This window comes from Pantoea sp. Tr-811, from assembly GCF_011752535.1.
Classification (GTDB): domain Bacteria; phylum Pseudomonadota; class Gammaproteobacteria; order Pseudomonadales; family Pseudomonadaceae; genus Aquipseudomonas.
Map to the genome: position 1 here is coordinate 230,519 of NZ_VWXJ01000008.1, position 56,942 is coordinate 287,460.

Sequence of the window (56,942 nt, forward strand, 5' to 3'; positions counted from 1 at the left end):
GACGTGGACAAGGCCGCCTCGCTGCTCCCGCAGGCCGATGGCAGCTTGCTGGTCAGCCGTGAGCTGGACGATGGCCATGGCAGCATCCTCAAGATCACCGCCCATGGTGACCGCGTGGTGTTGCTGAACAACCTGTCCAAACCCGATGGCATGGTTGCCGCCCAGGGCGGCTGGGTGTTCAGCCAGGAAGGCGGCCAGGCGCCTGTCACCTTGTACCGCGACGGCCAGTTCGTGCCGCTGTTCGAAGGCTTCAGCGTGCAGGGCCTGTGGAATGACGGCGATCACCTCTTTGCCATCGAAGACCGCAAGGGCGATGGCCGGCTCATGCGCTACGACTGGCAGACCGGCCAGCTGGATGTGCTGCGCTCGGGCCTCAGCGAAACCGAAGGCCTGACCCGCTGCCATGACGGTCGCCTGCTGTATACCGAAAAGGGCACTGGCATCGTGCGCGCCTTGGCCGATGACGGCAACGACCCGGTCGTGGCCCAGGGCCTGCGCCACCCCACTTTCCTGATGTGCGACCAGCGCGGCCTGTGGATCAGCGAAGACAACACCCACCGCGCGCGCCTGCTGCGTATCGATGCCGAGGGCACCCAGCACGTGGTGCTGACCTTCCTCAAGGCGCCGCAGTCGATCATGGCCGATGGCAAGGGCGGCTACCTGCTCGCCGAAGGCGGGCGCAACCGGGTGCTGCGCCTGACGCCACCGGCCGACGACGCCACTGCCCAGCGTTAACTGGGCAGGCGCTTGCCGCGCTTGGGCAGCAGGCCCAGCACCAGCATGCAACCCAGCAGGATCACCAGGCCGCCTGCGGCCTGCAGCGCGCTCAAGGCTTCGCCGAGGAACAGCGCGCCGACCACCACGGCCACCAATGTCACCACGAACTCGACGCTGATGGTGCGGGTGGCGCCGATGCGTGCCACCAGGCCGAAGTACAGCACATAGGTGGTGGCGCTCATCACGCCGCCACTGAGCAGCAGGTAGAGCCAGTCCCCGGCCCCCGGCACGGTGGGCACCGGCACCACCAGCAGCAAGGGCAAGGTCAGCAAGCCTCCGGCCAGGAATGCACCGCCGGTCACCGTCCAGGGGTCTTGCCCGCGCAGGTGCAGGCTGGCGTAATTGCTGCCAAAGGCTGCGCACACGCAGCCAAACAGCGAGGCCAGGCAGCCCTGGATGAAGGCCTCGGTCACCGGTTGCGCCGGGAACCCCACCAGCATGACGATGCCCAGCAGGCCCAGTAACAGCCCGGCCAGGCCCTGGCGGGAAATTTTCTCCAGCCCCCACACCCGGCCGATGATCATCGAGAACAGCGGAATGCTGGCGACGAAGATCGCCGCCATGGCCGTGCCGATGCGCGGGGTGGCGTAGGACAGGCCGATCAATTGCCCGGCCACGGTGGTGGCGCCCACCACGGTCAGCGGTTTGAGCAGCGGGCGCAGGCGCAGGGCGCGGCCGAGCAGGGCGGCAAGCACCGCCAGGGTGCCCCCGGCAATCAATGCGCGAAAACTCACCGCGCCAACCCAGCCAAAGGCGTGCACCACCTTGAGCACCACCAGAAAGGAAAAGCCCCAGGCGATGGCCAGAAACAGGTAGGCGGCGAGGTCACGCGGTCGCATGGTGCGGGGTCCATCCGGGAAGGGGGGAGCGCAGGCTAGCGGGTTGCAGCGGGGAAGTTCAAGGGGCTTGTCGCCCATGCCAGCGTATCGCGAGCTTTGCTCGCTCCTACCAGGCTGCGGTCATCCCGTAGGAGCGAGCAAAGCTCGCGATGAGGCCCGCACAGGCTACTGAGCAACCAACAGTAACGACTGCGGCACCGGGCTCTGCGGGTGCTGTGGCTCTTGCAGGCTCAACAAACGAAACCCCGCCATGTCCAGCGCATTCATCCAGCTGGCCAAGGTGCGGAAATACCACGGCATGGGCCGCCAGTTTCCACCGAACCCAGCAAACGACTCCTCACGCCACCCGTCCTGGTACTCGCCACCGGCCACCCCCCACGGGTGCAAGGTCTGGATCACCAAGGCGCCCTCAGCCAGCAACAGCCCTTTCATGGCCGCCAACAAGGGAATGATGTCCTGCTGCAAAAGGGCGAAGTTGGCGCAGATCAGGTCATAGCCACTGCCTATGTTCACCTCACTCGCCGCCAGCTGTTCATAGCTGGCCTGGTACACCTGCGCCGAGCCCGCCTGGCGCGCTGCCTGCACCAGCGTGGCATCGCCATCCACCCCCACCGCCTCGATGCCGCGGTCGGCCAGTGCGCGCAGCAACCACCCCTCGCCACACCCCAGGTCCAGTACCCGTTCGGGCTGGCGGCCGAGAATCGCCAGCAGCATCGCCCGGTCGGTGACTTGCTGGCGGCTTTCGATGGCGCCGCTGCGTACCGCTGCGATCCAGGCCTGGGCGTTTTGTTGCCAGCTGTTCAGCAGGGCGGTTTCCGGGTTGGGCATGTGCAGGCTCCTGGACAAGGGGGCTGCTCAAGCATAGGCACCTGCGCGCAGGTTGTCTGCAACCGCGTGCGGTCGCGCCTGCAAGGCCGGGCGGCCATAGAAGCACAAGGCGCTGGCGAAACTGGTGAACCACACGAATATCCCGGCCCAGAAGGTGTGCGACATGAAGTGCCAACCCTGCAGCACACGGGTGGTGCCGTAGACGAAACCGATCAACAACACCGCCACCAGTAAAGTGCGCGCATGTTGCCAGCGGTGGCGCAGGGCTACGAAATACAAGGCCATCAAGGTGAAACCACTGGACGCATGGCCGCCCGGCCAGCAACGGCCTTCGCCGGCCTCGCTGAACCAGCGGAAGTTCTGGTACCACTCCACCCGCGCCTGGCTACCGCCATACAACGTGGTTTCCACCGGGCAATACACGCTGGTGTGGCTTTTCAGGTAGTGAATCACCGTGGTGCACAGGGCGAACGCCACCACCACGTAGAACAGGTCGCGCCGGTAGCGGGTGGTGAACTGCAGCAACGGGCTGATGCGCGCCTTGTTCAGCCCACGGGTGATCGAGGCATTGGGGTACTTGGCCAGCAACGGCCAGATCAACGACAGCAGTGAACCGATCAGCGCCGCTTCGCCCGTCCAGTTCGGCAGGATGCGCGGCCACTTGTGGGTGACCTTTTCGAACCAGGCATCGTGCAGCAGCGGGAACTGCCCGCTGACCGGGTCGAGCAGCAGGTTGCTGAGCCAGCGGTCCAGCTCGGTGAGGTCGAAGGCCAGGAAGGTGACCACCGCCAGTAGCAGCGGTAGCCCCAGGTTGGTGAGGTAGAACGCGGAGCGTGATGGCGCAGGCATGTTTACTTCCCTGTCTGGCTGAGCAGTGCTTGCCACTGGTTGGGATTGAGTTGCCCCAGCAGTTCGGCCTTGCCGTTGCTGCCTTTGCGGATGAACAGCGCGCTGGCGTAGCCCGGCGAGCGGTCGCCCCCGGCAACGCCGAGCTGGCGTTCCAGGTGGTCGATACAGCCGCTGTGGGTGACCAGCACCAGGTTGTGGCCTTCGCGTTTATGCGCCAGGGCGGCACGGGCAAAGGTGTCGTCGCAACGGGCCAGCCAGTCCTGGGTTTCGATGGGCTTGCCGAAGACGAACGCGGCGGTCTGCTGGGTGCGCACCTCCGGGCTGGCCAGGGTGTCGGCGCCGGCCAGGCCCAGGCGGCGCAGGCCATCGCCCACGGCGGCGGCAGCCTGGCTGCCTTCGCGGGTGATGCCGGCGGGGTCGTTGAGGCAGGCATGGTTGGAGCGGTCGCAGCGCTCGGCATGGCGCACCAGGACAATCACCTCGTCGTTGTCCAGGGCGCTGTAGACGCCGTGGCCATGCATCTGCTGCACGCTGCCCAGGTCTGCCACCTGGGTGGCGTTGGCTTGCCACAGGCCAATGCCGGCCAAGGCCAGCAGCGCCGCCGCTGCCAGCCATGCGCGCGAGCGGCGTTTGGCGCGCGGCGCGCGCTGGGGGATCGTGATCGTGTGTTCCAGCATGCAGCCACTCCGAAGTCCAAAGACAGCGGGCGGGCCGCAACGGCGGGCCACCCGAGAATGGCCAGCACCTTAACTGCGCGGTTGTGGTACACCGGTGAAGCGGATGTGAAAAAACGGTTATCCCTGCCAGCCACCCCCCAGGGCCTTGTACAGGGTCACCCGGTTGACCTGCTCGGCCAGTTGCAGGCTGATCAGCGACTGCTGGGCCGAATACAGCGAGCGCTGTGCATCAAGCACGTCGAGGAAGCTGTCCGAGCCCTGCTTGTACAACGCCAGCGACAGGGTGTAGCTGGTGCGGGTGGCCTCGGTCAGGTTGCGCTGGGCATCGAGCCGTTCGTTGATGTGGGCGCGCACCGACAGGGCATCGGCCACTTCGCTGAAGGCGGTCTGCAGGGCTTTTTCGTAGCTGGCCACGTCGATGTCGCGGGTGACCTTGGCGGCATCCAGGCTTGCGCGGTTGCTGCCGGCGTTGAAAATCGGCAGGTTCACCGATGGGGCGAAGCTCCAGGCACCGCTGCCGCCCTTGAACAACCCCGACAGCGCGCTGCTGGCGCTGCCGCCACTGGCGGTAAGGGTGACGCTTGGGAAGAACGCCGCGCGCGCAGCGCCAATATCGGCATTGGCCGCCTTCAGCGTGTGCTCGGCCGCCAGCACGTCGGGGCGGCGTTGCAGCAAGGTCGAGGGCAAGCCGGCCGGCACGCTGACCAGCAGGGTGCTGTCGAGCGGGTTCTGGCCCGGCAGCAGGCTGTCGTCCAGGCGCTGGCCAACCAACAGCTCCAGGGCATTGCGGTCTTGCTCCACTTGGCCCTGGTAGTTGGCCGCATCGGCCCGGGCCGACTCGACCGTGCTGCGCGCCTGGGCCAGGCTGACCCCGGACTCGCCGCCAAGGCCATGGCTCTGCTGCACCAGGGCATAGGTTTTCTGCTGGCTGGCATAGGTGTCGTTGGCCAGCTTGAGCAGTTGCTGGTCGGCGGCCAAGGTCATCCACGCACTGGCCACTTCGGCCACCAGGCTCAACTGCGTGCTGCGGCGGGTTTGCTCCAGCGACAGGTACTGCTCCAGCGCCGCATCCTTGAGGTTGCCCAGGCGCCCGAACAGGTCCACTTCATAGCTGCTGATGCCCAGGCCCACGCTGTACTGGCTGCTGACCGTGGTGCTGCCGTTGGACAGCGCCCGCTGGCGAGTGCCGTCGGCGCTGGCCGACAGCGCCGGGAACAGCGCGGCCCGCTGGATGCGGTACTGGGCACGCTGGTATTCGACATTCAGCGCGGCCACCCGCAGGTCGCGGTTGTTGGCCAGGGCCTGGGCGACGGTGTCGCGCAGGCGGCTGTCGACGAACAGGGTTTGCCAGGCGATGTCGACCTGGGTGGTGCTGCTGGCGGCACTGGCGCTGCTGCCAGGCCACTGCTCGGCCACCGGCGCCGCCGGGCGCTGGTAGTCGGGGGCAAGGTTGACGCAGCCGCCCAGGGCCAGCGCCAGAATAAGTGGGGTCAAGCGCATCAGGCTTCTCCTGCAACGGTATCGGCGCGGGTAGCACGGCGGCCGGCCAGGCGCTGCACCAGCACGTAGAACAAGGGAATGAAGAACAGGCCCAGCAGCGTGGCAGCCAGCATGCCGCCCAGCACGCCGGTGCCGATGGCCTGGCGCCCGCCGGCACCGGCGCCGCTGCTCAGGGCCAGCGGCAGCACCCCGAGAATGAACGCCAGCGAGGTCATCAGCACCGGGCGCAGGCGGATGCGCACGGCTTCGAGGGTGGCGCTAAGCAGGTCCTGGCCGCGCTCGTAGCCTTCCTTGGCGAACTCGACGATCAGGATCGCGTTCTTCGCCGCCAGGCCCACCGTGGTCAGCAGGCCGACCTGGAAGTACACGTCGTTGGCCAGCCCGCGCAGCCCGGTCAGCAGCAGCGCGCCGAGGATGCCCACCGGCACCACCAGCATCACCGCGAACGGCACCGACCAGCTTTCGTACAAGGCCGCCAGGCACAGGAACACGAACAGAATCGAAATGGCGTACAACAGGGGGGCCTGGTTGCCGGCCAGGCGCTCCTGGTACGACTGCCCGGTCCAGGCATAGCCGACGCCCTCGGGTAACTGGCCCATGATCTGCTCCACTGCGGCCATGGCATCGCCGGAGCTCACCCCGGCGGCAGGCTCGCCGACCAGTTCATAGGCGCCGAAGCCGTTGTAGCGTTCCAGCAGCGGCGAGGCGGTGCTCCACGAGGTGCTGGTGAAGGCCGACAGCGGCACCATGGCGTCGCTGTCGTTGCGTACGTACCAGGCGCCGATGTCCTCGGCTTGCATGCGTTTGTCGGCTTCGCCCTGCAGGTAAACCTTCTTTACCCGCCCGGCATCGATGAAGTCGTTGACGTAGCTGCCGCCCATCACCGTGCTCAGGGTGCTGTTGATGTCGCTGGCCGAAACACCCATGGCCCCGGCCTTGCGGTCGTCGATGGCAACGTCCAGCTGCGGGGTGTCCTCCAGGCCCTGGGCGCGCACATTGGCCAGGCGCGGGTCCTTGGCGGCCAGGGCGATGAACTGGTCGCGTGCCTTCAGCAGTTCGGCATGGCCCAGGCCTGCCAGGTCCTGCAGTTGCACGTCGAAGCCGGAGCTCTGGCCCAGGCCCTGGATCGCCGGCGGGGCGATGACGAACACATTGGCGTCGAGGATGCTCGACAGTGCCCGGTTGGCGCGTTGCGCCACGGCGGCCGCACTGTGCGCCTCGCCCTGGCGCGCGCTCCAGTCCTTGAGCTTGATGAAGCCGCGCCCGGAGTTCTGCGCGTTGCCGCCGTTGCCCAGGCCGCGCACGGTCAGGATCGAGTCCACTTCCGGCTGCTGCAGCATGTAGTCCTGCACCTGGCGGCTGACCGCCTGCAGGCGCTCGTCGGTGCCGCCGACCGGCAGGGTCATCTGCATCATCAGCATGCCCTGGTCTTCCTCGGGCAAGAATGCGCTAGGCAGCTTGTGGAACATCAACGCCACGCCACCGAGTACCAAGGCGTACACCAGCAGCGCACGCAGGGGGCGCGCCAGCACCTGGCCGACGGCGCCCTGGTAGCGCTCGGCGGTGCGCTCGAAGTGGCGGTTGAACCAACCGAAGAAGCCTTTGCGCGGCGTACCATGCTGGGCCACCGGCTTGAGCAGGGTGGCGCACAGGGCCGGGGTCAGGGTCATGGCCACCAGTACCGACAAGGCCATGGCCGCCACCAGGGTGACCGAAAACTGCCGGTAGATCACCCCGGTGGAGCCGCCGAAGAAGGCCATGGGCACGAACACCGCTGAGAGCACCACGGCAATGCCGATCAGCGCGCCGCTGATTTCACCCATCGACTGGCGTGTGGCTTCCCGGGGCGCCAGGCCTTTTTCGGCCATGATCCGTTCCACGTTCTCCACCACCACGATGGCGTCATCCACCAGCAAGCCGATGGCCAGCACCATGCCGAACATGGTCAAGGTGTTGATCGAGTAACCGAGCATGGCCAGTACACCAAACGTACCAAGCAGTACGACCGGTACGGCAATCGCCGGAATCAGCGTCGCACGCAGGTTCTGCATGAACAGGTACATGATCAGCACCACCAGGACGATGGCCTCGAACAGGGTCTTGACCACTTCCTCAATGGATATCTTCACGAACGGCGCGGTGTTGTAGGCCACTTCGCTGCGCAACTGCAGCTTGCTGGGGAAGAACTGCTCAAGCTCGGCCAGCTTGGCTTGCACCGCCTCGGACACGTCCAGGGCGTTGGCGCCGGTGGCCAGGCTCACCGCCAGCCCGCCCGAGGGCCGGCCATTGTGCTCGGCGACCACGTCGTAGCTTTCGCTGCCCAGCTCCACCCGGGCCACATCGGCCAAGGTCACCACGGCGCCGGCGCTGTTGTGCTTGAGCACCAGGTCGCGGAACTGCGCGGCGCTCTGCAGCTTGCTGCGGGCGTTGATGGTGGCGTTGAGCTGCTGCCCGGCGCGGGCGGGCAGGGCGCCCAACTGGCCGGCCGAGGTGTCGACGTTCTGCGCTTCGAGCGCGCTGCTCACGTCCGAGGGCATCAGCGCGTACTGCTTGAGTTTGTCTGGGTCGAGCCAGATGCGCATGGCATAGCTCGAACCCAGGGTGGTGACCTGGCCCACGCCACTGACCCGGCTGATCTGGTCATACAGGGTGCTTGAGATGAAGTCGCTGATATCGGTGGCGCTGACATCGGGGTTGTCCGACACCAGGGAAACGATGATCAGGAAGTCGCTGGCCGAATTGTGAATCTCGATGCCTTGCTGCTGCACGCTGTCGGGCAGGCGCGCCTTGGCCTGCTCCAGTTTGGTTTGCACCAGCATCTGCGCGGTGTTGATGTCGGTGCCGGCGGCGAAGGTCAGGGTGACCTTGGCACTGCCCGACGAACTGCTGCTCGACGACATGTAGGTCAGGCCGTCGAGGCCGGTCATCTGCTGCTCGATCACCTGGGTTACCGAGTCTTCCATGGTTTTGGCCGAGGCGCCGGTGTAGGTGGCGCTGAGGCTGATCTGCGGCGGCGCGATGTTGGGGTACTGGGCCAGCGGCAGCTGGAAGATGGCCAGGCCGCCACCGAGCATCACCAGAATGGCGATGACCCAGGCGAAAATCGGCCGGTCGATGAAGAAACGTGCCATGTAATACGCCTCAGTGACTGTCGTTGATGGCGGTGAGGGCGCTGCCCTGTGCCTGAATCTGCACCTGCTGACCGACGCGCACCTTCTGCAGGCCCTGGACGATCACCTGGTCACCGGCGGCCAGGCCCTGGCTGACCCACCAGCGGTTGCCCAGCGCACGGGCCAGGGTCAGTTCGCGCTGCTGCACCTTGCCGTCAACCACCACCAGGGCGGTGGCGTCGCCGCGCTCGTCGCGGCTCACGGCCTGCTGCGGCACCAGGATGGCGTCGTTCTGCACGCCTTCCTGCACGGTGGCCTTGAGGTACATGCCCGGCATCAGCAGGCCGTCGGGGTTGGGCACCACGGCGCGGAAGGTGACGCTGCCGGTGCTTTCGTCAACGCTTACGCCGTTGAAGGTCAGGGTGCCGGCGTGGGCATAGGTGCTGCCGTCCTCCAGCTCCAGGCTGATGCGCGCAGCGTCTTGCTGCCCGCTCCTGGCCAGCTTGCCTTCGGCCAGTTCGCGCTTGAAGCGCAGCAGCGTGCTGCTGGGCTGGGTGAAGTCGACGTAGATCGGGTCCAGTTGCTGCACGGTGGTCAGCGCCGTAGTCTGCTCGGCGGTCACCAGCGCGCCCGGGGTGACCGAGGAGGTGGCACTGCGGCCATCGATCGGCGCGGTGATGCGGGTGTAGTCGAGGTTGATCTGTGCGGTGTGCTGCGCGGCCAGCGCCGATTGCAGGCTGGCCCGGGCTTCGAGCAACGAGGCCTGGGCGCTTTCATTGCTTTCGGCGCTGATGGCGTCGATCTTCACCAGCTGTGCATCGCGCTTGGCCTTGAGCTCGGCCGCCTTGAGCGTGGCGCGGGCCGAGCTGACCGTGGCCTGGGCCTGGGCCAACGCCGCCTGGTAGGGCTGCGGGTCGATCTGGTACAGGGCCTGGCCGGCCTTGACCGTGTCGCCCTCGTTGAACAGGCGTTTCTGGATGATGCCGCCCACCTGCGGGCGAATCTCGGCCACCAGGTGCGCCGTGGCGCGGCCGGGCAGGGTGGTGGTCAGCGCCTGGGCGGCGGTGGTCACCTCGTACACCGCCACTTCCTGGAGCGGCGGCGCTGCGTCGGCGGTTTCGGCCTCGCGGCAACCGCCGATCACCAGCAGGCCGGCGCCAAGCAGCAGGGCGCGGGCCAGGGGCGAACGGGCAAACATCAACGAGTGGAATAAAGTAGGCATCGCAGGCTCCGAGCCGATGGATTTCGATGGCCCAAGCCTGCTTGGCAATTGTGCAGCCATTGTGCAGAAAGCATGGAGTTTGCCCGGCCTACCTTGCAGGCAGGGGGCCTGCGGGTTTCAATGGCGGCCTGTTCAGCGTGCCGGCGGTGCCATGAGAGTCAGCCTTTCCCGCAAGTTTTTCTTCGCCATGCTCGCGGTGTGCGCGTTCGCCGTGCTGGGCATGGTGTTCGCCGCCTATGTGAGCCTGAAATATGGCTTTCTGGGCTACCTCAACCAGCAAGGCGAAGAGCGCATGGAGCGCATCGTGCCGCGGGTCGAGCAGGCCTATGCCCGCCATGGCAGCTGGGAGTTCATTCGCCAGGACAAGGACCAATGGTTCGAGTTGCTGCGCCCGGACGATGCCCAGCCCGACAAAACCTTCGACCCCAGCCTGCTGACGGTGTCCGACCTCACCGGTGCCTTCGTCCGTTTTGCCCTGCTCGATGCCGACCACCGGCCGATCATCGGCTACCAGGCGGCGAGCAGCGACATGCTGCTGCGCCCGATTCACCACCAGGGCCAGGTGGTCGGCTGGATGGCCCTGGCGCCCCTGCAATCGGTGACCAGCGTGGGCGACCGGCGCTTCCAGCTCAACCAGCTGCGTTCCAGCCTGCTGATCGGCCTGGCCTGCCTGCTGGCCACGGCGGTAATCGCCTGGTGGCTAAGCCGGGCGCTGTTGCGGCCGATTCGCGAGGTGGCCAGCGCCACCCACCGCCTGGCGGCGGGTGACTACGCCATCCAGCTGCCCGTGCGCTCGGCCGATGAGGCCGGGCAGTTGGCTGGCGACTTCAATCGCATGGCCGCCACCCTGGCCAGCAACGAACGCATGCGCCGCGACTTCATGGCCGATATCTCCCACGAGCTGCGCACGCCACTGGCGGTGATGCGCGCTGAACTGGAAGCGATGGAAGACGGTATTCGCCCCCTCGACGGCAATGCCCTGCGTTCGCTGCAGGGCGAAGTGGGCGCCCTGAGCAAGCTGGTGGACGACCTGTTCGACCTGTCCCTGGCCGAGGTGGGTGGCCCGACGTACCGGCGCGAGCGCATCGACCTGCAGGTGCTGTTGCCGGTGGTCGCCGATGCGTTCGCCGCCAGCTTCGCCGAGCGTGGCCTGGCGCTGCGCCTGGAATTGCCGGGGCAACCGCTGTGGGTGTTGGGCGATGAGTCGCGCCTCGGCCAGTTGCTGCACAATCTGCTGGAAAACAGCCGCCGTTACACCGATGCGGGCGGCCATACTGTGTTGCGCGCCTTCCAGGAAGGCGACCAGGTGCGGGTGCAGTGCGAGGACACCGCGCCCGGCGTCGACAGCGCGTCGCTGGCCCGCCTGTTCGAGCGTTTCTACCGCGCCGAGCGCTCGCGCAACCGCGCCAGCGGCGGCACTGGCCTGGGCCTGGCGATCTGCCGGGGCATTGCCGAGGTGCACGGCGGCAAGCTCACGGCCAAGGCATCGGCGCTGGGCGGGTTGCTGCTGGAACTGGCCTTGCCGGCCGCTGGGGAGGATGCATGAGCCAGATTTTGTTGGTGGAAGATGAACCCAAACTCGCCGCCCTGGTGGGCGACTACCTGCGCGCGGGCGGTTACACGGTCGAGCACCTGGCCGATGGCCTTGCGGTGATTCCGGCCATTCGCCAGAACCATTACGACCTGGTGCTGCTCGACCTGATGCTGCCCGGCCGCGATGGCCTGGATATCTGCCGCGAGCTGCGCGGCTTCAGCCATATGCCGTTGATCATGATGACGGCCCGGGTTGACGAGATCGACCGCTTGCTGGGCCTGGAGCTGGGCGCCGACGACTATATCTGCAAGCCGTTCTCGCCCCGCGAGCTGGTCGCCCGGGTCAAGGCCGTGCTGCGCCGTGGCGGCGCCCAGGCCCCAAGCCTGGGCCTGGAACTCGATGCCCGGGCCTTTCAGGCGCGCTACAAGGGGGTGGCAATGGAGCTGACCCCGGTGGAGTTTCGCATGCTTGCCGCCCTCGCGGCCCGGCCCGGCCAAGTGCTGTCGCGGGACCAGTTGATGAACCACATCTACCAGGACCACCGGGTGGTCGCCGACCGCACGGTCGACAGCCATGTGAAGAACCTGCGGCGCAAGCTCACGGCCATCAGCCCGGGCCACGACCCGTTGCGTTCGGTGTACGGCGTCGGGTACAGCCTGGAGTTCGAATGAGATCGAGCGCCGCCCGCGGTGGCCACATGAACACTGGCCCGAAACAAACGTAGGAGCGAGCGCAGCTCGCGAAGCGCCGCGCGGGCGGCGCTCGATTTGCGCACCCCCGCAAACCTCAAGACATGCACCGGCGCGCCGCCGGCCTGCACCCGAGCACCGTGTCAGTGCTGCGCACTGTCCACGGCGATGGCCTCGCCCGACACATCAAGGTGCCTGGCGCGGCGGTCGGCAAGGGCATAGTGGATCAAGCCGCCCAGCCCCGCACCGAAGAACCAGGAAAACTGCGACAGCGTGTCGAACGCCGGCACCAGCGCCAGCACGATGGCGATCAGCGACGCCGGAATGAACGCCGCCACGGCGCGCAGGTTGACCCCGCCACGGTAGTGGTAGGCCGCTTCCGGGCTTTCGCTGTACAACTGCGGCAGGTTCACCCGGCTGCGGCGCACCAGGTAGTAGTCGGTGACGATGATGCCATACAGCGGCCCGAGCAACGCCCCCAGGCCGCCGAGGAAGTACACGATCACCGACGGGCTGTTGTACAGGTGCCAAGGCAGGATCAGCACCGCGATGGCCGCGCTGAGCAAGCCTGCGCGGCGGAAGTTCAGCAGCTTCGGCGCCAGGTTGGTGAGCACGAAGGCCGGGGCGACGAAGTTGGCCATGATGTTCACCGCCACGGTCACGATCAGGAACGCCAGGCACGCCAGCACCAGGCCTGCCGTGTTCGGGATGGCCGCGACGATCTCGGTCGGGCTCTGCACCAGCTTGCCATCGATGCTGAACTGCGCCCCGGCAAGCACTACCGCGATCAGCGCAAAGCCCAGCATGTTCACCGGCAGGCCCCAGAAATTGCCCATGTTGATGGTGCGCTTGTCGGGGCAGTTGCGCGTGAAGTCGCAGAAGTTGAGGATCATCGAGCCGTACAGCGACACCCACAGCGCCGCGGCCCCGAGCACTTTCAGGCACATTGTCGAGCCAGTGGGCGGGTTGCCGCTGGACCAGGCAATCGACAGGCCGCAGCGCCAGTACATCCAGCCTGCCAGGGCGGTAAAGGCAACCAGGATGACGGGCCCGGCTAGCGACTCGTAGCGGCGCACCATCTCCATGCCATAGGCAAAAATCGCCACTTGCACGCACCAGATACCGAGGAAGGTGACCCAGCCCAGGGTCGACAGGCCAAGAATCGCGTTCTGGTCGTAGGCCTGTAGCGCGGGGGCGATGGCGGTCAGCAGCACGCGCAGTACCACCGAGGCGAGGTAAGTCTGGATGCCGAACCAGGCAATGGCGATCACCGCGCGAACCAGCGCCGGAACCTGGGCGCCGTGGATGCCGAAGCTGATCCGGCACAACACAGGGTAGGGCAGGCCGGTTTTCTGGCCCATGTAGCCAGAAAGGTTCATCAGGCCATAGATCACCAGGGCGCCGAGGGCGAAGGCGGCAAGGATCTGCGCGCCGCTCAGGCCCAAGGCGAACAGGCCGATGGCGAAGGCGTAGTTGGCGATGTTGTGCACATCGTTGGTCCACAGGGCAAAGAGGCTGTAGCGCCCCCAGGTGCGATTGGCCGCGCGTGTGGGTGCCAGGTCGGCACTGTACAGGCGCGGGCTCAATGGCAGCTCACCGGGCCTGGCGGTTTCTGCGCGGGGAACATCGACTGGGCTGACACCGGAACGAGAAATCGACGCCATCGGAACTCCTGATGGTTGTGTACTTTTATTGTTTGAATTTGTATACAAACAAGAAACGTACCAACGTGGGGAGGCCGTGGTTTGGGGGGCGTTGGCCCGGACTGGGCGCGTTTAGGGGGGGCTAGTTGGGAATATTGTGCACAGGTCGTGTTACTAAGTGTGTCAGAGGGCGCTGCTTGCGCAGCGCATCGCGAGCTTTGCTCGCTCCTACCGGGGGTTGGGGGGTGGGCACAGGATTAGGTCGATCAGCCTGCCGCTGTGGCTGCTTCACCGCTGGCCGCGCCATGTTCGTGCGCCAGCGACAGCCTTTTCAGCAACGGTAACAACAGCACCGCCAGCGCCATCGCCCCCACCGCCGCCCAGCCCAAGCCGCTGAACAGGCGCATGTACAACGGCAGCGACAGGGTCGCTTGCATCCCCGCCGGGGGCATCTGCGCAAGGTTGGCTACCGCACTGCCCAGGTACTGCGCCACACCCGCCGCCACGAAGTAGGCACCCATCATGAACCCGCTCATGCGCACCGGCACATAGCGCGAAATCATCGCCAGGCCCAGGCCGCTGATCAACAGGTCGCCGAGCGCATACAGCGCATAGCTCCACACCACGAACCACGACGATACGCGCCCGTCCACCGCGAACTGGCCACTGACCACCAGCAAGAAGAAGCTGGCCGCCACCGCGGCAAACCCCAGGGTGAACTTCACCGCCACCGGGGCATCGTGGCCACGGCCGGCCAGGCCGTTGTAGAACAGAACCAGGAACGGCCCCAGCACGATGATCCAGATACCGCTAAGCGCCTGGAACTGGGCGGCGCTCCAGGTGAACAACGTGTGTCCGAACACGGTGAAACGCGGGTCGACATTGCGCAGGGCGAACAGGGTGATCGAGGTGTACTGCTGCTGGTAGAAAATGAAGAACAGAAACACCTGCACGGTCAGTACCAGCGCCGCAAGCAGCCCAGCACGTTCGGCGGGCGCTGCCGTCAGGGTCATGTAGACGAAGATCGACAGGATGCTGGCCCCGGCGGCCCAGATGGTGAAGGTTGCCAGCAGCGTATGTTCCAGCACCAGCGCGGTGAACAGGCTCAGCACCACCGCACCCGCCGCGATACCGGCGACGCGCCGCCAGTGCACAGGTTCCTGGTCGGCCGGTGTGCCGATATGCCCCAGCGTGCGGTGCATCAGCAGGAAATTCAGGATGCCCATCGCCATGCCCGCGCAGCACACGGCGAATGCCGCGTTCCAGCCCCACTGGTCCTTGATCCAGGGTGTGACCAGCATCGAGGCGGCCGCGCCGAGGTTGATGGCCAGGTAATAAGTGGTGAAGGCGCTGTCGATCCGCGCCTCGTCGCCTGCATAGATACGCCGTATCAGGCTCGCCGCGTTGGCCTTGAACAGGCCATTGCCCACCACGATCACGCTCAAGGCGGCGAACAGGTAAGGCAGCTCCTGCCTGGCCAGTGCCAGCATCAGGTAGCCGCAGCACAGCACCACGGCGCCGGCGACCATGGTGCGGCGTGCGCCGAGTACCCGGTCGCCGATCCAGCCACCGATGGCCGGCGCGGAAAACGCCAGGGCACTGAAGGCGCCCCAGGTCAGGTTGGCGCGGCTGTCGTCGAAGCCGAGCTTGTCGATCATGAACAGCACCAGCAGCGCGGCCATGCCGTAGAAGCCGAAGCGTTCCCACAGCTCGACCAGGAAGACGGTGGTGAAGGCGCGGTGTTTCGATGTTGGGCGCATGGCGGGTGGCTCTCCGATTATTGTTGTTCGAGCGCTCGGGCGCTGGGGGCAAGGCTACGGTTCCTGTGGCCGGTTAACGAGCCAACAAAAAGCCACGGTGTTCACCTTGGTTTGCCACCCCCATACACGTCACCCGGCGCGGCGCTCAGCTGAGCTTTCGCCTTCTTGCGGCGTCGCGCAGGCAGTCGATCAACATGCTGGCGGCAGGGGTCGGTGGGCTGTTGCGCCGGGTGATGACCTGCATCGAAATGGGCGGGATGGTTTCTTCAAGCGCCAGCACCGATACCGAGCTTTGCCATTTGAAGTCGAGCAACTGGCGCGGCATGGCCGTGAGCAGGTCCGACCCCTGCACCAGGCCATGGGAAACGCCATAGCTCAGGCATTCCACGACACGTGTAGGAATGGGTAGGCCCTGCGCGTGGAATACGTCGAACAGCACCTGCGCCGAGCTGTCTGGCGCCAGGTTCAGTAGCCAGTCGGCATCTACCAGCTCGGCCAGCCGGGTGGCCTGGGCCAAGGGGTGGCCATGCCTGGCAACCACCACCAGTTCGCTCTGGTACAACGGCGTGTGTTCGAACGCATCGGCAATGGCATCGCTGCCCATCGCCAGCACGGCGAAATCCAGCGTGCCGTCGTGCAGCTGCCGTAACGCCGTACCCGGAAAGCCTTCGCTGATGTTCACCCGCGCCTTGGGGAAGCGCCGGCGAAAGGCAGCGAAGGCTTCCGGCAGGATGGTCAGGGCGGTGGCCGGGGTAATGGCGGCGGCCAACGAGCCCACCGCGCCATCGCGCGCCTGCTCGACATCCTCACGGGCGCGCTGCATCTCGGCAACGATCAGCCGGGCACGCACGTTCAGCTGTTGGCCGATGGCGGTCAGTTGCACGCCCCGGGTGGTGCGCACGATCAGCGACACCCCCAGAACGTGCTCAAGCTCCTTGATGGCCTTGGTCAGCGCGGCCGGCGACAGGTGCAGGTGCCGCGCCGCCGCGCGGATGCTGCCTTCCTCGACGATGGTGACGAACGCTTTGAGCTGGTGGTATTTCATGGACGATCCGTTGCCTTGGCCGGGGGGGCGCGATTATCGGCGCTGCGCAGGTGGCTGCCCAGCGGCAATCGGCAGTGAACACCCACACCATTGATTGGCTTATGGGCCGTGGCCCTGGGCGATAGGCTTTTGCGGCACAAGTACCCGCCCAAGAGGAAACACCATGGACCCCGTTCTGCCGGAAATTGCCGCCATCGCGCCGGAGCTGATCGCACTGCGCCAGCGCATCCACGCACACCCCGAGCTTGCCTTCGAAGAAACCGTCACCAGTGACCTGGTGGCCGAGTGCCTGACGGCCTGGGGTTACCAGGTTCACCGGGGCCTGGGCGGCACCGGCGTGGTCGGCGTGCTGCGAGCGGGCAGCGCCGGGCGCAGCATTGGCCTGCGTGCCGACATGGACGCGCTGCCGCTGGCCGAGAACACCGGCTTGCCCTACGCCAGCGTCAACCCCGGGAAAATGCATGCCTGCGGGCACGATGGGCATACCGCGATGTTGCTGTGCGCGGCCCGCCACCTGGCCAGAACCCGCGCCTTCGACGGCACCGTGAACCTGATTTTCCAGCCGGCCGAGGAAGGCTTCGGCGGCGCCAAGGCGATGATCGACGACGGCCTGTTCGAGCGGTTTCCCTGCGACGCTGTGTTCGCCTTGCACAACATGCCGGGCATCGCCGCCGGGGACATGGCCTTTTGCGTGGGGCCGATGACGGCCTCGTCGGACAGTGTGACCATCCGCCTGCGCGGCGAGGGCGGGCATGGCGCCTTCCCGCACCGGGCCTGCGACCCAATGCCTGCGGCCGGGGCCATCATGCTGGCGTTGCAGACGATCGTCGGGCGCGATGTCGACCCGCTCGACGCCGCCGTGATTTCGGTGGGCAGTGTGCACGCCGGCGAGGCCTTCAACATCATTCCCGAGCAGGTGGAAATGCGCCTTTCCGTGCGCACCCTGGATGCCAACGTGCGCCAACGTGTGGAGCAACGCATCCGGGCGCTGGTGGCCGGGCAGGCGCAAAGCTTCGGCTTGCAGGCCGATATTGACTACGCGCGCGGTTACCCGGTACTGGTCAACGACCCCCAGGTGACCGCATTCGCCACCCGCGTCGCCCACGGCTTGCTGGGCGAGGCGCGTGTGGACCCCCAGTCACGGCCAGTGATGGGCAGTGAAGACTTTGCCTACATGCTGGAGCAGGTGCCCGGTTGCTACGCCTATATCGGCAATGGCCTCGGCAGCCGGGGAGGGTGCATGGTGCATAACCCAGCGTATGACTTCAATGACGATATTCTCGCACTGGGTGCCACTTTCTGGGTACGCCTGACCGAAACCTGGCTAACCAGTCAATAACCTGGGCATTGCGCGTTTTTATACTTTTATTTGCTGTTTTTATTAACTTGCCGCGGCCCCGGCGGCAAACTTCAAGTCAACCCGGCGCGACATGTAGATGCCTGTTTGCGCCGTCGAACCTGACTATTTGATGCACCCTGCAGGTCGGTGGTACTTGACAGCAATGGGGCAATCGGAACGGGGCCAAGCGGAGCCCCAGCTTTCGCTTTCGGCCCCGTTCCGACGGCGTTGACCCCTCTTCGACGCATCGTCTATTCTGCGCATTCCGCCGGTATACAAAAGGTAGACAATAGGTCTGCTATTTGTCTGCAGGGCATGCCAGAGCCGATCCAGGCATGGCGCACATAGCGATGAACTGAAACACGCGCACGCCACCCACCGCTGCCAACGCCACGTTTGCAGGCCGCGATGCCGTGCCTGTTAGTTGCAGGTTCGGGCCGCCGTGTTTCAGCGTCTTTGGTTACAAGAATAATTAATGGCAAAGAGGGCATAAGGCAGTGAGCACTCACACTGTTTCTATCGAAGATGTACCGCTCAATAACTTCCACCAGTTGATGAGCGTTCGCGCCGGGGGCGGCTGGTTGCTCGACGGCTATATCCTCAGCATCATCGGCGTGGTGATCGTGCAGTTTTCCGATTACCTGAAGCTGGACTCGTTCTGGCAGGGCATGGTCGCCGCTTCGGCCATGTTGGGCACGTTCTTCAGCGCCTTCGTCGGCGGCTGGCTGACCGACAAGATCGGCCGGCGCAAGCTGTTCTTCGTGGGGCCGATCCTGTTCATCGTGGGCTCGGTGGGTTCCTTCTGGGTCGAATCGGGCCTGGCACTGTTCGTCCTGCGATTCCTGGTGGGCATTGGCGTTGGCCTCGAATACCCCGTGGCAGGCTCGCTGCTCACTGAATTCCTGCCGCAAAAGCACCGCGGGCGGCGCCTGGCGGCGTTGACGATCCTGTGGTTTGCCGGTGCGGCGCTGTCATACATGGTGGGCAACTTTATCCTGGCGCGGGGCGGCGACGATGCCTGGCGCATGGTACTGGCCAGCTCCGCGGTGCTGGGCGGCCTGTTGTTCCTGGTGCGCCTGGGCACCCCCGAGTCGCCGCGCTGGCTGATGAGCAAGGGCCGCAGCAACGAGGCCGAGCGCGTCATCAAGCGGGTATACGGGCCGTCGTTCTCCCTGGCCAACATGCCGGAGCAGGCGGTGGAGAAGAAGGTCACGCTGGGCGACCTGATGCGCTCTGGCTACGGCAAGCGCATGTTGTTCGTGGCGGTGTTCTGGAGCTCGGCAGTGGTGCCGATGTTCGCGGTGTACTCCTTTGCCCCGGTGGTGTTGCAGGCCTTGAACCTCAAGGGTGACTGGGCCGCCTACGGCTCGGTGATGATCACCTTGCTGTTCGTGGTGGGCTGCATCATTGCCACTCGGTTGATCGACACGCTCGGCCGGCGCCCGCTGATCATCCACAGCTTCCTGTGGTCGACCCTGGCGTTGCTGGGCCTGGGGGTGTTCTCCGACGGCTCCGAGATGCTGGTGCTGACGCTGTTCGGTGCCTACGCGCTGTTCATCGGCGGTGCGCAGATTCTTGAGCTGGTGTACCCCAACGAACTGTTCCCAACCGAGGTGCGCGCCTTCGCGGTGGGCCTGGGCTCGTCCATGTCGCGTATCGGCTCCGCCGCTGGCACTTGGCTGGTGCCCATTTCGCTGCACAGTATCGGCATTGGCAACACCATGCTGGTAGCTGCCCTGGTGTCCCTGGCCGGCCTGGTCGTGTCGGTGTGGCTGGCGCCGGAAACCCGTGGCATGAGCCTGGAAATGGCCGCTTCGCTGGAGCGTTGATAGCCCGAGCGGCGCGCCCCGGTAGGAGCGAGCGCAGCTCGCGATGGGGCGCGCAGCGGCCCCAAGGTTTCAGCTTCGCGGCTGACAACGCCGGGGCTGCTTTGCAGCCCATCGCGAGCTGTGCTCGCTCCTACAGGGAATTTGGGCGCGCCCTGCGATGGGCTGCAAGGCAGCACGAGGTAATAGCGCGCTGCTAATCTACGCTGCGAACCGCAGGCACGGCCACTTGGGCTGGGTCTTCAACGCGGTTGCGGGTGCGAATCAACCCACCGCACAGCACGCCGATCTCGAACAGCAGCCACATGGGCACCGCCAGCAGGGTTTGCGAGAAGATGTCCGGCGGCGTCAGCACCATGCCCACCACGAAGCAGCCGATGATCACGTAGGGGCGCACCTTCTTCAGGTACTTCACGTCGACCACGCCGATCCACACCAGCAGCACCACCGCCACCGGGATCTCGAAGGCCACGCCGAAGGCGAAGAACAGGGTCATCACGAAGTCGAGGTAGGCAGTAATGTCGGTCATCATCGCCACGCCTGCCGGGGTGGCAGCAGCGAAGAACTTGAACATCAGCGGGAACACCAGGCAGTAGGCGAAGGCCATGCCGGCGTAGAACAGCAGGATGCTCGATACCAGCAAGGCCAGGGCGATGCGCTTTTCGTGGCGGTACAGCCCCGGCGCGATGAAGCCCCAGGCCTGTTGCAGGATGAACGGGATGGCCAGGAACAGCGAGACGATCATCGTCAGCTTGAACGGCGTAAGAAACGGTGAGGCCACGTCGGTGGCGATCATCGTCGCGTTGGCTGGCAGGTGGTCGCGCAGGGGCGCCGAAACCAGGGTGTAGATCTGCTGGGCGAAGGAGAACAGCCCGGCGAAGATCAGGAAAATGACGGCCACGCAGCGCAGCAGGCGGGTACGCAGTTCGGTCAGGTGTGAAACCAGCGGCATCGGCTGGTCGGGTTGCGGATGTTCGCTCATGGGGCTCGCGGCGGTTGAGGCTGTGCGGTTGTTTCAGCCGCAGTGGCCGGCGTTGGCGTAACGGGTGGTTGCAGCTGGGGCGTGTCGTGCAGGGTGCGGCGGATGTCGTCGGCGCCCACCTCGCGCTCCACCTCGGCCTTGATCGCGTTGAAACTGCGTTTTAGCCGGCCGATCCACAAGCCGGCGGTACGCGCGGCGCCGGGCAAGCGCTCGGGGCCGAGCACCAGCAGGGCCACCAGGGCCACCAGCAGCAGCTCACTGAAATTGATACCGAACATGCTTCAGCCGTGCTGCTGTGGTTGCGCGCTGGCCTGCGCCTGGGGCGCCTGCGCGGCGGGTGCAGGTTGGGCCGTCACCGGGGCCGGTGTGCTGTCGTCATCGCTCATGGCCTTGCGAAAGCCCTTGATCGATTCGCCCAGGTCGCCGCCCAGGTTCTTCAGCTTCTTGGTGCCGAATACCAGTACCACCACGCCCAGCAGGACGAGCCAGTGTTTCCAGTCAAAAATACCCATGGTGCTCTCTTTGCGTGTGCCGTTCAGGCAGGGGAGGAAAGGCTGGCGCACGCGGCGCCAGCCTGCCGGGTCAGGCTTCCAGGCCAGCTTTGGCCTGGCCAGTGCGCAGGGTGAAGTTCACGCCCATCGACAGCACCGGTTGTGGTGGGTTCCAGTTTGGCTTCGGTGCCGACAGCAGGAACTCGGTCAGCGGCTCCATCTTGCCGGCCAGCATGTTGGCCAGCAGGGTGCCGGTGGCGGTGCCGCGCACGGTGCCCAGGCCGTTACAGGCCAGCGCGCCGTACACGTTCTCGCGCAGCTCGCCGAAGAAACCGGCGCCGTTGCGGGTCATGCCCAGGCCACCGCCCCAGGTGTGCTCGAACGGCACGTCGGTGAGGGTGGGGAAGCGGCGTTCGAACGACAGGCGGTGGGATGCACGAACCTTGTCGGTGTAGCCATCCTTGGAGCGGCCATCAGGGTTGAAGCTGAAGCTGTTGCGCACCAGGATGCGGTTGTCGTGGGTGCGACGCAGAGTCGAGCCGAATGGGTCGGCCGGGATCACGCCCCAGAACTCTTGGCCACCGATGCTGGCTTGCTCGGCCGGGGTCAGCGGACGGGTCAGGCTGCCGTAGGTGAAGATTGGCAGCATGCGGTTTTCCAGGAAGCCGAAGTGCTGGCCGAAGTGGTTGTTGCCCAGGATCAGCTTGCCCGCGGTGATGCGGCCGGTTGGGTGCTGCAGCACGATCTTCTGGCCGTAGTCGACCGCGGTGATCACGGTGTCTTCGTACAGGGTGACGTTTTCCGGCAGGCTGTCGGCCAGGCCTTTGACCAGCGCCGAAGGCTGAACCAGCATGGTGCCTGGGGTGTACAGCGCCTTGCGGTAGAACGAGGTGCCGATGTGGTCCTTCAGCTCGTTGCCTTCGATCAGCTCGACTTTCTCGCCCAGGGCTTCCAGGCCGCCACGGTAGGCGTTGAGCACGGCAATGCCCTTGTCCTCGATGGCTGCCTGGTATTTGCCGGAGTGGCGCAGGTGAGCGTCTTCGATCTTGTGCTCGGCCACCAGGTCGCGAAGGATGCCCTGGCCACGCTGGTTCAGGTGCAGGATGTTCTTGGCGTTGGTCTTGTCGCCAATGTAGTCCGGTGCGCCGATGTCGTGGGGCACGTCGATCAGGAAGCCGGCGTTACGGCCGGAGGTGCCGAAGCCGACCTGCTGGGCTTCAACCAGGATCACGCGGTCCTGGGGGAAGTTCAGGGCCAGCTGGCGTGCAGCGGCAAGGCCGGTGAAGCCACCACCGATGACGACCCAGGGTGCCTGGTCATCGCCGATCAGCGGCGCTTTGGGCTGGCGCACGCGGCTGGTGTGGAACCAGCCCGGGGAGGAGTCGTCACGTGGCAACGCATCGACGCGCACCAGCGAGTCCGGGTCTTTCGGCAGACCGTCGCTGAGCAGCGACGCCGAGGCGCCAGCGGCGATGACACCTGCGCCCACACCGGCACCAATAAGCACATTTCTTCGAGTAACAGCCACTTCCATTTATCCCATTCAAAGGTGTGAGGCGAAATGGTCAGGGGTGACTACGTGCGTTTGCGGGGTCGGCCAAGCCGCTGGAAATGCGCCGGGCCAACCTACGTACATCAGCCTGACCGGTGAAATACAATGTGTATACAGATAGTATAATTACCATTGAGGTGCGTCAATACGCCACCCCTGAGTGTGTGATAGCGGGGCGCAATGTTCAGATTTTGAAGGGGATCTAGGGAGGGGAAAGCAGGCGCCGCTTGCGCGGCGCATCGCGAGCTGCGCTCGCTCCTACGAAGGGATTTGCGTTAGCCGGGGTAGGAGCGAGCGCAGCTCGCGATGCGCCCGCATAGGTAAATCACGTTTCAGGGCTGGCCTCAGCCTCAAGCTTCAACCGGTCAGCCTTGCTGATGTACTTGGGCTTGTTGCTCTTGGGCGCCAACTTGGCATTGGCCTTTTTCTGGTGGGCCTTGAGCAGTTGCTTGATCTTCTTCTGGCGGTTCATCGGGCGTCTCGGTGCGCAGCATGGGGTGGCCATTCTACCCCATGCTGCGCCACCGCGATCAGTTCAGCACCTGGCCCAGCCGCTCATCCCGCCGGGCCTCCCAGCGCGCAATCACCAGCGGTGCCAGCGCGTTGCCCAGCACGTTCAGCGCCGTGGTCGGCATCTCCATCAAGCGGTACACCCCGGCGATGAAGGCAATCCCCTCCAGCGGCAAACCGGCGCTGGCCAGGGTTGCGGAGAGAATCACGAACATGAAGCCCGGTACACCCGCCGCCCCCTTGGAGGTCAACACCATGGTCACCACCAGCAGCGCCTGGTCGGCCAGCGACAAGTCGATGCCATACAACTGCGCCACGAACAGCGTGCCAATGCCCAGGAACAGTGACGCACCGTCGAGGTTGAACGAATAGCCCACCGGCACCACGAAACTCACCAGCGACGGTGGTGCGCCATAGCTTTCCAGCTTCTTCATCAGTTGCGGCATTACCGCAGCCGAGCTTGCGCTGGAAAACGCCAGCAGCAACTCGTCACGAATGTGCCGCATCAGGCCGAACAGGCTGATACCGGCCAGGCGGGCAATGCTGCCCAGCACGAACAGGGTAAACAGGGCGATCGCCACGTAGCTCACCAGAATCAGCTTGCCCAGCGGCAGCAGCGAGCTGAAACCGAAGTTGGCCACCGTCACCGCGATCATGCCGAACACGCCGATCGGCGAGTACGCCATAATCATCGACGTCACCCGGAACATCGCCTCCGACACTGCCCGCAGCACCGCCAGCAGCGGCGCCTTGCGTGCCTCGGGCAACTGCCCCACGCCCAGGCCGAACATCACTGCGAAGAACAGCACCGACAACAAGCTGCCCTGGGCCATGGCGGCGATGATGTTGTCGGGAATGATGCCAACGATGATCTGCCCCAGCGTGTGGCTGCCGGCGCCGCTGCCGGGCAGGGTGACATTGCCGGCCTTGAGGCTGGCAAGGTCGGTGCCTGCGCCGGGCTGCAGCAGGTTGCCGATCACCAGGCCCACGATGATCGCGGTGGTGGTGACGGCGAAGAAGTACAGCAGGCTGCGCACGCCGATGCGGCCCAGCGCCTTGCCGTCGCCATGCCCGGCAATGCCCACCACCATGCAGGCGAAGACGATGGGCACGACGATCATTTTCATCAGCTTGATGAAGATATCGCCCGCCGGTTGCAGCAGGTTGTCGACCATCCACGGCCGCAGGGTGGGGAAGTGGTTGAGCAGCGCGCCCAGGGCGATGCCCAGCAGCAGGCCGATAAGGATCTGCCAGACCAGTGGGATACGGGGGGTATGCATGGTTGCCTCGGTGTCGGGATTATTGTTGTAGGCAGTTCAGTGCAGGGCCATCCGTTGCCCCTTCAAAGCGTGTCAGCGCAGGCGGTCGACCGCTCTTTTCAGGCGCTGGCAGCCCTCATCGATCACCTCCAGGCCGCTGGCGAACGACAGGCGGATATACGGCGACATGCCATAGGCCGCGCCTGCAACCACCGCCACCCCGGTTTCATTGAGCAGGTAGGCGACCACGTCGCTGTCACTGCCAAGCGTCGCCCCGGCCGGCGTGCGCTTGCCCAGCAGGCCAGCAACATTGGCGAACACGTAGAACGCACCCTCGGGCGGCACGCAGCGAACGCCCTCGATGCCCCCCAGGTGCGCCAGCATCCGCCCCCGGCGCTCGCTGTAGAGCGCGCGCATGGCGGCGATGGGCGCCTGGTCGCCACTGAACGCTGCCACCGCAGCCGCCTGGCTGATCGAGGTGGGGCAGGTGGTGGTTTGCGAAATCAGCTTGGCAATGGCGTTGATCAGAAACGCCGGCCCCGCGCCGAAACCCAGGCGCCAGCCGGTCATGGCATAACCCTTCGAGGCGCCATTGACGATCAGCGTACGCGCTTTCAGGTCGGGCGCGACATTGATCAGCGACAGGTGGCGGGCGCCGTCGAACACGAAGTGCTCGTAGATTTCGTCCGACATCACCAGCACCTGTGGGTGGCGGCGCAGCACCTGGGCCAGGGCCAGCAGTTGCGCCTCGCTGTACACCGCACCGCTGGGGTTGTTCGGGCTGTTGAGAATCACCCACTTGGTGCGCGCCGTGATGGCCTGCTCTAGTGCCTCGGGCGTCAGTTTGAAGCCCAGGCTTTCGTCCCCGGGAATGATCACCGGGGTTGCCTGGTTAAGCAGGGCGATGTCCGGGTACGACACCCAGTAGGGCGTGTGCACCACCACTTCGTCACCGGCATTGAGCGTCGCGGCCAGGGCGTGGTAGATGATGTGCTTGCCGCCGCTGCCGGCGATCACTTCGTCCAGGCCGTACTGCAGGCCGTTGTCGCGGGCCAGTTTGTCGACGATCGCCTGGCGCAGGGCCGGTGTGCCGCTGGTGCCGGTGTAGTGGGTATCACCGGCCTGCAGCGCGGCGATGGCGGCCTGGTTGATGTGGGCAGGGGTGTCCAGGTCCGGCTCGCCCACGGTGAAGTTGACGATGTCGCGCCCCTCGGCGCGCAGCCTGGCCACCAGGGCGTTGGCCGCGATGCTGGGAGACGGCTGGATGCCCAGCACCCGGTCAGACAGGAAGGCGTCGCTCACAGGCAGTCCTCCAGCAGGCCGAACTTCTTCAATGGGGCATCGATCCACGACTGGCGCGGGTTGCCCGTGGCAATTTCGGCCATCACCGCCGCTTCGAATTCGGCATGCCGCGCCGCGGCCGCGATCACCGCCTGGGCATCTTCCTGGGCAAAGGCGACCAGCCCGTCTTCGTCACCCACCAGCAGGTCACCGGGGTTGACGATCATGCCGCCGATCGACACCGGCACGTTGATCTCACCGGGGCCGGTCTTGTACGGCCCGCGGTGCACCACGCCACTGGCATAGCAGGGGGTGTCGGCGAAGGCGGCAACATCACGGATCGCGCCATCGATCACGAAGCCTGTGCAGCCGCGCTGCTGCGCGTACAGCTTGATCAGTTCGCCAATGGCGGCGTTGCTGGTGTCGCCCTGGGCGTCCACCACCAGCACATGGCCCGGCTGCAGCAGGGTCAGGGCCTTGTAGATGTAAAGGTTGTCGCCGGGGCGGCTCTTGACGGTGAGGGCGGTGCCCACCAGCTTGCCGCTGCGGTTGTAGCGGGTCAGGCCGCGGGCACCGATGTGGCGGCCGAGGTTGTCGCTGATGTGCGGGGTAACCACCTCGCGCAGTGCGGCGACCAGGTGTTCGGGCGCAGGCGCCGGGGTGGGGAGGATGCGAGAGCCGGGCAGGGACATTGTTGTTCTCCAGTTCGGTGGGGCTGGAGTGGATGGTAAGAGTGGCGCAAAAATACTTTTAGCGATATTTTTCGCTGGAAATAGATCGCTAAAATTCATGAAAGGCCGCCGCGATGATCACCTTCAAGCAAATGGAAGCGCTGTACTGGATTGCCGAATGTGGCAGCTTCGAAGCCGCTGCGCTGCGCCTGAACATGTCCCAGTCGGCGATCTCCAAGCGTATCCAGGAGCTGGAGGACACCTTCGAGACGCCACTGTTCGACCGCAGCCGCCGCAGCGCCCGGCTGACCGAAAAGGGTGTGGAACTGCTGGAGCATGTGCGCGAGCTGCTGGCCCGGCGCGACCAGTTGCTTGAGCGGGTGGGCGCACGGGATGTGCAACTGCGCAGGCTGCGCCTGGGGGTGACCGAGCTGACCGCGCTGACCTGGTTACCGGCGTTCGTCGAGGCCATTCGCCAGGCCTACCCGCGGTTGCAGATCGAGCCGTCGGTGGAGTTGTCCAGCGAGTTGTACCGCAAGCTCGAAGGCGATGAGCTGGACCTGATCGTGGTGCCCGATGTGTTCCAGGATGCGCGCTTCGTCTGCACGCCGCTGCAAAGCGTGGAAAATGCCTGGATGTGCGGGCCGGAGCTTTCGCACTTCGACGGGGAAGTGGCCTTGGCGGACCTGGCGCAATACACGGTCATGACCCAGGGTTCGAGCTCTGGCACGGAGCTGGTGTACGAGCGCTGGCTGGCGGAGCAGGGCGTGCACCTGCCGCGCATGATTACCAGCCAGAACCTGCTGGTGCAGGTGGGCCTGACCATTTCCGGTATCGGCATCAGCTACCTGCCGCGCCAGTGCCTGTCGCAGTTGGTGGAGCGCGGGGCGCTGCAGGTGATCCGCACCCGGCCACGGCTGCCCCAGGTACGCTATGGGGCGCTGTACCGTACCGACCGGAGCCAGGGAATCAACCCGGCGGTGGCTGAATTGGCCGGGCAGACGTGTGATTTTTCCAGGTTGTTGCTGGGGGTGCTGTGAGGGGGAAGGTAAAAATATTCCTGTAGGAGATCACCCAGCCCTGCGGGCTGCGCTGTCGCGCAGGGAACAGTGCCAGCAGGCGCGCCGCAATTCCCTGTGGGAGCGGGCTTGCCCGCGAAGCAGGCGCCGCGGTGTATGGCACCGGCTTCGCCGGTGTTCGCGGGCAAGCCCGCTCCCACAAGGATTCTCTGTTAAATCAGATAATTGCAATTTGTTCCATGAGAGCGGGCTTGCCCCGCGAACACCGGCGAAGCCGGTGCCATACACCGCGGCGCCTGCTTCGCGGGGCAAGCCCGCTCCTACCTATCGCCTACGAGGAACCGTGTTCGGTTGCTTGTTGTGCTTGCTGCAACACCCGCAACAGGTTGCCTCCCCAGATATCCGCCAGGTCCTGCTCGCCATACCCTGCATCCAGCAAGCGCTGGCTGATCCGTGGCAGCTGGCTGACCTCCTCCAGGCCCTCGACACCGCCACCCCCATCCCAGTCAGCGCCGATACCCACATGCCTGGGGCCGACCACCTCCAGCACATGCAACAGGTGGCGCATGAACACCTCCAGGTCGGCCCGTGGCTGCGGGTAGCGGCGGTCGATCTCGGCCCGCTCGGCAAACAGCGCGCGGGCCTGTTCAGGGCTCAGTGCAGCGATCTGGCGGAACCGTGCGCCCAGCGCCGCCATGGCCTTGTTCCGCTCAGGGTTGGCCTTGAGCGGTATCAGGTAGTCACTGTAGGCCGTCACCTGCACCACGCCGCCCTTGGCGGCCAACTGGCGCAGGCGCTGGTCGTCGAGGTTGCGCGGGTGGGCATTGACCGCGCGGCTGCTGGAATGGGAGGCGATGATCGGCGCACGCGACAACGCCAGCACCTGGTCGAACACCGCATCAGAGGCGTGCGACACGTCCAGCAAAATGCCCAGCCGATTGGCCTCGTACACCAACGCCCGGCCCTGGTCACTCAAACCGTGCCATTCGGGCAGGGCGGTGGCCGAGTCGGCGAAGTGGTTGCTGGTGAAGTGCACCAGGCCCAGCATGCTCAGCCCCTGGCGCTGGTAGGTGCGCAGCAAGCCAAGGTCGGCGGCCAGCGGTTCTGCGTTTTCCATGCTGATGAACACCACGCGCTTGCCAGTGGCGGCGATGCGCCGGGCATCCTCGGCTGTGCGCGCCAGGGCGAATTGCCCGGGCTGGCGGTCGATCATGTCGCGGATGCGCTGCAAGGTGGCCAAGCCATAGGCACTGGCATAGGCCAGCCCAGCCGCGTCGCGCGGGCCTTGGGGGGTGTAGATGGCGAAGAAACCGCCATCCAGCCCGCCCTCGCGCATACGCGGCAGGTCGACCTGGCTGCCATCGGCCTTGACGTCGTGGCGCTGGCTGATGTCCCAGCCGGGGCGGGTCAATTGCAGGGGGGTGTCCAGGTGGCTGTCGAGCACCAGCAGGCGCTGGTGCAGGGCCAGGGTTTGCGCGCTGACCGCAGTATCGGCGTGCGCGGCCGGGCTGGCCAGGGCGAGGGCCAGTAGCAGTGGCTTCATGGGGCAGGTTCCAAAGGGTGGGCGCGGTCAGAAGTCCACGCTCAGGGTGGTCTGGAAGGTACGTGGCGAGCCTGGGCGGAACACCGCGGGGCCGTCGGTGCTGGTGAGGATGTAGCCCAGGTAATGCTTGTCGAACAGGTTGTCGACGTTGAAGCGCAGCTTGACGCTGGACAACCCGGCGCCGGCCCAGGCCTTGCCGCCCAGGTCCAGGTAGGCGTTGTACAGGGTGTAGCCGGGCACCTGCTCGCTGTTGGTGAAGTTGCTGTAGCGCTCGCCGATGTAGCGTGCCGAAACGTTGAAGATCGCCCAGGGTGCGATCTCCCAGGTGACCCCGGCCTGGGCCAGCCAGCGCGGGCTGTCGGGCAGGTCGTTACCGCTCAGGGCCAGGCCTGCGGCATCGTTCTTGAACTGCGCGCGGTTGTAGCTCAGGGCACCGTTGAAAATCACCTGGCCGCCCAGTGGGCGCGGCTTCCACTGGCCGCTCAGCTCGCTGCCGTAGGCCTGGGCCTTGCCCACGTTCTGGTAGAAGGTTTCCACCTGGCTGCTGCCGGCAACCGGTGAGGCAAAAGCCTGCAGGCGGTTGTCGAAGTCGCTGCGGTAAATCGCCCAGGCGGCATTGAAAGTCGGGCGGTTGATGCGCCAACCCAGCTCGTAGTTCTTCGCCCGTTCGGCTTCCGGCGCCGGGGCTTGCGGGCTGGCAGCGCGGTAGATGTCATCGGCGCCACGGGGCAGGGCCATGTTCTCGGAGTAGGAGGCGAACAGCTGGGTACTGTCGGTGAGGTTGTACACCGCCCCCAACTGCGGCAGGAAGCCGTCTTGCCAGGTGGTCGACAAGCGCGGGCTGCGGCCGTTGATGTAGTCACCGGCGTTGCGTGGCCCCTCGATGCGGTAGTCCAGGTTCAGGCGCTTGAAGCCGTACTGCAGCAGCAGGCGGTCATCGAGCAGCGCCCAGGTGTCCTTCAGGTGCAGTTGCAGCGAATCACGGGTCGAGCTGAAGTCACCCTGCAGGTGTACTGGCTCGTCGAACAGCGGCTCGCCAGCGGGGCTGCCGTCGGTAAGGTTGTAGCGCGCCTGCAGGCGGTTGAACACGTCCTTCTCGGCCCAGACACCGGCCTCCAGGCGGTGGTTGCCCACTTCCCATTGCAGGCCCGTGCGGGCGCCGTAGCGGTGGCCGCTAAGGGCCGAAAGGCCGTACTGCACGCCCTTGGGCGCGACCAGCCCAGGCACGTTGGCCTCGGCGTTGTGCAAGGCCAGCGAGGTGGCGTAGGCCTCGGGCGATACGCCGTAGCCACGCTTGCCCTCGTAGTAGAGCGTGGCGTACTGGGTCAGGTCGTCGTTGAGGCGAAACTGCCCGCCAAGGCTGTAGAGCGTGTCGCGGCGCTGGTTGACCGCCTGCTTGTAGTACTGGTTGTAGCCAGTGTTGCTGTATTGCACCCCCGGCGTGGTTGCGGGCAGGTCCGGGAGGTAGCCCAGGTAAGGGAAGTCGCGCCCTGAGCGGCCAAATGGGTCGTTGGCCGTGCCGTGGTACTGGGCCAGGCTGACGTAGGGCGAGTCATAGTCGTGGAAGGCATTGTGCACCACCCGCAGCCACAGGCTGTTGCCCTCGCCAAAGCGGTAGCGCACTTTCGCCTCCAGGTGCTCGCGGTCGATGGTACCGGGCCCGCGCCACAGGTCGCCGTCGATCTTCGACCGGCTCACGTAGGCCGACAGGCCATTGTGCTCGCCGCTTTGCAGGCGCACGAAGCTGCGCCGCAGGCTGTCGCTGCCCAGGGTGTAGGACACACTGGCGCCAGGCTCCGGCGCCGGGTCGCTGGTCTGGTAGTCAACGTAGGGGCCGAGCGAGGCATAGCCGGCCTGGGTCACGTCGCCGGCCCCGGTGGAGGCGGTGACCTGCTGGGTGTTTTCGTTGTCGACGTAGCGGTAGATCGGGCTGCCACCGAATTGGTCGCTGCGCCCCAGCGGCACGCCGTCGATGGAAAAGCCGATCTGCTGCAGGTTGAAGGCGCGCACGAACACCGAGTTGCCGAATTCGTACAGGCCCAGGGCATCGTTGACCTGCACGTTGAAGCCGGGCAGGGCTTCGAGCATCTTCAGCCCCGAGGTGCCGGCGGGGGCCGAGAGCAGGGCCTGGTGCGAGATCGACAAGGTGTTGCTGATGCGGTCTTCACCGATGGCGGCGCTGGCTTCGGTGACGCGGGCGCCAACCACCTGAACCTGGCCCAACTGGGTGTCGTCGGCAAACGTCGGGCTGGCCAGCAGGCCGCCGAGCAGCAGGCCGGGCAGCGGGATACGGGCAAACGGGGGAGCACTGTGAGTCATGGGCGATCCTTGGCAAAAAAGTGGGCGTCAAAGCCCGGCGTGGGCCTGGGCGAGGTAGTCGGGCTGGGCCCAGGCCTGGACATCGAAGGCCTGTTGCAGGTAACCGTGGCGCAGCAGGAAGTCCTGTTTCAGCTGCAGTGCGGCGAGGTTGCGCGGCGCCAGGTTCGGCACCAGGTCGCGACCGCGCAGGCTTTCGGCGATGAACGCAGCGCCGGGCAGGAAGGTGACCCGGGTCAACAGTGACGCGGCCGCCTCGGGGAACTCGGCGATCCAGCGCCCGGCGCGGATGGCGGCGCGCAGGAAGGCCACCACCACCTCGGGGTGAGCCTCGGCAAAGGCCCGGTCGACCGTGGTGACATAGGGGCCGTTCTGGTTCTTCAAGGTCCAGTCGGGGTAGCGTTCGAGGTCTTCGATCACGCTGAACTGCCCGCTGGCCAGCAGCTTCGGCACATGGCCGTAGCTCACGTGCAAGGCGTCCACCCGGCCCTCGGCCAGCGCCTGCAGCTCGGCGCCGGGGCCGCTGTGCAGGCCGCGCAACTGCGCCCACAGCGCCGCCGGGCGGCGCGCCGGCAGCAGGTCGTGCGGGTCGCCTTCGTCCTCGATCGGCACCAGGCGCACCTGGCCTGGCTGCAGGTCGGCCAGGGCCAGGGCGCTGGTGATGCCTTGCTCGGCCACCACCTTGAGTACGTCGATACGCTGGACGTTGCGGCTTACCGGCACACCGATGCGCTTGCCGAACAGGTCGGCCACCTGGCGAATGCGCCCATCGGCACGCACTAGGATCTGCCCGGCGCGCTGGGTGGCGGTGGTGGCCAACAGCACCGTGTCGCGGTGCTCGGCCCGGGCCCACAGCGCCGGGGTGGCGCCGCCATCGCGAATCAGCCCGGCCTGGCTATGGTCGAAGTGGCTCAACCAGCCGCCGTTGCCCGGCAGCGAGCGCAGGTAGCGGGCCGTGGCCCCGGCGCGTTCGAATTCCTCGTCGAGCCAGCCCAGCTCCACGGCCAGGTTGGAGGCCACCAGCAGTGGGCAGATGCTATAGAAAGCGCTTACAGGTTCAGTCATCTCAGGCTCCATCGTTCAAGGTTGGGAGTGCAGGTGCGTGAAGCCCTGGTCGAGGTCGGCGATCAGGTCGTCGACCGCTTCCAGGCCTACGTGCAGGCGCAGCAGGTGCCCACGCGGCAGCGCGGGCGGGAAGGTGCGTTGTGCATGGGCAATGCGGATCAGGCTCTCGAAGCCGCCCCAGCTGGCGCCCTGGGCAAACAGCTGCAGGCTGTCGAGAAAGGCGTGCAAGGCGGCGTCCGGCACCGGTTGCAGCACCACGCCGAACAGCCCGCTGGCGCCGAGAAAGTCGCGTTCGAACAGGGCATGGCCGGGGCTGCCGGGCAGCGCCGGGTGCAGCACCTTGAGCACTTGCGGGCGGGCGCTGAGCCAGCGCGCCACCGCCAGCCCCGATTGCTGGTGCTGGCGCAGGCGTACACCCAGGGTGCGCAGGCCGCGCAGCCCCAGGTAGGCATCGTCGGCACCGGCGATGTAGCCGAGCAGGCGTACCCGTTCGCGCACCTGGCTGTACAGCGCTTCGGTGGTGGTGATCACGCCGAGCATGGCGTCACTGTGGCCCACCAGGTACTTGGTGGCCGCCTGCAGCGACACATCAACGCCATGCACGAACGGCTTGAAGAACAGCGGCGTGGCCCAGGTGTTGTCCATCACCAGCAACGCGCCATGGGCATGGGCGACCCGCGCCAGGGCCGGAATGTCCTGCACCTCGAAGGTATTGGAGCCCGGCGCCTCGGCGTACACCAGGCGGGTGTTGGGGCGCATCAGCGCGGCCAGGTCGGCGCCCAGCAGCGGGACGAAGTAGCTGACGTGCACGCCCATGCCCGGCAGCACCTGGTCGAACAGCTGGCGGGCGTGGCCGTAGCAGTTATCGGTGACCAGCACATGGTCGCCGCTTTGTACCAGGGCCAGGATCGCCCCGGCGATGGCGGCCAGCCCCGAAGGCATCACCAGGCTGCGAAAGCCGCCCTCCAGTGCTGCCACGGCGTCTTCGAAGGCGGCGGTGGTGGGGTTGCCGTTGCGCCCGTAGATGTGTTCACGCAGCTGCGGGTCAGCGGCCTGCTCCAGGTAGCGGGGCAGGGTCTGGCTGTTGGGCCAGATGAACGTCGAGCTGCGGTACACCGGGGTATTGACCGTGCCGGCGTGGTTGGCCGGGTCACGGCCGCTGTGGGTCAGGCGCGTGTCATCGCGCCACGGCTTCAGTGGCTCCATCGCAGCTCCAGGTGGCGGGCCCAGCGGGCCAGCGGGTAGATGAAGAAAAAGAACGCGGCAAACGCCAGGGCGTAGGCGGGCAGCAGCACATCGGGGCGCAGCTGGCCGGCCAGGTGGCTTTGCAGCACGCTCATCAACTCTTCCACGCCCAGCAGGCTGCCCAGCGAAGTGGACATGCACAGGGTGCAGAACAGGTTCATCCAGGGCGGCAGCAGGCTGCGCAGCGACTGCGGCGCGATCACCCAGCGCAGCGCCTGCCAGCGCGACAGGCCCAGGGCCTGGGCGGCCTGCCACTGGCCGGCCGGCACCGCCTGCAGGGCGCCGCGCAGCATTTCCGCCACGTAGCCGCTGGCCGGCAAGGCCAGGCCCAGGGCAACCTTCAACCAGTCGGCCAGTTGCAGCCAGTGCCCGGCCAGCTTGACCTCGTAGGGCAGCAAGTAGGCCACGTAGAACATCACCACCAGCCAGGGCAGGTTGCGCAGGCCACGGCCCACGCGCCCGGCCAGGCGTGCCAGGCCCGGTGCGGCGATGATCTGGGCCAGCCCCAACAGCGTGCCGGCAGCGGTTGCCAGGGCCATGGCCAACAGGCCCATGGCGATGTTCAGCGCAAAGCCTTGGCCCAGCGCCGGCAGCCACTGCCAGAACAGTGAGGGCAGCGATTCAGCGGCCATCGGCAGCCTCCTGCCCAGGCAATTGCAGGCGCGCTTCCAGGCGCCCCAGCAGCCAGCTGCAGGTGCCGATCAGCAACAACCAGGTCACCAGCAGCACCTGCATCATTTCGCCGACGTTGAAGCGGTCGGCCCAGATACGGTTGGCCGCGTACAGCAGCTCGGGCGCGGCCACCGCGTACGCCACCGAGGTGGCCTTCAAGGTCTGCACCAGGTTGTTACCCAGGGCTGGCAGGCTGTTGCGCAGGGCCAGCGGCAGCAGGATGTGACGCCACAGGGCCGGGCCCTGCAGGCCCAGTGCCGCCGCCGCCTCGCGGATGCCCTGGGGCACGGCGTCGATACCGGCGCGCAGCGCCTCGACCTGAAAGGCGCCGCTGTACAGGGCGATGGCGATCATTGCCCAGCCGGTACCGCCCAACAGCCGCACCGGGCTGCCATCCTCACCCACGGTCAGCGGCAGCAGGGCGCCGACACCGAAATACAGGAAGAACAACTGCACCAGCAGCGGCGTGCTGCGCCACAGCGCCACATAGCCGTTGACCAGGCCGCGCAGCCAGGGCCGTGGCGAGTGCTGGGCGGCCACGCCAAGGGGGCCGATCAACAGCGACGCCACGCCACAGGTCAGCGCCATGCCCAGCGTCAGGCCCAGCCCTTCGAGCAGGCGGCTGCGGTCCAGTGGGTCCCACAGCACGCTGAGCACCAGGCCGTGCTGGTCGAGCCAGGTTTGCAGGCTGCTGTCAGTCATGCGCTGCCACCTGCTGCCGGGCGCGCTGGTGCTGGGCCGCCACCCAGGGGTTGGGGGCCAGGCCGTAGCGCTGCTCCAGGCTGACGATCAGGCCTTCGGCGTGCCAACCCTCGACGATGGCGGATACCGCCTTGAGCAGCGCCGGTTGCCCCTGGCGCACGGCGATGCCCCAGGGCGCCGGGTCCTGCCCGGGCAGTTTCACTTCGTAGTCTTGCCAGCCGGGGCTGGCGGCCAGTGCCTGGTACAGCACATCGTCGCCCAGGGCGCCGAGGCAGCGCTGGTCGGCCACCGCCTTGCGTACCTCGGCGCTGCCGTTGAAGGCAATGAAGTGCACGCCATAGCGCGCCTCCAGCGGACGCACCCACACGCTGGTGGCCGGTGCGCACAGGGTTTTGCCGCGCAGCGCCTGCCAGTCGGCCAACGGTGTGGCCTTGGGTGCGAACACCGTGGCTGCCGAGCTGTAGAAACCGGGGCTGGCGAAGTCCACCTGGCGGCGCCGCGCCGGAGTATCGAGCATCGAGGTCACCAGCAGGTCGCAGCGCCCCTGCTGCAGAAACAGGATGCGATTGACCGGGTTCACCTGTACCAGTTGCAGCTTCAGGCCCTGGCCAAGGGTGGCCGACAACTGCTGGTGCAGGTCGCCGATCAGGTCGGGAATCAGCCCGGCCGGGCGGTTGTCGGCGCCAATGAACTTGAACGGTGGAAACTCATCGCCACTGCAGACGTTAAGCACCCCGCGCGCCACCGCCCGCTCCAGCAGCGGCTCGGCACTGGCACCTGCGCTGAGCAATAGCGCGCCTAGGCACAGGGCGTAGCGGGCGCTGCTCATGGCGCCACCCAGCCTTGGCGCGACTGCACAGCGGCGCCGGCCGGGAAGGGCTGCGGCGTGCCCAGTTGGGCGGCCAGCCAGGTCAGGTGGGCAGACTCCTCCAGGTTGATCAGCAGGCGCGTGGTGGCCAGCAAGTCGCGATCGCTCCAGGCGAATGGGCCGTGGTTGGCCAGCAGCGCCGCAGGTGCCCGGGGGTGGGCCTGCAGTGCATCGATCACCGGCTGCGCCGAGTAGCGCGGGCCCCAGGCGGTCAGAGGGATTTCCTGGTCCTCGTCGAGTACGCCAAGCAACTGGCTGGCATGGGCGCGCAGCGGTCGCCCGGCGATGGCGAAGGCGCTCAGGTAGGGCGAGTGGGTGTGGATCACCGAGCGCACCTGGGGCCGCTGGCGGTAGATGGCCACGTGCAGTGCGGCCACTTCGCGCAAGTTGTCGCTGGCATGGCCCTGGCTGTGGTCGAGGTCGAAATCGAACAGCGCGGCGCGGCCCGCGTCGGCACCGTTGAGCGTGGCGATCAACAGGCGCTGCTCGTTCGGCAGGCGCAGGCTGATGTTCCCGGCCTGGTTGGCCGACAGCGCCTGGTGCTGCAGCAGCAATTGGCGGGCGCTGGCGAAGTCTTTTTCGAACTGTTGGGCGAACAGCAGCAGGTCCGCGGTGGAGGCAGATTGGCTCATGGGGGTGTTCCTGTGCAGGTGGCGGGTCAGAAGCGGTAGTTGGCCTTGAGGTAGTAGAAGGCACCCTCGGCACCGGCCGGCGAGATGCTCTGGTACTGCACGCGGCCACCGACGAAGCGGTTGGCCACGTCGATCTTGTCGGGGTAGCTGTCGAACAGGTTGTTGGCTCCCACGGTGAGGGTGAGGGCGCTGTCCACGTCATAGGACAGGCTGGCGTTGCTCACCCACTGGCTGGCGAAGGTCTGGTCGAATTGCGTGCCGGCGTTGGAGTCGAGGGTGTAGCGGCCATAGCGCAGGGTGGTGAAGTTGGCCTGCCACGGGCCGCGGCGCCAGTCGGCGCCCAGTACCAGCTTGCTTTGCGGGCTGGCGCTCTGCACATAGCTCAGGGCTTCGCGGTTTATCAGGATGACGCCGGTGCCGGCCAGCGGGCCTGGGTTGTCCTTGACGTCGGTGACCTGGGTTTTGCTCCAGTTGAAACCGCCGGTCAGGGTCAGCTCGCCCACCTGCGCCAGGTTCAGGCGGTAGCTGCCGATCAGGTCCAGGCCGTGGGTGCGGGTGTCCAGGGCGTTGGTGAAGAAGCTCACGCCGGAGTAGTTGCCGTAGCCTTGGCTGGCAAGGATCTGGCTGACGGTGGTGCCGCGCAGGGTTTCGGAAAGCGCAATGCGGTCCTTGATGCGAATCTGGTAGGCGTCCAGGGTCAGGCTTGCGGCCTCGCTGGGTTGCCACACCAGGCCCAGCGAGACGTTGGTCGACTTTTCCGGCTTCAGGTCACTGGCGCCCAGCGCACGGGCCACGGCGGTATCGACGCTGACCGTGCCCACCTGGTAGGCGGTAGGGTCGCCGGCAAGAAATTCGGTTTGCGTCGCCGAGGTGCCGATCTGGCCTAGGGTTGGGGCGCGGTAGCCGCTGCTCAGGGTCGAGCGCAGGCCGAACTGCTCGGTGAAGTCGTAACGCAGCGAGAATTTGCCGGTCGTGGTGGTGCCGAAGTCGTCGTAGTGCTCGCTGCGCGCCGCCAGGCCCAGTTGCAGGGCCTGGGTCAGCTGTTGCTCAAGGCCGAGGTAGCCGCCGAACACCTTGCGCGAATAGCTACCCTCGTCGCTGGGTTGGGTGCCGGGAAAACCCTGGGCACCACCGGCGCGGCCGGCGAGCACGCTGCCCTGGGCCCATGAGGCGGTGTCGCCGGCAATCACCTCGTAGCCTTCCCGGCGCCAGGCCAGGCCGCTGGAAAACACCAGCGGGCCGGCGCCGTAGCCGACGCTGAATTCCTTGACGTGGTCCAGGCTCAGCTGGGCCTGATCGTTGACTAGTGCACCGGCGTCGAAGCTGCGCGGGCTGGCGGCGCCGAGGCTGGCGTTGAGCGAGTCGCCCACGTGATAGTCGATGCGGTTGCGGCCATAGGTGGCGCTGAGGTCGAAGCGGCCAAGCAGCGGGTTTTCATACTTCACGCCGGTGGTGGCAGCGGCGTCACGCGAGCGCACGTCGAGCAGGGGCAGGAAGCCGTTGGGGTAGACGCTGGTGATGTTGTTGGCGTCGATGGGCCGGCGGAACACGGCCTGGGATTCGGCGGTGCGGTCCTGGTAGGTGGCAAAGCCGTAGAGTTCGGTTTGCTCGTTGACGAACGCCCCGGCGTTGACGCCGATCTTCCAGTCGTCCAGCCCCGGCGAGCCATAGCGCCAGTGGCGGTCGGCATCGGCTTCGCGGCTGTCGCCTGCGGGGTAGAACTGGCGCAGGTCGGTGCCAGCGGTGGAGGTGCGTTCGCTTTCCACGCCTTCGGCGCTCAGGGTCAGGTAGCCGTCGCCGGGCAGGCTGAAGCCTTTCCAGCCCGACAGCGAGCGGCTGAAACCGTCGCCTTTGGTGTACTGGCCGACGCTGGCCTGGGCCTCGCCGCCGTGGTCCTGGTCCTTGAGCACGATGTTGATTACCCCGGCGATGGCGTCCGAGCCGTACTGGGCCGAGGCGCCATCGCGCAGCAGTTCGATATGGTCGATGGCCGACACCGGGATCGTCGCCAGGTCCACGGCCTGCGAGCCACGGCCAAGGGTGGCCTTGGTGTTGACGAAGGCCGAGGCATGCCGGCGCTTGCCATTGACCAGCACCAGCACCTGGTCGGCGGCAAGCCCGCGCAGCAGCACCGGGCGTTGCGCCGAAACGCCGTCGGTGCCGTTGATCTGCGGGTAGGTCACCGACGGCACCAGGGTTTCCAAGGCCCGGGCCAGGCTGTCGTGGCCGGTGCGGCGCAGCGCCTCGCCGTCGATGATGTCGACCGGGGCGCTGCCTTGCAGGGCGCTGACATCGCTGCGCCGGGTGCCGATCACCTGCACGGCGCCCAGGCGCGGTGCGGCGGCAGGGGTAACGGGGGCAGCAGCCGGGGCGGTGGCGGAGGTGGCATGGATACGCAGGGCCCCGCTGGGTGTGCTGCTATGGCCAAGGCCGCTGCCGTGCAGGGCGGTGTCCAGGGCTTGTTGGGGCGTGAGCCTGCCGTGGATGGCCGGGGCGTTCAGGCCGGCGACCTGGGCCTGGTCGAAGGCGATGGCTTTGCCGCTGCGCTGGGAGATGGCCAGCAGCGCCTCTTCGAGGCTGCCGGCGGGGATGTCGTAGTCGGCCTGTTGCAGCGTGCTGGCCGGCGGTACGGCGGTGTCGGCGTGCACCTGGGCGGGCAGGGCATGGATGGCCAGGGCGCAGGCCAGGGGGGCGAGGGCGAAACGTCGGGGCATAGGTGGAACTCCGGGTCGGTGCAGCGCAGTCGTGTGTTGGCTGTTGTTTCCGACCTTGAGCGATGAGGGCGCGGGAATTTCAGTGGGGGCGTTAGAACTTGTGGTTGGGGGGTTATAACTGGGGTTGGGGTGTGAACCGTTTTGGGGATGTGTTGCCTGGGCGATCGAGCGCCGCCCGCGCGGCGCTTCGCGAGCTGCGCTCGCTCCTACGTTTGTTTCGGGCCAATTACGCCTGCGCCATCGCGCGCGACCGCCTTGTGGGTATGACGCGATATCGAGGCATGCTCCAAGGCGTTCGCGCGCAAATCCCCCAGGACTCACTGGCCCGAAACAGACGTAGGAGCGAGCGCAGCTCGCGAAGCGCCGCGCGGGCGGCGCTCGATCTCCCAGACAACACATCCCTACCGCCCAACACCCCCCCCACCCCAACTCGATCTAAGCAAGTAACCAAACAATCTCAACCCCCACTGAAAACTTCCTCGTCCAGTTGCACAGCTTGGGCAGATCACCCATTAACAACCTGACGAGGCCACCCCCATGACCACCTTGCAGCACCCCGAACCCAACACCTTCGACCCCGCCGTGCTACTGGCCGCCAGTGTCGACGAAAACACCGTCCCCCGTGGCATGGTCCACCGCGCCGCGGTCAGCGAAGTGTTCCTCACCGGCGCCCAGCGCATCGGCGAAGGCCACTTCCGCTGCCTGGCGCAATTACCGCGCACCCACAGCTACTTCAGCGAACACACCCACCGCGACGCCCACTACGACATGCTGCTGTTGCTCGAAGTGTTCCGCCAGGCGTCCATCTACATCTCCCACGCCTTCCTCGATGTCAGCGCCAAGGACAAGTTCATCTACCTCGACAGCGACACCCGGGTGGTCGAGCGCGCAGCGCTGGTGGTCGGCGACCGCCCGGCCTCGGCACTGATCGAAGTGCGAGTGGTGGACGAATACGTGCGCCACGGCGTGCGCAGCGGCGTGACGCTGGACATGACCCTGGCCCTCAACGGCCGCGTGGCCGCCCGCCACGAACGCATGGCCATCCGATGGATGACTGACGCGGCCTGGAACAAGATGCGCAACCGCGCCATCGCCGCCACCGCCCCGCATGCCGACCCGCGCTCCCAGCTGCCCGCGCCGCTGGCGCCGTTCCAGGTCGGCCGCCACTGGCTGAACAATGTGGTACTGGGGCGCGACATCCAGGTCGATGACGGCCAACTGGTGGGCACCCTGATCGTCGACCAAGGCAACCCGGCGATCTTCGACCACCCCCTGGACCACATCCCCGGCATGCTGCTGCTCGAAGGCTTCCGCCAGATCGCCCTGCTCGCGGCCAAGCGCCAGGCGGGGCTCGCGCCCGACGAGCTGTTGCTGGCGCGGGCCAAGGTGGTGTTCGCCCGCTTCGGCGAGTTCGGCCTGGCCACCGAGGTCCGTGCGGACCTGGGCAGCCTGCGCGTGGCCGACGATGGCCGGGTGCTGCTGAGCCTGACGGTCGAGCAGGGCGGGGCACAATTGGCCAGTGCCGAGGTGGAACTGCAGCGGCTGGTGGAACCGGCCTTGCTGGCCGCCGTGGGAGGTGCCTGATGAGTGCCATCGAGCGAGTCTGGTTCGATTTCGGCGGCGTGCTGTCGCCGCCAATCGATGCACTGTTCGACCAGTATCAGGTCAAGACCGGCATCGCCCCGCTGGCCTTGCAGCAGGCCATCGCCGAGGTGGCTGCCGAGCTGGGCGTGCCACCCTTGGCGCCCATCGAGAATGCCCTGCTCAGCGAGGACGAATGGGGCCGGCGCGTGGAGCTGGCGTTGCTGGCCCAGGCGCCGCCGGCCGACCTGTCGCGGGCGCGCCTGCGCCGCTTCGGCGAGCAATGGTTCGCCGGGGTGCAGGCCAACGTGCACATGGTCGAGGCGGCGCGCACGCTGAAGCAGGCGGGCTATGCCATCGGCATCCTGACCAACAATGTGGTCGAGTGGGAGCCGCACTGGCGGCCCATCGTCGGCCTGGAAGGTGTGGTCGACCTGGTGGTCGATTCCTGCAAGGAAGGTTGCCGCAAACCCGACGCCCAGTTCTTCGACATCGCCCTGGCCCGCGCCGGCCTGCCGGCCCACGCCAACCTGCTGATCGACGACCTGGCCGGCAATGTGGCCGCCGCCGCCGCCCGCGGCTGGCAAACCGTGCACTTTCGCGACAACCCCCAGGCCCTGGCCGATATTGCCCGGGCCACGGGGGTTGGCGCGCTGCTTGCCCAAGGAGAACCTACCTGATGAACATTGCCCTGGACACACTGGCGCGCCAACCGCTGTTGGCAGACATCACCCTCGAGCACATTCCCCAGTTGGATGCCGCACCCGCCTACCGCGAACTGCCCGCCGAAGCTGGCTTCAAACGCATCTTGCTGCCCAGCGGCCACAGCGCCATCCACCTCACCCGGCATGCCGAGGTGCAAGCACTGCTGCTCGACAACCGCGCCATCCGCGCACCCTGCAACGAAGAGGGCGGGCCGAGTTTCCTGCCGACCATCACCCCACCCGAGCTGCTGCTGAACAACGACATCCCCGACCACGGCCGCCTGCGCAAGGTCGTGGCGCGGGATTTCAGCCCCAGTGGCGTGGCCCTGCTGCGCGAAACAGTGGAGCAGGTGACCCACGCCCGCATCGATCTTCTGCGCCAGCAACCGCGCGGCGCCGACCTGTTCAGCCTGGTGCTGGAGCAGGTGCCCTCGACCGTCGACTGCCAGTTGCTGGGCATTCCCCTGGCCGACCGCGACTACTACCGGCCCCTGAGCCATACCGTTCAGGTGGCGTCCGACGCCGACGTGCCCGAGCTGTTGCGCCAGTTCTGGGGCGTGTACGGCTACCTTACCGACCTGGTGACCGGCGCCCGGCCCAGCCATGCCGACGGCCTGATCCAGCGCTTCGTCGCCAGCCGCGATGACAGCGAACCGCCACTGTCAGACAAGGAACTGGTGGGGATTTTGCTGGGTGTACTGATTGGCGGCGACCAGAACATCCTCAGCGTGCTGACCAAGGCCGTGTACGTGCTGCTGGCACAACCGGCGCTGTACCGCAGCCTGGTGGACGACCCGCAGCGTATCCCGCAGGCCGTCGAGGAACTGCTGCGCCTGCTGCCGCTGGGCACCATCTCGACCTTCCCGCGCCTGGCCAGCAGCGACCTGGATGGCCCGTGGGGGCTGATTCCGGCGGGCAGCGTGATCTACGCCGATGCCTTCGCCGCCAACCGTGACCCCGAGGTGTTCCCCGACCCGCTGGCCATTCGCCTGGGCCGCCAGGACGGGCGCCACCTGCAGTTCGGCTATGGCATGCACAACTGCATGGGCGCGGCGCTGGCGCGGCTGGAAATCACCACGGTGCTGCAGATTCTGGTAGAGCGTTTGCCCGATTTGCGCCTGGACATCCCGGCGCACGAAGTGCCGTGGGTCGAGGGCATCATCCTGCGTCGCCCCACGCGCCTGCCGGTGCGCGGCTTCAACACCCCTTGAGCGAATGGACGGACCCATGAAAAGCACACTTTCCGACAATGCCCTGCTGGGCACCATCCTGCTGGCGATCTTCGTCGTGCCCAGTTCCATCTCCGGCACGGCGCTGGCGTTGCCGGCCATCGGCAGCGACATCCAGGCCTCGCTGACCCACCTGCAATGGGTGGTGAATGCCTTCAACCTGGCGTTTGCCTGTTTCACCCTGGCCTGGGGCGCGCTGGCCGACCGCCTGGGTCGCAAACGCTGTTTCGTCGCCGGTGCCGGGCTGTACGTGCTGGCCTCGGTGGTGTCGGCGCTGGCCAGTGACGCCTGGGTGCTGGACCTCGGCCGTGCCTTGGCCGGGGTAGGGGCAGCGGCGATCTTCTCGTGCGGCATCGCCATCCTTTCCACCCACTTCGACGGCCCGGCGCGGCTGCGTGCTTTCGCCCTGTTCGGCACCGTCGCCGGCCTTGGCGTAAGCCTTGGGCCGACGCTGTCGGGGCTGCTGATCGAGGGCGTGGGCTGGCGGGCGATCTTCTGGGCGCACACCCTGACCTTGGCCCTGGTGCTGCTCGGCACACCGTTGATTGCCCGCGATGGCCGCCTGGCCGAGCACAAAACCGGCTTCGATGTTGGCGGCACGGCGCTGTTCGTGCTGGCGTTGCTGGCCTTGATGGTGGCCATCGTGCAGGGCTCGCAGTGGGGCTGGCAGAGCCCGGGCGTGCTCGGCTTGCTGGTGCTCTCGGGGCTGCTGCTGGCGCTGTTCGCCTGGCAAGAGCGGCGCCACCTGCAACCGATGCTCGACCTGTCGCTGCTCGGTAGCGGGCCATTCGTGGGCCTGGCCCTGGTGACGGTTGCGGCCTCGTTCGGCTTCGTCACCTTGCTCACCTACCTGCCCAGCTATTTGTTCGGCGTGCTGCGCCTGGCCCCGACCCAGGCCGGGCTGGCCATGCTGCTGCTGACCGTGCCGATGCTGTTCTGCCCAATTCTGGCCGGCAAGTGGGCCGCCCGGGGCGTGTCGGCGGTGGGCATCCTCAAGGCCAGCCTACTGGCCCTGTTGGCTGGGGTGGTGAGCCTGGCGCTGGTGGCCCAGGTGCAGGCGAGCCTGTGGCAACTGGCAGTGCCGCTGCTGCTGGTGGGTGCCGGCATGGGCCTGTCGGCGGGGCTGGTCGATGGCCTGGCGCTGAAGACCGTGCCTGCGCAGAAGGCCGGCATGGCAGCGGGGCTGCTCAATACCTTCCGCCTGGGCAGCGAGGCGATTGCCGTGGCGGTGTATGGCTCGCTGCTGGCGACCCTGCTCGATGGCCGCCTGCGTGAAGGGCTGGGTGCATTCAGTGCAGAGCCTGCGACCGTGCGTGGCTGGATCGACAGCGTAGCGGCCGGCAACCTGGACGGCGTGGTACAGGGCGCCGCCCAGGCCGAAGCCCTGCAGGCGGTGTTGCGCGCAGGGTACGACAGCGCGTTCCACGGTGTGCTGTGGTTCCTGGCGGCGGTGATCGTGTTGCTCACGGTGCTGATTGGCTGGCTGGTTCGCCCGTTGCGCGAACAGGAGCGCGGCGCATTGGCCGTGCAATAACCCACCGCCCCCCCATGCGATAACGCACCACCACCTGTAGGAGCGAGCGCAGCTCGCGATGGGGCGCGCAGCGGCCCCAAGGTTCTCATTACGCCGGGGCTGCTTTGCAGCCCATCGCGAGCTGCGCTCGCTCCTACCGGGGCCACCGTCAACGGGCGAACACCTATATCGCTTATGCAATATGGGCATATTTTTAACTTTTTATATTCTTTTTCAGCCAATCCCCCCTGGTGCACACTCGACTCAACTGCCAGGGAAGCAGTCAACCGATCACCTGACCGGCCACCACCTTCTTGTCCGATGGCGTGTGCAGTCCCGCAGAAGATTGTCAGACCATGGACGTACAGAACCTGCCCAAGCAGCAGACCGTCACCCGCATCTTCCAGCAACACTACGCCTGGCTGCGTGCACGCCTGGCGTTTCGCACCGGCTGCAACCACAGCGCCGAAGACCTGGCCGCCGAAACCTTCCTGCGTGTGTGGATGCTCCCGGACCCAACCGCGATCCGCGAACCCCGGGCACTGCTGACCACCATCGCGCAACGCTTGATGTACGAAACCTGGCGCCGGCGCGACCTTGAAAAAGCCTACCTACAGGCCTTGGCCCTGGTGCCCGAAGACCTGCAACCCTCGCCCCACGAGCAGTTGATGCTGGTCGAAAGCCTGGTGGCCATCGACCGCCTGCTCGACGGGTTGTCCAGCCAGGCGCGCACGGTGTTCGTGCTGAGCCAGCTCGAAGGCCTGACCTACGTGCAGATCCAGGAGCGCCTGGGGCTGTCGCTGGGACGTATCCACCAACTCATGGCGCAAGCCTTGCGCTGCTGCTACCAGGGCCTGGAAACATGAAGCCGCAACGCCTCGACGACCCGGTGGCCGAGGAGGCCATCGAGTGGATGGTACGCCTGCAGTCCGGCGCGTTCGATGAGCAACAGCAAAGCGAACTGGAACGCTGGCGCAACCGCTCCAGCCACCATCGCCAGGTGTACCAGCGCTTGCTCTCGGGCCTGGCCCGCTTCCAGCAGTCGCCCTGGCGTGGGCGGGCCAGCCAGCCGTTGTTGAACAGCCTCGACCAACCCGACGGGCGCCGGGCTTTGCTGCGCAACGCCCTGGGCGTCTGCCTGCTGCTGGGCGGTGCCGGCTGGCTGGCCAGCAGCCCACGCGACAGCTGGCGCGATGGCCTTGAATACAGCACCCGCACTGCCGAGCGCGGCAGTTGGCGGTTGAGCGATGGCAGCCAGTTGCAGCTCAATGCGCGCAGCCGCGTTTCACTCTGGTTCGACGGCCAGCAGCGGCGCTTGCGCCTGCACGAAGGCGAAATGCTCATCGACGTCGCCCCGCTGGGCCAGCGCCCGCTGGCGATCCAGACGGCCTCCGGCACGTTGTTCAGCGAAGGCGGGCGGCTGGCGCTGCGCGAGGCGCCGGGGCGCGCCCGGGTGGTGACCCTGCAGCAGGCCGCCAGCCTGGCGCCAGGCGCTGCACCGGCGGTATTGCTGCGGGCCGGCCAGGTAACCTGGTTCGACCCGCGCGGGGTGCTGCAGCAGGCGCCGATGGCCGCCATGGAAACGGCCTGGCTGCAAGGCTGGCTGGTGGTGCACGACGAACCGCTGGCCAACCTGGTGGAAGCCTTGCGCAGCTACCGCAAGGGCTGGGTGCGGCTGGACCCGGCGGTGGCGCACCTGCGGGTGAGCGGGCGTTTCCCGCTGGACGACAGCCGCCAGACCTTGGAAATCCTCCAGCAAAGCCTGCCCGTGCGGATCGTTCAGGTCACCGATTACCTGTTGCTCATTGGCCAGCAGCGCACGGCCTGACCGGGCCGGTAGGCAAGAGTTGGCATGAAATTCTCATGCTCCCTGGGAAACGCCGTTATTTGTAGCGAATGGCACACATGTTTGCGCGTTGGCCATGCGAGGGGAGGTTCCATGAGTTGTCTAATCTGCGCGGGTCATGCCGAATCTGTCGATTGCCTGGCCGGTTGGGAAGAACGCAGGTGCGCCCAGTGCGGGTGTTACCGAATGTCTCAGGCGTTGATCCTGACCATGATGGACGAAGGGCAGATTTTCGATGCCGAGAAGATGCGCCATTGGCTGCAACTGCAGCGCAGCGTAGTGGCGATACCCACGATTGCCGCGCAGCAGGCCATCCTGTTGCAGTAGCGCGGGCTTATCCCACCACCGAGCGGCGCCGTTTCTGCCGGTACATGTCGTCATCGGCGCAATTGAGCAGGGTATCGATATCCTCGCCATCCTCCGGGTAGCACGCCACGCCGATGCTGCAGGTGGGCATGCGTAACCCGGCGCACGCGCCGCCCAAGGGCTGCGCCATGGCCGCCAGCACTTCGGCCATCATCCGCGCCAAGTCACCCGCCGAGGCCAATTCGGTCAGCAGCACGGTGAACTCGTCACCGCCCATGCGCGCCACGGTGCCCTGGGCGCCCACGCAGCTTTCCAGGCGCCGCGCTACCGCGCACAGCACACGGTCGCCCATGGCATGGCCGTAGGCGTCGTTGATGCCCTTGAAGTCGTTGATGTCGAGAAACAGCAGGGCCAGCGGCTGTTTGCGCTGCAGCGCCGTGGCCAGGCGCTGGTTGAACAACGCGCGGTTGCACAGGCGGGTCAAGGGGTCGTGGTGGGCGAGAAAACGCAGTTCTTCTTCGGCGCGGGTCAGCGCCGTGACGTTGCGCGCCACACCAATGCGTGCGCCCACTTCCTCGGACCAGGAAGCGGCCCACAGAATGTGCACGACCGCGCCGTCCTTGCGCAGGTAGCGGTTGCGAAAATCCTGGTGCGACTGGCCGTTCATCACCCGGTTGATCGAGGCATACGTTGCTTCAAGGTCTTCGGGGTGCATGTAGCGGGTGATCGGTGTGCCAATCAGTTCATCGGCGCGGTAGCCGAGCAAAGCCTCGCAGGCGTTGCTGACGAAAACGATGGTGTTGTCCCGGTCGACCACGAACACTGTGTCCAGCATCAGGTGTATCAGCTTGGGGTAGAGCGCTTGCAGGTCAACGGGCATGGGGCGGCGTCCGCTACGGTGGGCTCGGGGCGAAGGCAGCATACACAGGGCCGGGGCGGTTCCACCAGTGCGCACTGTCAGGCCACTTGCAGATATACTCCGCGGCCGTTATTCGCGCCCAGGAGTCGCCCATGCAGCAGGTTCTGCTGATCGTTGATGTGCAGTCCACCTTCAGCCCGCCGGAGTGGCTGGTCGATGGCATCCGCCTGCTGTCGGCCAACATTCGGTCGTTCGCCTCGGTGGAACTGCACGACGAGCAGGTCACGCCGTTCCAGCGCCAATTGGGTTGGCACCCGGCTGCCGAAGACGAATGCCTGATCGAGGTCGACCAGGTGTTCATCAAGCACGGCTACGGGCAAACCGCCGAAACCCTCGAGGCCATCAAGCGGCTGGGCGTGGAGCGGGTGCTGGTGTGCGGCATGCAAACTGAGACCTGTGTTCTGGCGGCCGGTTTTGCCTTGTTCGACGCAGGGCTTACACCCACGCTGGTCACCGACCTGACGGTGGGCTCTTCGCTCGACCGCTCTGGGCAATTGGGCATCGACCTGTGGAAGCACCACTTCCACCACGTCACTACCCGCGCCGAAATCCTTGCCGCGCTTGCACCTACGGAAACTTCATAACCCTCTATTTTTGTAGGAGCGGGCTTGCCCCGCGAAGCAGGCACCGCGGTGCATGGCACCGGCTACGCCGGTGTTCGCGGGGCAAGCCCGCTCCTACAGGGAATGCAGCACGCCTGCTGGCATTGTTCCTTGGGCGAAAAATCACTCCAGAGGTGCATCCGTTTCCTTTAGCATGAACCCCGACCCCTCCCTCTCCACTGCCTTGCCTGCCATGACTGCCCTCTACCTCAAATTCCTCATCACCCCCACCCTGATGCTCGCCATTTCCCTGGCGTCCAAACGCTGGGGCACGAAAATCGGTGGGCTGCTCTCCGGCCTGCCCGTCACCTCGGCGCTGGTAATGCTGTTCCTCAGCCTTGAACAAGGCCCTGGCTTCGCCCTGCAAGCCGTGCCGGGTGCGCTGGCGGGCCTGGCGACGGTGCAGGCCACCTACCTGTTCTACTTCCTGGCAACCCGCCGGGTATCGGCGTTCCCTGGCTGCATCGCCGCGCTGCTGGTGTACGCCGCCAGCGCCGCGCTGATGAGCCACCTGCATGCGGTGGCACTGTCGGTGGTGGTGACGCTGGTGATGCTGAGCCTGATCATCGTCGTGACCGCCCGCCAGGTCGTGCCGGCCAATGCCAAGGTGGTGCAGTTGCCGCGCTGGGTCATTCCCATGCGCATGCTCACCGCCACCCTGTTGCTGCTGGCCATCACCGCCAGTGCGCAATGGCTCGGGCCGGTGGCCAGCGGGCTGCTGGCGCCGATCCCGGTGATCGCCTGGCCACTGGCGGTGTTCGCCCATGTGCAGGGCGGGCACCATGAGCTGGGGGCGATCGTGCGCGGCAATGCCATCGGTGGCGTCGGGGTGCTGGGGTTCTACCTGGCGGTAAACGGTTTGATCGTGCAGTGGGGCACATTGGCGTCGATTGCCGTGGCGGTGGTGTTGGCCGTGGTCGCAACCTTTGTCTTGGCCAAGCTGCTGGATCGGCGCTGAACCCTCGCGCCGGCGCCTAGCAGGGCCGGCGCAACCCCTTAGCACACGATGGTTTGCAGCGGCCTTGTATCGCTGTGTATCAAACTACCCCTCCCTTGCGTTCGCATACAAAAGCCTCTCCTGGTCGATACGCCCCGGATACACGCCTCAGGCCAAATGGCCCAGCCCGAACGAACACGCCCAACGGCCTGCGTTCCCTGGCTCATACGCCCATGACGGCATGACCTTACGACCATTCAGGAGAAACACCATGTCCCGTATCCAGTTCCCCAACAAAACCCGCCTCGGCCTGCTGAGCATCGCCCTGGCCGGTGGCCTCAGCATGGCCTCGGCAGCCTTCGCCGTCGAAGCCTTGCCGCAGGGTTACCAGCTGGCCGCTGCGCAGAAGGCCGGGGAGGGCAAGTGTGGCGAAGGCAAGTGCGGCGCCGCCGAGGCCAAGGCCACCAAGGCCGAAGGCAAGTGCGGTGAGGGCAAGTGCGGTGCCACGGGCGCCAAGGTTACCCAGGCTGAAGGCAAATGCGGTGAAGGCAAGTGCGGCGATGCCTCCTTCGCCCGTACCGACACCGACCACGATGGCCGTGTGTCCCGCGCCGAGCTGCTGGCCGTGGCGCCAGGGGCCAACGCCGAGTTCGACAAGATCGACGCCAACCACGACGGCTACCTCTCCGAAGCCGAGGTGTACCAGTACCGCAAGCACCAGTTCGACGCCAATGGCAAGCCGTTCCCCAACGACCTGTACAGCAAGCTGAGCCAGGCCAGCAACTGACCCGCCCTGCCACCTTCCCCGCGCCCAGGGCCGGGGAGGGTGCCTGCCCGCACGCCTTGCCAAGGACTCCACCCATGACTTCATCTCTTGCCCTGCGCGGCGCCGGCCTTGGCCTGCGGCGTGGCCTGATGCCCGAGCTGCTGGCCCTGCAGCCCGGTGCCGTGGACTTTCTCGAATGCGCGCCAGACAACTGGATCGGTGTCGGCGGCCAGCACGGCGCGGGCCTTGCGCAGTTGGCCGAGCGCTTTCCCCTGGCCTGCCATGGCCTGTCGCTGTCGCTGGGCGGCCCAGCGCCGCTCGACCACCAATTCCTGCGCCAGATTCGCAGCTTTCTTGACCAATACCAGGTGCCACTGTTCAGCGAACACCTGAGCTACTGCGCCGACGATGGCCACCTGTACGACCTGATTCCCCTGCCGTTCACCGACGAAGCCGTGCGCCACACCGCCGCGCGCATCCGCGAGGTGCAGGACGCCCTGGGCCGACGCATCGCCGTGGAGAATATTTCCTACTACGCCGCGCCTTACCAGGCCATGAGCGAAATCCAATTCCTGCAGGCCGTGCTGGCCGAGGCCGACTGCGACCTGCTGCTGGACATCAACAACCTGGTGGTCAATGCCTGCAACCACCGTTACGACGCCGCGCAGTTTCTCGCCCAGGTGCCCGCCGAGCGGGTGGTGTGCCTGCACGTGGCCGGGCATTACGACGAAGCGCCGGACCTGAAGATCGACACCCACGGCGCCAGCGTGCGGCCCGATGTGTGGCAGCTGCTGGCCAGCGCCTACCAGCATCTGGGCTGCGTACCGACTTTGCTCGAACGCGACTTCAACCTGCCGCCGATGGCCGAATTGCTCGGTGAAGTGGCCTGTATCCGCAACCTGCAGGCCCATGCACAAGCGCTGGAGGTGCGTCATGGCTGAACAGCTGCGCGCGCAGCAACTGCGCATGGCCAATCACATCCGTGATCCACAAGCCAATCCGCCACCGCCCGGCATCGAGGCGCGGCGCCTGGCGGTGTATCGCCAGTTGTTCCTGGGCAATGTGCAATCGATGCTGGCGGGTAGTTTTCCGGTGCTGCATGCCAGCCTTGCCCCCGGGCAATGGCAAACGCTGACGGCAGACTTCTACGCCAATCACCGCTGCCAGACGCCTTTGTTCACCGAAATGGCCGGCGAGCTGGTCGACTATTTGCAGCACCGGGCTGACCTACCTGGCTGGGTGGCGGAGCTTGCCCATTACGAGTGGATCGAAACGGTATTGCTGCTGGCCGATGACGCCGAACCTGCCCATGACCCGGACGGTGACTTGCTCGACGGCGTGCCGGTGCTGTCCCGCCTGGCCTGCCCGCTGGCCTATGCCTGGCCGGTGAGCCAGATCGGCCCCGGCCATCTGCCGCAACAGCCACCGGCCGAGCCATCCTTGCTGCTGGCCTGCCGCGGCCGGGATCACCAGGTGCAGTTCTCGCGCCTGGCGCCGTTGGCCCATGCCTTGCTGGTATCGCTGCAGGAACAGCCGCTCACCGGCCGTGAGCACTTGGCAGCACTGGCCGCGCTCGTCGGTGCCGAGCCTGAAAGCCTCCAGCTGCAGGGCCTGGCGCTCCTAAACGACCTCAAAGCCCAAGGCGTGCTCCTAGGCACAACCCCACGCACGTACCTCAACCCCCTGTAGGAGCGGGCTTGCCCCGCGAACACCGGCGCAGCCGGTGCCATGCACCGCGCCGCCTGCTTCGCGGGTCAAGCCCGCGCCTACAAAGGCCTCTGAAAAATCCAAGGGGGTAATGGCCAATTGCCCCGACCAGCAGCATTGGCGCAGGCACCCGCCGTGCACTAGCGTTCAGGTAATTTCCTACCTCCACGCTGCGAGTCGACCGACATCATGCCGGACCTGCGCCCGAACCCCACGGTTGCCCTGGAGTACAACGCCGGACGCACGATTTTCAGCGACTTCCTGCACCACGCCCAGCAATCTCCCGACACGCCAGCCTTACTCGCCCCGGGCGTCAGCTGCAGCTATGGGCAACTGGAGCGGATCAGCCATGGCATTGCCACGGCCCTGCTGGCCCGCGGCGCGCAAGCCGATGACCGGGTGGTGATCGTTGCCAGCCGCAGCGCCGGGCTGGTCTACGCCATGCTTGGCGCCTTGCGTGCGGGGCTGGCGTTCACCGTTGCCGACAGGTCATACCCGCCCGCGCGCATCGAACAGATCATCCAGGCCTTGCAGCCCAGGTGCCTGTTGCTGTGCGGCGACGCCGAGCATGCCGGCGGGCTGCAGGTGCCAGACGCGCCAGCCCAGGCCCTCAGCCACTTCCCGGCCACCGCTGCGTCCTTGCCCCAGGTGAACCCCGAGCAACCGGCCTACGTCACCTTTACCTCCGGCAGCACCGGTGTACCCAAGGGCGTGCTTACCCACCACGCCCCGCTGGTGCATTTCATCGATTGGCATGTGCAGCACCACGGCTTCACCGCACAAGACCGCTTCTCCATGCTCTCGGGCCTGGGCCACGACCCGGTATACCGCGATGTGTTCACGCCGCTGTCGATCGGTGCCACGGTCTGCTGCCCGGCCCAGTCGACCCTGGTCAACCCCGCGCAGTTGGCTGCCTGGCTCGACCAGCAAGGCATCACCACCGTGCACCTGACGCCACCGCTGGGCAAACTGGTCGAAGCCGGTGCGGCCCTTGAACGGCGCGTGTTCCCGCGCCTGCGCTACCTGTTCTGGGGGGGCGACGCGCTGGGCCACGCCCAGTATGAACAGGTACGCAAGCTTGCCCCCAACGCCCGCAACGTCAACTTCTACGGCACGACCGAAACCCCACAGGCCATGGCCTTTCAACCGCTCGACGGCCTGGCGCCGGGCATGCGCCTGCCGCTGGGCAAGGGCATCGACGGCGCGCAGTTGCTGGTGGTTACCCCCAGCAACCAGCTGGCCGCGCCAGGCGAGGAGGGCGAGATCCTGATTCGCAGCCCCTACCTGTCGCTGGGCTATTGGCAGGACCCCGCCCTGACCGCGCAAAAGTTCGTGGCCAACCCCTTCACCGGGCGGGCCGATGACCGCTGCTACCGCACCGGCGACCTGGGCCGCTACCTGGCGGACGGCAGCGTCGATTTCCTTGGGCGCGGTGACAGCCAGGTGAAAATCCGCGGCCACCGAATCGAACTGGGCGAAATCGAATGCGCCCTGGCCCGCCACGGGCAGGTCAGGCAGTGCGTGGTGCTGCTCGATCAGGCCAACCCCGCGCCCAGGCTGGTGGCCTACTGCGTGGCAGCACAGCCGGTGACTGGCACGCAGTTGCGTGAGGCCTTGGCGCAGCAGTTGCCGGACTACATGGTGCCGGCGCAGTTCGTGTTTCTCGACGCCATCCCGCTCACCCCCAACGGCAAAATCGACAAGCGTGCGCTGCCGGCACCGGCTGCCGACAGCGTGCCAGGCAACCAGGCATTGACGCCCCTTGCCCAGCAACTGGCAGAGGCCTGGGCGCAGATCCTCCAAGTGCCAGCCATCGATGCAAACCTGAGCTTCGTGGAACTGGGGGGCGATTCGCTGACCTTCGTGCAAGCCTCGCAGGTGCTGGAGGAGTTGACCGGGCAGTTGCCGGCCCGCTGGGAGATGCTGCCTGTGCGCGAGCTTGCCGAGCTTGGCGTGCGGCCAAAGGCGAAGTTGCAATGGCGGGACATGGAAATCACCGTGTTCCTGCGCATGGTCGCGATCATCACCATCGTTGCCGGGCACCTTGGCCTGTTCGACAAAGGCCTGCTGGTGGGCGAAACCACCTCGTTGTACCTGGTGTCGGGCATCGGCCTGGCGCGCTTTCAGCTCGGCGCCATCCACGCCCGTGGCGACGCCCGCTCGCTGCTCAAGTCCATGGCCAGCATCGCCGTGCCTACGCTGCTGTACACCGCGCTGGTGCAGTTTCTGTTCGACAAGGTGCGCTGGCAGTCACTGCTGCTGGTGTCCAACTGGTTCCCCGTGCAGGAGGTGGGCTACTTCAGCTACTGGTACGTCGAGGTGCTGGTGCAAATGGTGCTGATCATCGGCCTGGTGCTGTCGATCAAACCGGTGTGCCGCCGGCTGATGGCCGACCCATTCCGCTGCCTGTTGCTGGCGGCCTGTGCACTAATGCTGGCCGATGTGCTGCTGAGCTTGTACGTGTTCGACGCAGCCCCCTTGCTCAACCGGGTGCCACAGCACTACCTGGGCGTCATGGTGCTGGGCATGGCCGTGCACTTTGCCGACAGCCCTCGGCGCAAGTGGCTGGCCAGCGCAGTGGCGCTGCTGATGATCGGCGAGCGAGAGGTCATGGCCATCACCAGCTTCGGCTGGGCCCAATGGTCCCTGGCGGTGCACATCGACATCGCCTTGCCCGCGGTGCTGGCGTTGATCTGGGTGCGCGCGGTGCCACTGCCGGGGCTCCTGGCCAAGGGCGGCGCGCTGATTGCCTCCTCGACGCTGTACATTTACCTTACCCACTTCCAGTTCCAGTCGGTGGCCCGGCGCATCAGCGACCAGCCGCTGCTGGCCGTGGCCCTGGCCCTGGTGGGGGGTATCGTGGTGGGCCTATGCTGGAACACCTTGAGCCGCGCTGTGCTGCTGCGCTGCGGGATCGGCCGCAAGAAACCCGCTGCAGACGCACTAGGGCGGATAGCCTGAGCCGAGTGGCGCGCCAACACATTTTTGACATATTTTGTTATAACGTTTCGGCGCTCGTCGCCTTGACAGTCCGTTTTTTCGGCGCTTCATCGGCGACGCCTGGTATTTCCTGGAGTCTTCATGAGAGTCGATCTGGACAGCGAGGCACAAGACCTCGATGGCTTTCCCCGTTTTCAACGCGCCCAAGGCCAGGCTCGACGGCTGGTGGTGCTGACGTACCTGGCACTGGCCGCCGCCTTGTTGTTGTGGATGCTGCAGGGCCTGATAAAAATCTTCAACGCCGACTCCCATTGGGTGGTGCTGCTAGGGGTCAACGCGGCTGGGCTGTTGCTGCTGGCCGCTGGCGCGCAGTCTGCCTGGCGGGTGGCCTTCTGGCGCGCCCAGGCCATGGGCGCGCCGGCCACTTCGCTGCTGTTCTGGCGCGGCCAGGGTGCTGCGGCCGAGCCTGAGGTGCTGACCGGCTTCGCGTTGTGGAGCCACAACCTCGGCCAAGCCTGGCGGCGCAGGCTTGAGGCCATGGGAACGCAAGTATTCTGGCTGGGCGGGCTGGCCTTGATGGCGCTGCTGTTGGTCAGCGGCGTGTGGCGGTTCGACTTGCCGGTGCCACAACCGGCAGGGCAGGCTAGCTGGCTGGCCATCGGCCTGTTCACCGTGGCGGCTTTCGGGCTGGTGGTGACCGAGCGCCACCTGGCCGCCGAATCGCCCTCAAGCTGGCCCGAGGCCGCGCCGTTGGCTGGGCTGATGCGCCTGGTCATCGCCGTGCAGGCAGTGAGCGTGGTCTGCCTGTTGGGCGTCGACGGGCAGCGCCTGTGGCCAGCCTGGCTGGCGGTGCTGCTGGGGGTGTTGCCGGCGCTGGCGGCGCTGGAGCTACTGGTGCGGGCAGCGGTGTCGCTGTTTCGCCCACGGCGCCCGCGCGAAGAGCCCACGTTGGTGGCCCGCTGCCTGGTGGCCAGCCTGCTGCAATGGCCACCCCGGCCCTTGGCGGTGTTGCAGGGCGAACTGCACCAGCGCCTGGGCATCGACCTGCGGCAAGTCTGGGCCTTTGCCTTCATGCGCCGGGCCTTGCTGCCGGTGCTGCTGTGCGTGGCCCTGGCAGGCTGGTTGCTGACCAGCCTGGTTCAGGTGCCCATGAGCAACCGTGGCATCTACGAGCGTTTCGGCAAGCCGGTGGCGGTGTACCCGCCAGGCTTGCACCTGGGCCTGCCATGGCCGTTTGGCCGGGTGCTGATGGTCGACAACAGCGTCATCCATGAACTGGCCACCTCCGGCGCCGACCGCGCCGCCGAACCGCTGGCTGCTGCCGAAGGCCCCGCACCGCTGGCGGCGAACCGCCTGTGGGATGCCACTCACCTGAGCGAGAACTCCCAGGTGATTGCCGGCACCGACGGCGGGCGCCAAGGCTTTCAAGTGGTGAATATGGACGTGCGCTTCATCTACCGCATCGGCCTGAGCGATGAAGCAGCGCTGGCAGCCACCTACCACAGCGCCGATGTCGCCCAGCTGTTGCGCAGCACGGCCAACCGGGTGCTGGTGCACGACTTTGCCGGCCGTTCCCTGGATGGCCTGCTGGGCGCCGAGCGCGAGGCGCTTGGGCGTGACATCGGCCGCGCCGTGCAGGCCGACCTCGACCGCATGGGCAGCGGCGTGGAACTGCTGGCCACCGCAGTGGAAGCGATCCACCCGCCGGCTGGCGCGGCCAACGCCTACCATGCCGTGCAGGCTGCGCAGATCACCGCCCAGGCCCTGATCGCCCGCGACCGCGGGCAAGCCGCGCAGCAGGCCAACCAGGCCCGGCAAACCGCCACCGCGCTGGTCGACAAGGCCACTGCCGACGCCCATGCCACGCAGGCCGAGGCCGACACCGCCGCCTTGCGCTTCAGTGCCGAACGCAGCGCCTGGCAGCAGGCCGGGCAGGCATTTCTGCTGGAGCAGTACCTGGACCGCCTGGCCCACGGCATGGCCGGGGCCAACAGCCTGATCATCGACCACCGCCTGGCGCAAACCCAGGCACCGACCCTGGACCTGCGCAGTTACGCAGCCCCGGTCGACCCTGCACAGTCCCCATCCGTTTCCGGCCGTTCCCAGGAGCGCACCCAGTGAGTCCCCATAGCACACACGCCCACGGGCATGACCATTCTGCTCACGCCCACGGACATGACCATTCTGCTCACGACCACGACCACGACCACGACCACGACCACGACCACGACCATGGACAGGGTACTGGTCGCCCGGCCTGGCTGCGCCTCGGCGTGGCACTGTTGCTGGTGCTGGTCATGGCCGTTACCGCCTGTTTCATCCAGGTCCGCGTGGGGGAAGCCACGGTCATCACGCGCTTCGGCAACCCGGCGCGCATCCTCACCGAACCGGGCCTGGCCTGGCGCTGGCCGGTGCCGTTCGAAACCGCGGTGCCGGTCGACCTGCGCCTGCGTACCACCTCCAGCGGCTTGCAGGATGTGGGCACGCGCGATGGCTTGCGCATCATTGTCCAGGCCTATATCGCCTGGCAGGTTGCCCCTGACCCGCAGCATATCCAGCTGTTCATGCGTGCGGTGCAGAACCAGCCCGACGAAGCGGCCCGGCAAATCCGTACCTTGGTGGGCTCGGCGCTGGAAACCACGGCCAGCGGCTTCGAGCTGGCCGACCTGGTCAATGTCGATGCCAGCCGGGTGCGCATCGACGCCTTCGAGCAACGCCTAAACCAGCAGATC

49 protein-coding genes (2 of these 49 running past the window's edge) are annotated in these 56,942 nt (G+C 66.5%); 21 read left to right on the top strand and 28 right to left on the bottom strand.

The window, feature by feature from the left end:
• Positions 1-735 carry the 3' portion of a hypothetical protein gene (locus F3J44_RS14505; RefSeq protein WP_167273508.1) on the top strand. 144 nt of this gene lie to the left of the window's left edge, so 735 of the gene's 879 nt are visible here — the last part of the coding sequence; the start codon falls outside the window, past its left edge; its stop codon occupies positions 733-735.
• On the opposite strand, the gene F3J44_RS14510 is transcribed toward F3J44_RS14505, so the two are convergent.
• The 7 genes from F3J44_RS14510 to F3J44_RS14540 form a co-directional block, all read right to left on the bottom strand.
• Positions 732-1,616: a DMT family transporter gene (locus F3J44_RS14510; RefSeq protein WP_167273511.1), complete on the bottom strand. Its 885-nt coding sequence runs from the start codon at positions 1,614-1,616 to the stop codon at positions 732-734. The two genes, F3J44_RS14505 and F3J44_RS14510, sit on opposite strands and share 4 nt — an antisense overlap.
• A 165-nt stretch (positions 1,617-1,781) precedes the next feature.
• Positions 1,782-2,444 (bottom strand): bifunctional 2-polyprenyl-6-hydroxyphenol methylase/3-demethylubiquinol 3-O-methyltransferase UbiG, encoded by a 663-nt coding sequence (locus tag F3J44_RS14515; RefSeq protein WP_167273513.1) that lies wholly within the window; start codon positions 2,442-2,444, stop codon positions 1,782-1,784.
• 27 nt (positions 2,445-2,471) lie between these two features.
• Positions 2,472-3,293 carry a phosphatase PAP2 family protein gene (locus tag F3J44_RS14520; protein ID WP_167273516.1) on the bottom strand — a complete coding sequence of 274 codons (822 nt, stop codon included), beginning with the start codon at positions 3,291-3,293 and terminating at the stop codon, positions 2,472-2,474.
• Positions 3,294-3,295: 2 nt separating this feature from the next.
• On the bottom strand, positions 3,296-3,970 hold the full coding sequence (locus tag F3J44_RS14525; RefSeq protein ID WP_167273518.1) for a histidine phosphatase family protein: 675 nt from the start codon (positions 3,968-3,970) through the stop codon (positions 3,296-3,298).
• A 117-nt stretch (positions 3,971-4,087) separates the two neighbouring features.
• Entirely contained in the window at positions 4,088-5,470 is a 1,383-nt protein-coding gene (locus tag F3J44_RS14530) for an efflux transporter outer membrane subunit (protein ID WP_167273521.1), read from the bottom strand.
• A complete protein-coding gene (locus F3J44_RS14535) occupies positions 5,470-8,601 on the bottom strand; it encodes an efflux RND transporter permease subunit (protein WP_167273524.1) in 3,132 nt (1,043 codons plus the stop codon). Before F3J44_RS14535 ends, F3J44_RS14530 begins: the two co-directional genes overlap by 1 nt.
• 10 nt (positions 8,602-8,611) lie before the next feature.
• Complete coding sequence (locus F3J44_RS14540; protein ID WP_240158368.1) at positions 8,612-9,802, bottom strand: efflux RND transporter periplasmic adaptor subunit; 1,191 nt, start codon at positions 9,800-9,802, stop codon at positions 8,612-8,614.
• A gap of 151 nt (positions 9,803-9,953) precedes the next feature.
• On the opposite strand from F3J44_RS14540, the gene F3J44_RS14545 reads away from it, so the two are divergent.
• A complete protein-coding gene (locus tag F3J44_RS14545; protein WP_167273528.1) occupies positions 9,954-11,348 on the top strand; it encodes an ATP-binding protein in 1,395 nt (464 codons plus the stop codon).
• Positions 11,345-12,007 carry a response regulator gene (locus F3J44_RS14550; RefSeq protein ID WP_167057055.1) on the top strand — a complete coding sequence of 221 codons (663 nt, stop codon included), beginning with the start codon at positions 11,345-11,347 and terminating at the stop codon, positions 12,005-12,007. The genes F3J44_RS14545 and F3J44_RS14550 overlap by 4 nt, the downstream gene beginning before the upstream one ends.
• Before the next feature lie 161 nt (positions 12,008-12,168).
• On the opposite strand, the gene F3J44_RS14555 is transcribed toward F3J44_RS14550, so the two are convergent.
• The 3 genes from F3J44_RS14555 to F3J44_RS14565 all read right to left on the bottom strand — a co-directional run bounded on the left by F3J44_RS14555 (position 12,169) and on the right by F3J44_RS14565 (position 16,473).
• Positions 12,169-13,689 (bottom strand): NCS1 family nucleobase:cation symporter-1, encoded by a 1,521-nt coding sequence (locus F3J44_RS14555; protein WP_167273530.1) that lies wholly within the window; start codon positions 13,687-13,689, stop codon positions 12,169-12,171.
• Positions 13,690-13,934: 245 nt separating this feature from the next.
• Positions 13,935-15,428, bottom strand: a complete 1,494-nt coding sequence (locus tag F3J44_RS14560; protein ID WP_167273533.1) for a peptide MFS transporter — start codon at positions 15,426-15,428, stop codon at positions 13,935-13,937.
• A gap of 145 nt (positions 15,429-15,573) precedes the next feature.
• A complete protein-coding gene (locus F3J44_RS14565; RefSeq protein ID WP_167057045.1) occupies positions 15,574-16,473 on the bottom strand; it encodes a LysR substrate-binding domain-containing protein in 900 nt (299 codons plus the stop codon).
• 163 nt (positions 16,474-16,636) lie between these two features.
• Here F3J44_RS14565 and F3J44_RS14570 point away from each other — a divergent pair, with 163 nt between their 5' ends.
• Positions 16,637-17,812: a M20 aminoacylase family protein gene (locus F3J44_RS14570; protein WP_167273535.1), complete on the top strand. Its 1,176-nt coding sequence runs from the start codon at positions 16,637-16,639 to the stop codon at positions 17,810-17,812.
• A gap of 497 nt (positions 17,813-18,309) precedes the next feature.
• On the top strand, positions 18,310-19,641 hold the full coding sequence (locus tag F3J44_RS14575; RefSeq protein ID WP_167057039.1) for an MFS transporter: 1,332 nt from the start codon (positions 18,310-18,312) through the stop codon (positions 19,639-19,641).
• 193 nt (positions 19,642-19,834) lie between these two features.
• Here F3J44_RS14575 and tatC read toward each other — a convergent pair whose 3' ends face one another.
• The 8 genes from tatC to F3J44_RS14615 all read right to left on the bottom strand — a co-directional run bounded on the left by tatC (position 19,835) and on the right by F3J44_RS14615 (position 26,405).
• Positions 19,835-20,620, bottom strand: a complete 786-nt coding sequence (tatC, locus tag F3J44_RS14580) for a twin-arginine translocase subunit TatC (protein ID WP_167273538.1) — start codon at positions 20,618-20,620, stop codon at positions 19,835-19,837.
• Positions 20,617-20,898, bottom strand: a complete 282-nt coding sequence (tatB, locus tag F3J44_RS14585) for a Sec-independent protein translocase protein TatB (RefSeq protein WP_167273541.1) — start codon at positions 20,896-20,898, stop codon at positions 20,617-20,619. The genes tatC and tatB overlap by 4 nt, the downstream gene beginning before the upstream one ends.
• A gap of 3 nt (positions 20,899-20,901) precedes the next feature.
• Positions 20,902-21,132, bottom strand: coding sequence for a twin-arginine translocase TatA/TatE family subunit (locus F3J44_RS14590; protein WP_167273543.1), 231 nt, complete (start codon positions 21,130-21,132; stop codon positions 20,902-20,904).
• Between the two features lie 70 nt (positions 21,133-21,202).
• Complete coding sequence (locus tag F3J44_RS14595) at positions 21,203-22,618, bottom strand: FAD-dependent oxidoreductase (protein ID WP_370526202.1); 1,416 nt, start codon at positions 22,616-22,618, stop codon at positions 21,203-21,205.
• A gap of 370 nt (positions 22,619-22,988) precedes the next feature.
• Positions 22,989-23,135, bottom strand: a complete 147-nt coding sequence (locus tag F3J44_RS14600; RefSeq protein ID WP_167056987.1) for a DUF2986 domain-containing protein — start codon at positions 23,133-23,135, stop codon at positions 22,989-22,991.
• 58 nt (positions 23,136-23,193) lie between these two features.
• Complete coding sequence (locus F3J44_RS14605; RefSeq protein ID WP_167273546.1) at positions 23,194-24,453, bottom strand: cation:dicarboxylate symporter family transporter; 1,260 nt, start codon at positions 24,451-24,453, stop codon at positions 23,194-23,196.
• A gap of 72 nt (positions 24,454-24,525) precedes the next feature.
• Positions 24,526-25,734, bottom strand: coding sequence for a pyridoxal phosphate-dependent aminotransferase (locus F3J44_RS14610; RefSeq protein WP_167273549.1), 1,209 nt, complete (start codon positions 25,732-25,734; stop codon positions 24,526-24,528).
• Positions 25,731-26,405 (bottom strand): RraA family protein, encoded by a 675-nt coding sequence (locus F3J44_RS14615; protein ID WP_167056978.1) that lies wholly within the window; start codon positions 26,403-26,405, stop codon positions 25,731-25,733. Before F3J44_RS14615 ends, F3J44_RS14610 begins: the two co-directional genes overlap by 4 nt.
• Positions 26,406-26,518: 113 nt before the next feature.
• Here F3J44_RS14615 and F3J44_RS14620 point away from each other — a divergent pair, with 113 nt between their 5' ends.
• On the top strand, positions 26,519-27,424 hold the full coding sequence (locus tag F3J44_RS14620) for a LysR family transcriptional regulator (protein WP_167273551.1): 906 nt from the start codon (positions 26,519-26,521) through the stop codon (positions 27,422-27,424).
• A gap of 310 nt (positions 27,425-27,734) precedes the next feature.
• On the opposite strand, the gene F3J44_RS14625 is transcribed toward F3J44_RS14620, so the two are convergent.
• From F3J44_RS14625 to F3J44_RS14665, 9 genes are read right to left on the bottom strand one after another with little or no spacing between them, the layout of a single operon-like run.
• Positions 27,735-28,946: a dipeptidase gene (locus F3J44_RS14625; protein WP_167273554.1), complete on the bottom strand. Its 1,212-nt coding sequence runs from the start codon at positions 28,944-28,946 to the stop codon at positions 27,735-27,737.
• Positions 28,947-28,973: 27 nt separating this feature from the next.
• Entirely contained in the window at positions 28,974-31,265 is a 2,292-nt protein-coding gene (locus F3J44_RS14630; RefSeq protein ID WP_167273557.1) for a TonB-dependent receptor, read from the bottom strand.
• A gap of 27 nt (positions 31,266-31,292) precedes the next feature.
• Positions 31,293-32,327, bottom strand: coding sequence for an ABC transporter substrate-binding protein (locus tag F3J44_RS14635; RefSeq protein WP_167273560.1), 1,035 nt, complete (start codon positions 32,325-32,327; stop codon positions 31,293-31,295).
• A 15-nt stretch (positions 32,328-32,342) separates the two neighbouring features.
• The gene (gene metC / locus F3J44_RS14640; RefSeq protein WP_167273564.1) at positions 32,343-33,533 is read right to left on the bottom strand and encodes a cystathionine beta-lyase; all 1,191 of its coding nucleotides are present in this window, start codon (positions 33,531-33,533) and stop codon (positions 32,343-32,345) included.
• Positions 33,521-34,204 (bottom strand): ABC transporter permease subunit, encoded by a 684-nt coding sequence (locus F3J44_RS14645; protein ID WP_167273567.1) that lies wholly within the window; start codon positions 34,202-34,204, stop codon positions 33,521-33,523. Before F3J44_RS14645 ends, metC begins: the two co-directional genes overlap by 13 nt.
• Positions 34,194-34,946: an amino acid ABC transporter permease gene (locus tag F3J44_RS14650; RefSeq protein ID WP_167273569.1), complete on the bottom strand. Its 753-nt coding sequence runs from the start codon at positions 34,944-34,946 to the stop codon at positions 34,194-34,196. The genes F3J44_RS14645 and F3J44_RS14650 overlap by 11 nt, the downstream gene beginning before the upstream one ends.
• Entirely contained in the window at positions 34,939-35,775 is an 837-nt protein-coding gene (locus F3J44_RS14655) for a transporter substrate-binding domain-containing protein (protein WP_167056955.1), read from the bottom strand. Before F3J44_RS14655 ends, F3J44_RS14650 begins: the two co-directional genes overlap by 8 nt.
• Positions 35,772-36,446: a class II aldolase/adducin family protein gene (locus F3J44_RS14660; RefSeq protein WP_167273572.1), complete on the bottom strand. Its 675-nt coding sequence runs from the start codon at positions 36,444-36,446 to the stop codon at positions 35,772-35,774. Before F3J44_RS14660 ends, F3J44_RS14655 begins: the two co-directional genes overlap by 4 nt.
• A gap of 26 nt (positions 36,447-36,472) precedes the next feature.
• Entirely contained in the window at positions 36,473-39,160 is a 2,688-nt protein-coding gene (locus F3J44_RS14665) for a TonB-dependent receptor (protein ID WP_167273575.1), read from the bottom strand.
• 537 nt (positions 39,161-39,697) lie between these two features.
• Here F3J44_RS14665 and F3J44_RS14670 point away from each other — a divergent pair.
• The 7 genes from F3J44_RS14670 to F3J44_RS14700 all read left to right on the top strand — a co-directional run bounded on the left by F3J44_RS14670 (position 39,698) and on the right by F3J44_RS14700 (position 46,360).
• Positions 39,698-40,744, top strand: a complete 1,047-nt coding sequence (locus F3J44_RS14670; RefSeq protein WP_167056945.1) for a ScbA/BarX family gamma-butyrolactone biosynthesis protein — start codon at positions 39,698-39,700, stop codon at positions 40,742-40,744.
• A complete protein-coding gene (locus F3J44_RS14675; RefSeq protein ID WP_167273578.1) occupies positions 40,744-41,421 on the top strand; it encodes an HAD-IA family hydrolase in 678 nt (225 codons plus the stop codon). The genes F3J44_RS14670 and F3J44_RS14675 overlap by 1 nt, the downstream gene beginning before the upstream one ends.
• Complete coding sequence (locus F3J44_RS14680) at positions 41,421-42,656, top strand: cytochrome P450 (RefSeq protein WP_167273582.1); 1,236 nt, start codon at positions 41,421-41,423, stop codon at positions 42,654-42,656. The genes F3J44_RS14675 and F3J44_RS14680 overlap by 1 nt, the downstream gene beginning before the upstream one ends.
• A 16-nt stretch (positions 42,657-42,672) precedes the next feature.
• Positions 42,673-44,208, top strand: a complete 1,536-nt coding sequence (locus F3J44_RS14685) for an MFS transporter (protein ID WP_167273585.1) — start codon at positions 42,673-42,675, stop codon at positions 44,206-44,208.
• A 335-nt stretch (positions 44,209-44,543) separates the two neighbouring features.
• A complete protein-coding gene (locus tag F3J44_RS14690; RefSeq protein ID WP_167056933.1) occupies positions 44,544-45,053 on the top strand; it encodes a sigma-70 family RNA polymerase sigma factor in 510 nt (169 codons plus the stop codon).
• Positions 45,050-46,015 carry a FecR domain-containing protein gene (locus F3J44_RS14695; protein WP_167273588.1) on the top strand — a complete coding sequence of 322 codons (966 nt, stop codon included), beginning with the start codon at positions 45,050-45,052 and terminating at the stop codon, positions 46,013-46,015. The genes F3J44_RS14690 and F3J44_RS14695 overlap by 4 nt, the downstream gene beginning before the upstream one ends.
• A gap of 204 nt (positions 46,016-46,219) precedes the next feature.
• Positions 46,220-46,360 (top strand): hypothetical protein, encoded by a 141-nt coding sequence (locus F3J44_RS14700; RefSeq protein ID WP_167056927.1) that lies wholly within the window; start codon positions 46,220-46,222, stop codon positions 46,358-46,360.
• A 7-nt stretch (positions 46,361-46,367) separates the two neighbouring features.
• Here the strand turns inward: F3J44_RS14700 and F3J44_RS14705 are convergent, their stop codons facing one another.
• A complete protein-coding gene (locus F3J44_RS14705; protein WP_167056925.1) occupies positions 46,368-47,219 on the bottom strand; it encodes a GGDEF domain-containing protein in 852 nt (283 codons plus the stop codon).
• Positions 47,220-47,350: 131 nt separating this feature from the next.
• Here F3J44_RS14705 and F3J44_RS14710 point away from each other — a divergent pair, with 131 nt between their 5' ends.
• From F3J44_RS14710 to hflC, 8 genes are all read left to right on the top strand, one after another.
• Entirely contained in the window at positions 47,351-47,842 is a 492-nt protein-coding gene (locus tag F3J44_RS14710; protein ID WP_167273590.1) for an isochorismatase family protein, read from the top strand.
• A 211-nt stretch (positions 47,843-48,053) separates the two neighbouring features.
• A complete protein-coding gene (locus F3J44_RS14715) occupies positions 48,054-48,818 on the top strand; it encodes a hypothetical protein (protein WP_167273594.1) in 765 nt (254 codons plus the stop codon).
• Between the two features lie 250 nt (positions 48,819-49,068).
• Positions 49,069-49,584, top strand: a complete 516-nt coding sequence (locus F3J44_RS14720; protein WP_167273597.1) for a hypothetical protein — start codon at positions 49,069-49,071, stop codon at positions 49,582-49,584.
• A 74-nt stretch (positions 49,585-49,658) separates the two neighbouring features.
• Positions 49,659-50,504 carry a DUF692 domain-containing protein gene (locus tag F3J44_RS14725; RefSeq protein WP_167273599.1) on the top strand — a complete coding sequence of 282 codons (846 nt, stop codon included), beginning with the start codon at positions 49,659-49,661 and terminating at the stop codon, positions 50,502-50,504.
• On the top strand, positions 50,497-51,252 hold the full coding sequence (locus F3J44_RS14730; protein ID WP_167273602.1) for a DUF2063 domain-containing protein: 756 nt from the start codon (positions 50,497-50,499) through the stop codon (positions 51,250-51,252). Before F3J44_RS14725 ends, F3J44_RS14730 begins: the two co-directional genes overlap by 8 nt.
• 207 nt (positions 51,253-51,459) lie before the next feature.
• Positions 51,460-54,231 carry an amino acid adenylation domain-containing protein gene (locus F3J44_RS14735; RefSeq protein WP_167273605.1) on the top strand — a complete coding sequence of 924 codons (2,772 nt, stop codon included), beginning with the start codon at positions 51,460-51,462 and terminating at the stop codon, positions 54,229-54,231.
• A 120-nt stretch (positions 54,232-54,351) separates the two neighbouring features.
• On the top strand, positions 54,352-56,331 hold the full coding sequence (gene hflK, locus F3J44_RS14740) for a protease modulator HflK (RefSeq protein WP_167273607.1): 1,980 nt from the start codon (positions 54,352-54,354) through the stop codon (positions 56,329-56,331).
• On the top strand, positions 56,328-56,942 hold the 5' portion of the coding sequence (gene hflC, locus F3J44_RS14745; protein ID WP_167273610.1) for a protease modulator HflC. The gene runs 450 nt beyond the window's last position; 615 of the gene's 1,065 nt are visible here — the first part of the coding sequence; the start codon lies at positions 56,328-56,330; its stop codon lies off the right edge, out of view. Before hflK ends, hflC begins: the two co-directional genes overlap by 4 nt.

Excerpts from the sequence above, each read along its gene's own strand:
- F3J44_RS14540 (WP_240158368.1), bottom strand. The coding sequence starts at position 9,802 with ATGCCTACTTTATTCCACTCGTTGATGTTTGCCCGTTCGCCCCTGGCC.
- F3J44_RS14570 (WP_167273535.1), top strand. The coding sequence starts at position 16,637 with ATGGACCCCGTTCTGCCGGAAATTGCCGCCATCGCGCCGGAGCTGATC.
- F3J44_RS14670 (WP_167056945.1), top strand. The coding sequence starts at position 39,698 with ATGACCACCTTGCAGCACCCCGAACCCAACACCTTCGACCCCGCCGTG.
- F3J44_RS14705 (WP_167056925.1), bottom strand. The coding sequence starts at position 47,219 with ATGCCCGTTGACCTGCAAGCGCTCTACCCCAAGCTGATACACCTGATG.
- F3J44_RS14685 (WP_167273585.1), top strand. The coding sequence starts at position 42,673 with ATGAAAAGCACACTTTCCGACAATGCCCTGCTGGGCACCATCCTGCTG.
- F3J44_RS14695 (WP_167273588.1), top strand. The coding sequence starts at position 45,050 with ATGAAGCCGCAACGCCTCGACGACCCGGTGGCCGAGGAGGCCATCGAG.
- tatB (WP_167273541.1), bottom strand. The coding sequence starts at position 20,898 with ATGTTCGGTATCAATTTCAGTGAGCTGCTGCTGGTGGCCCTGGTGGCC.
- F3J44_RS14675 (WP_167273578.1), top strand. The coding sequence starts at position 40,744 with ATGAGTGCCATCGAGCGAGTCTGGTTCGATTTCGGCGGCGTGCTGTCG.
- F3J44_RS14515 (WP_167273513.1), bottom strand. The coding sequence starts at position 2,444 with ATGCCCAACCCGGAAACCGCCCTGCTGAACAGCTGGCAACAAAACGCC.
- F3J44_RS14625 (WP_167273554.1), bottom strand. The coding sequence starts at position 28,946 with ATGAAGCCACTGCTACTGGCCCTCGCCCTGGCCAGCCCGGCCGCGCAC.
- metC (WP_167273564.1), bottom strand. The coding sequence starts at position 33,533 with ATGGAGCCACTGAAGCCGTGGCGCGATGACACGCGCCTGACCCACAGC.
- F3J44_RS14710 (WP_167273590.1), top strand. The coding sequence starts at position 47,351 with ATGCAGCAGGTTCTGCTGATCGTTGATGTGCAGTCCACCTTCAGCCCG.
- F3J44_RS14735 (WP_167273605.1), top strand. The coding sequence starts at position 51,460 with ATGCCGGACCTGCGCCCGAACCCCACGGTTGCCCTGGAGTACAACGCC.
- F3J44_RS14555 (WP_167273530.1), bottom strand. The coding sequence starts at position 13,689 with ATGGCGTCGATTTCTCGTTCCGGTGTCAGCCCAGTCGATGTTCCCCGC.
- F3J44_RS14730 (WP_167273602.1), top strand. The coding sequence starts at position 50,497 with ATGGCTGAACAGCTGCGCGCGCAGCAACTGCGCATGGCCAATCACATC.
- F3J44_RS14600 (WP_167056987.1), bottom strand. The coding sequence starts at position 23,135 with ATGAACCGCCAGAAGAAGATCAAGCAACTGCTCAAGGCCCACCAGAAA.
- F3J44_RS14545 (WP_167273528.1), top strand. The coding sequence starts at position 9,954 with ATGAGAGTCAGCCTTTCCCGCAAGTTTTTCTTCGCCATGCTCGCGGTG.
- F3J44_RS14560 (WP_167273533.1), bottom strand. The coding sequence starts at position 15,428 with ATGCGCCCAACATCGAAACACCGCGCCTTCACCACCGTCTTCCTGGTC.
- F3J44_RS14510 (WP_167273511.1), bottom strand. The coding sequence starts at position 1,616 with ATGCGACCGCGTGACCTCGCCGCCTACCTGTTTCTGGCCATCGCCTGG.
- F3J44_RS14715 (WP_167273594.1), top strand. The coding sequence starts at position 48,054 with ATGACTGCCCTCTACCTCAAATTCCTCATCACCCCCACCCTGATGCTC.
- F3J44_RS14620 (WP_167273551.1), top strand. The coding sequence starts at position 26,519 with ATGATCACCTTCAAGCAAATGGAAGCGCTGTACTGGATTGCCGAATGT.
- F3J44_RS14690 (WP_167056933.1), top strand. The coding sequence starts at position 44,544 with ATGGACGTACAGAACCTGCCCAAGCAGCAGACCGTCACCCGCATCTTC.
- F3J44_RS14660 (WP_167273572.1), bottom strand. The coding sequence starts at position 36,446 with ATGAGCCAATCTGCCTCCACCGCGGACCTGCTGCTGTTCGCCCAACAG.
- F3J44_RS14720 (WP_167273597.1), top strand. The coding sequence starts at position 49,069 with ATGTCCCGTATCCAGTTCCCCAACAAAACCCGCCTCGGCCTGCTGAGC.
- F3J44_RS14535 (WP_167273524.1), bottom strand. The coding sequence starts at position 8,601 with ATGGCACGTTTCTTCATCGACCGGCCGATTTTCGCCTGGGTCATCGCC.
- F3J44_RS14630 (WP_167273557.1), bottom strand. The coding sequence starts at position 31,265 with ATGACTCACAGTGCTCCCCCGTTTGCCCGTATCCCGCTGCCCGGCCTG.
- F3J44_RS14605 (WP_167273546.1), bottom strand. The coding sequence starts at position 24,453 with ATGCATACCCCCCGTATCCCACTGGTCTGGCAGATCCTTATCGGCCTG.
- F3J44_RS14520 (WP_167273516.1), bottom strand. The coding sequence starts at position 3,293 with ATGCCTGCGCCATCACGCTCCGCGTTCTACCTCACCAACCTGGGGCTA.
- hflK (WP_167273607.1), top strand. The coding sequence starts at position 54,352 with ATGAGAGTCGATCTGGACAGCGAGGCACAAGACCTCGATGGCTTTCCC.
- F3J44_RS14680 (WP_167273582.1), top strand. The coding sequence starts at position 41,421 with ATGAACATTGCCCTGGACACACTGGCGCGCCAACCGCTGTTGGCAGAC.
- F3J44_RS14725 (WP_167273599.1), top strand. The coding sequence starts at position 49,659 with ATGACTTCATCTCTTGCCCTGCGCGGCGCCGGCCTTGGCCTGCGGCGT.
- F3J44_RS14665 (WP_167273575.1), bottom strand. The coding sequence starts at position 39,160 with ATGCCCCGACGTTTCGCCCTCGCCCCCCTGGCCTGCGCCCTGGCCATC.
- F3J44_RS14615 (WP_167056978.1), bottom strand. The coding sequence starts at position 26,405 with ATGTCCCTGCCCGGCTCTCGCATCCTCCCCACCCCGGCGCCTGCGCCC.
- F3J44_RS14635 (WP_167273560.1), bottom strand. The coding sequence starts at position 32,327 with ATGACTGAACCTGTAAGCGCTTTCTATAGCATCTGCCCACTGCTGGTG.
- F3J44_RS14700 (WP_167056927.1), top strand. The coding sequence starts at position 46,220 with ATGTCTCAGGCGTTGATCCTGACCATGATGGACGAAGGGCAGATTTTC.
- F3J44_RS14525 (WP_167273518.1), bottom strand. The coding sequence starts at position 3,970 with ATGCTGGAACACACGATCACGATCCCCCAGCGCGCGCCGCGCGCCAAA.
- F3J44_RS14590 (WP_167273543.1), bottom strand. The coding sequence starts at position 21,132 with ATGGGTATTTTTGACTGGAAACACTGGCTCGTCCTGCTGGGCGTGGTG.
- F3J44_RS14530 (WP_167273521.1), bottom strand. The coding sequence starts at position 5,470 with ATGCGCTTGACCCCACTTATTCTGGCGCTGGCCCTGGGCGGCTGCGTC.
- F3J44_RS14565 (WP_167057045.1), bottom strand. The coding sequence starts at position 16,473 with ATGAAATACCACCAGCTCAAAGCGTTCGTCACCATCGTCGAGGAAGGC.
- F3J44_RS14645 (WP_167273567.1), bottom strand. The coding sequence starts at position 34,204 with ATGGCCGCTGAATCGCTGCCCTCACTGTTCTGGCAGTGGCTGCCGGCG.
- F3J44_RS14650 (WP_167273569.1), bottom strand. The coding sequence starts at position 34,946 with ATGACTGACAGCAGCCTGCAAACCTGGCTCGACCAGCACGGCCTGGTG.
- tatC (WP_167273538.1), bottom strand. The coding sequence starts at position 20,620 with ATGAGCGAACATCCGCAACCCGACCAGCCGATGCCGCTGGTTTCACAC.
- F3J44_RS14655 (WP_167056955.1), bottom strand. The coding sequence starts at position 35,775 with ATGAGCAGCGCCCGCTACGCCCTGTGCCTAGGCGCGCTATTGCTCAGC.
- F3J44_RS14550 (WP_167057055.1), top strand. The coding sequence starts at position 11,345 with ATGAGCCAGATTTTGTTGGTGGAAGATGAACCCAAACTCGCCGCCCTG.